Genomic DNA, 57,671 nt, shown 5'->3' with positions numbered 1-57,671 from the left:
AAAAAAGCGGTGTGGAGTTCCTGGGAGAAATACCGATCATCCAGTCGATCATGGACGGAGGAGATGCGGGAACTCCGGCGGCGGGAATCGACTCCCGCGTCGAGGAACACTACCGTGCGCTCGCTGAAAAGATTGTCGGTAAAGTGATGAAAAACGGTTGACAACTTGTCGAAAACCGGGTTGATAACCGATGAAAAAGAATGAAAAGTCGAAGCTGAAAAATTTGCTTTTCGAAAAAGAGAACGGGTATAATGGAATTTTCGCCGGAAACAAAAATAGTTTTGAGAAGTTGTTATCCCCCGAAAAAGGATAAAACCGGAAGAAAATGTTTAAAACAAAAAAGTGTCGATAGGTTGACAAACTGTTTCAACAATTGTTAATTATTTTTATAGCTTTGTGATTTAGACGAAATTACAAACCAAAATAAGAAACAGGGAAAATAAAAAATGTTGATTGAGAAATAACATCCTCAGTTGTCAACAGTATCAACAGCTATTATATTTATTTTTCTTTTTTATTATTTAAATTAATTAAAGGAAATAAAAAACAAAAGATGAACGTGGAAAACTCCTCCGAGCTCAGCCGCCGCATCGGGGATCTCAAGCGCGAGAAAAACGCCGTGATCCTGGCACACTACTATACGACACCCGAGGTGCAGGCCGTCGCCGATTTTCTGGGCGACTCGCTCGCCCTCTCCGTCCGGGCACAGGCGGTCGATGCCGACATCATCCTCTTCGCCGGAGTACACTTCATGGCCGAGACCGCCAAGGTCCTCTGCCCCGAAAAGAAGGTGCTCATACCCTGCCCCGAGGCGGGATGCTCGCTGGCCGAGTCGTGCGACGCCGAAGAGTTTGCGGCCTTCAAGGCCGCGCATCCCGGGCATACGGTCGTCTCCTATGTGAATACCACGGTCGGCGTGAAGGCGCTGACCGACATCTGCTGCACGTCGTCCAACGCACTGAAGGTCGTGGAGTCGATTCCCGCCGATCAGCCCGTGATTTTCGCTCCCGACCGCAATCTCGGCTCCTATATCCAGAAACTGACCGGACGCCGTAACATGGTGCTCTGGGATGGGGCATGCCATGTCCACGAGGAGTTCTCGCTCGAGAAACTCCTGACGCTCAAGGGCGAGCATCCGGCGGCGAAGATCGTCGTCCACCCCGAATGCCGGGCCTATATCGTCGAAGTGGCCGACTATGTGGGTTCCACGGCGGGGATTCTCGAATACTGCGGTCGGAGCGATGCGCAGGAGTTCATCGTGGTGACCGAGGCGGGAATCCTCGCCGAGATGAAGCGTCGCTATCCGGAAAAAACATTTATTCCGGCACCTCCCGACGACGAGACGTGCGGATGCAACAATTGCAAGTATATGAAGATGGTGACGCTGGAGAACATCTGTTCGTGCCTCGAAAACGAATCGCCAGAGATTGTGATCGACGATGAGGTGCGCCGGGCGGCGGAGCGCTCCATTCGGAATATGATCAACATCAAATAATTGGAACCGAATTACATACGATTAATCTTTTAATGCACTTTATGAAAAAAATTATTTTACTGCTTGCCGCAGCGTGTGTCACGCTTTCGGCCGCGGCGGATGAGGGCATGTGGCTGCTGCCCTATCTCCAGAAAATGAACAGCAAGGACATGAAGGCTCGCGGGTGCCGACTCTCGGCCGAGGAGATTTACAGCATGAACAACTCTTCGCTCAAGGATGCCATCGTCATTTTCGGCGGCGGATGTACGGGCGAGATCGTTTCGCCCGACGGACTGCTGTTCACCAATCACCACTGCGGTTACGGGTCGATCCAGTCGCTTTCGTCCGTGGAGCACGACTACCTCAAGGACGGCTTCTGGGCCATGTCGCACGCCGAAGAGCTGCCGGCTCCGGGGCTTGAGGTACGCTTTATCCGCCGGATCGTCGACGTGACGCCGGACGTGCTGGGCGCCGTGCCCGGCATCACCGGGGGCGAGGAGCGCGAAAAGCTGGTTGCCGGACAGGTGAAGGCCGTTTCGGAACGCCTTGGCGGAGAGAATCCCGGTATGGAAATCGAGGTCAAGTCGTTTTTCGGCGGCAACCAGTATTTCGCTTTCGTGATCGAGGTCTTCAAGGACGTGCGTCTGGTCGGTACGCCTCCCACGTCTATCGGCAAGTTCGGCGGTGACACCGACAATTGGATGTGGCCGCGTCATACGGGCGATTTCTCGGTCTTTCGCGTTTATGCCGGACCCGATAATCGGCCGGCGGAGTATTCGCCTGAAAATCGCCCTTACAAGGCTGAAAAATTCCTGAAGATTTCGCTCGACGGTTACGACGAGGGCGATTTTGCGATGATCATGGGTTTCCCGGGCTCGACGCAGCGTTACATGACCTCCTACGAGATCGACCGTCTGCTCGAAGTGGAGAACCCGCAGCGCATCTTCATCCGCGGCGAACGGCAGGCCATCCTGAAGGAGGATATGGCCGCCAGTCCCAAGGTCCGCATTCAGTATGCTTCGAAGTACGCCCAGTCGTCGAACTACTGGAAGAACTCGATCGGTGAGTCGCGCGGTATCCGCCGGCTCGACGTCAAGGGTCGCAAGCAGGAGCAGGAGGCAGCCTTTACTGCCTGGGCCGAGAAGAACACACTGCCGACGGAAGGCTATTCGAATGCCCTGAACCTGATCCGCGAGTCGGTCGAGGAGACGGCTCCCTGTTTCGCTTCGAGCCAGTATTTGAGCGAGGCGATCGGTCGTTCGGTGGAGATTCTGGTGCCGGCGCGTCTGGCCGTGTCGATGAAGGGCGAGGAGCTGAGCGAGGCGCTGAAGGCCTTCTACAAGGACTACAACATGCCGACCGACCGGCGTGTGGCGAAGCGGATGTTCCAGATCGTCAAGGAGAACTGCAAGGAGCTGCCTTCGCTCTTCGCCGAGGTGATCGACGCGCAGTTTGGTGGAGATACGGACGCCTTTGTGGATAATCTCTACGACAATTCGGTGTTTGCCGATGAGCAGAAGGCACTGGATGCGGTTGCGGCCGGAACGGATCTGTCCAACGATCCCGCCGTGCTGTTGAGTAAATCCTATACGGCGAAAATGCGCGAACTGATGTCGGCGCAGCAGGCCGGAAAGCGGAAGTTTGCCGACGGACATCGCCTCTACATTGCGGGGCTGATGCGCATGCAGCCGAACAAGGCTTGGGCGTCGGACGCCAATTTCACGCTCCGTCTGACCTATGGCCGCGTGCTGCCCTACGATCCGGCGGATGGCATTCACTACAACTACTATACGACGCTCAAGGGTGTGATGGAGAAGGAGAATCCGCAGAATCCCACGGAGTTCACCGTTCCCGCCAAACTCAAGGAGTTGTATGCGGCGAAGGATTTCGGGCGTTACACCAACAAACAGGGAGAGCTTCCCGTGGCGTTCCTTGCCGACTGCGACATCACGGGTGGAAACTCCGGTTCCCCGGTGCTCAATGACAAGGGAGCGTTGGTAGGTCTGGCATTCGACGGCAATTGGGAGGCCATGTCGGGCGACGTGGCGTTCGAACCCGAGTTGCAGCGGACGATTGCCGTGGATGTGCGTTACGTGCTGTTTGTCATCGACAAATTCGCCGGAGCAGGATGGCTGCTCGACGAGTTGCAGTTCGAATAAAGACCGGATTTTCCGGCTTGATGGAGAAGGTACACCCCTCGGGTGTGCCTTCTTTTCTTCCAACCTGTCAGAAAATATATGCTTTTCGTTCCCGATTCTCTTAAAAATTAGTAATTTTGACAGAAATTAGTAATACTGTATCTATTTTATATTTATGGCAAAAGAGTTCAAACGCTACCTCGTGACTTCGGCGCTTCCCTATGCGAACGGTCCGGTACATATCGGCCATCTGGCTGGAGTTTACATACCTTCGGACATTTATACGCGTTACCTGCGGCTTCGCGGACGCGACGTGATTTCGGTCTGCGGGTCGGACGAACACGGCGTACCCATCACGATCAAGGCTCGCAAGGAGGGGGTGACACCCCAGCAGATCGTGGACCGTTACCACGAGCTGATCAAAAAATCGTTCGAGGGACTGGGCATGTCGTTCGACATCTATTCGCGAACCTCGTCCAAGACCCATGCCGAAACCGCATCAGCCTTTTTCAGAAAGCTTTACGACGAAGGCAAATTCATCGAGAAGACCTCTTTGCAGTATTACGACGAGGAGGCGCAGACCTTTCTGGCCGACCGTTACATCGTGGGAACCTGTCCGAAATGCGGCAATGACCGTGCCTACGGCGACCAGTGCGAGAAGTGCGGCTCTACCCTTTCGCCCGACGAACTTATCGATCCGCACAGCGCCGTATCGGGTTCCGTGCCCGTGAAGCGGGAAACGAAGCATTGGTATCTTCCGTTGGATCGGTACGAAGAATTCCTGAGCAAATGGATTCTCGAGGGACACAAGGAGTGGAAAACAAATGTCTACGGGCAGTGCAAGAGCTGGCTCGATGGAGGTCTCCAGCCGCGTGCCGTGAGCCGCGATCTGGACTGGGGCATCCCGGTTCCCGTGGAGGGTGCCGAGGGCAAGGTGCTCTATGTATGGTTCGATGCTCCTATCGGCTATATATCTGCTACAAAGGATCTTACACCCGATTGGGAACGTTATTGGAAGTCGGAGGACACCAAGATGGTTCACTTCATCGGCAAAGACAATATCGTGTTCCACTGCATCGTCTTTCCGTCGATGCTCAAGGCCCACGGCGGTTATATTCTGCCTGAGAATGTGCCGGCCAACGAATTTTTGAACCTTGAGGGCGACAAGATTTCTACTTCGCGTAATTGGGCCGTGTGGCTCCACGAATATCTGGAGGATTTCCCCGGTAAGGAGGATGTCCTGCGTTATGTGCTCTGCGCCAATGCTCCGGAGACCAAGGACAACGATTTTACCTGGAAGGATTTCCAGGCCCGGAACAACAACGAGCTGGTGGCCGTGCTGGGAAATTTCGTCAACCGTGCTCTGGTGCTGACACAGAAATATTACGGCGGTAAGGTTCCATCTTGCGGGGAGCTGAACGAATACGACCGGCAGACCATCGGTGAAGTGGCCGCTGTGAAAGCTTCGCTCGAAGGAAACATCGAGAATTACCGTTTTCGCGAGGCGCTGAAGGATGCCATGAACATCGCGCGCATCGGCAACAAATACCTGGCCGACACCGAACCGTGGAAGGTGATCAAGACCGATCCGGCACGTGTCGAGACGATTCTCAACATCGCTTTGCAGATCACGGCCAATACGGCCATTGCCATCGAACCGTTCATGCCCTTCTCGGCGGAGAAAATTCTCCGGATGCTGGTCGTCGCTAAATTCGGCTGGGAACGCCTCGGTGCTACGGATCTGATTCCGGCGGGGCATGCCATCGGGGAACCTGCGCTGTTGTTCGAGAAGATCGAGGACGACGTGATTCAGCGCCAGCTGGATAAACTTGCGGCGACCAAGGCTGCCAATGAAATTGCAGAGTCTGCACAAAATATTGATCCACAGAAAGATACGATTCAGTTCGACGATTTTCAGAAAATGGATATCCGTGTTTCGACGATTCTGGCGGCCGAAAAAGTTGCCAAAACGAAGAAGTTGTTGAAACTGACGGTCGATACGGGAATCGACAAACGCGAAATTGTTTCGGGGATTGCCGAGCATTTCACTCCCGAGGAGTTGGTCGGAAAGCAGGTCCTTGTCTTGGTGAATCTTGCCCCGCGCGAACTGAAGGGAATCCTTTCGAGCGGCATGATTCTTATGGCGGAAGATGCTTCCGGAAAGTTGCGTCTGCTGCAACCCGGCGAGGCTACTCACAATGGTGCTGTTGTGGGTTGATTGGTTGATAGAATGAATTTTTAGTAAACATTTTAAAACATATGGGATATGGAAAATACTGATTGGAGCGCTTTGGGCTTCGACTATCGCAAAACCGATTACAATGTTCGCTACTCCTTTGTCGACGGGAAATGGAGCGAGATGCTGGTTACCGATGACGAATATATCCAGATGCACATGTCGGCTTCGTGTCTGCACTATGGCATTGAACTTTTCGAGGGTCTGAAAGCCTTCCGCGGTGTTGACGGAAAAGTGAGACTTTTCCGTGTCGCCGACAATGCGCGGCGTCTCCAGTCCTCGGCAAAGCGGTTGTGTTTGCCGGTCCCTTCGATTGAAATGATCGTCGATGCCTGCATCGAGGTTGTCAAGCGTAACGAACGTTTTATCCCTCCCTACGGCACTGGGGCTTCGCTCTATCTGCGTCCCGTGATGTTTGGAACATCGGTCGGATTGGGTGTAAAGCCGGCTCGTGAAGCCCTTCTGATTGTCTATTGTTCGCCCGTTGGAGCTTATTTCAAATCGGGAATCAAACCGATTCGGGTTGCTATCGACCGCGAGCAGGACCGTGCTGCTCCACGTGGAACAGGCGATGTGAAGGTCGGAGGCAACTATGCCGCCAGCCTGCTGTCGGGCGAAAAGGGTCATGAATTGGGCTATTCGAATATCATGTACCTCGATGCTGCCGAGCATAAATACATTGAAGAGTGCGGAGCTGCCAACTTCTTCGGTATTAAGGAAGGCAAGTATATTACACCGAAATCGCCTTCGGTCTTGCCCTCTATTACCAACATGAGTCTTCGTCAGATTGCACGCGATATGGGTTTGGTTGTTGAGGAACGTCATATTCCGGTTGAGGAATTGGAGACCTTCGATGAATGCGGAGCCTGCGGGACGGCCGCTGTTATCTCCCCTATCGGGTTTATTTACGACATGCAGACCGAAAAAACGTATAATTACGGCGACGAGGTCGGAAAGAATTGTATGGAACTTTACACGCGTTTACAGGATATTCAGTATGGCCGAGCAGAGGATAAGTACGATTGGTGTACCGTCGTTTTGTAATTAGAATACGTTTTTAATATCAAAAAGCCACCTCGATCGAGGTGGCTTTTTGATGTTACTTATCTTGAAGTAGCTATTTTTATTCGTCTCTCCTTCTTTTGTTCCACGTGGAACTTTATCTTCTATCGCCCGAATTTTACGAGCAGAACATTGACATCGGCAGGTGAAACTCCGGGGATTCGCGATGCCTGGCCGATGGTTTCAGGCCGAATGCGGGAAAGCTTCTGGCGAGCTTCAATCGTCAATGCCTGCATCGAATGGAAGTCGAAATTGTCCGGTATTCGTATATTTTCAAGGCGTCGTAACTTGTCTGCGATGAATTTTTCACGTTCGATGTAGCCTTTGTACTTGATTTGTATTTCGGCTTCTTCTAGTGCTTCCGGAGTTATTTCGTTTTCGCTGATGAATTTCTGCAGCTTGGGTAAGACTTTTTGCAACGAATCAAACGTGACATTATTGCGCATCAGGATGTCATATAGCTTTCTTCCCTGTGCTAAAGGCTCCGAATTGATTGATTTTAAATAGTCGTTAATTTCGGCTGGTTTGATACTCTGCTCGCGGGCGAATGAAATAAGCGATTCTACAAGCGTATTTTTTTTGATGAAATGATCGTATTGTTTTTGTGAAATCAACCCTGTTTTGTATCCCAACGGAGTCAAACGGATGTCGGCATTGTCCTGTCGGAGCAGAATGCGATATTCGGCCCGGGAGGTGAACATGCGGTAGGGTTCGTCGACGCCTTTGGTCACCAGGTCATCGATCAGTACGCCGATATAGGCTTCGTCGCGTTTCAGTACAATAGGCTTCTCCCCTCTCATTGCCCGATGGGCGTTGATACCCGCCATCAGACCCTGCGCTGCAGCTTCCTCGTAGCCGGTCGTTCCGTTGATCTGTCCGGCGAAATAAAGCCCTGAAACGAGTTTCGTTTCGAGCGAATGGTGCAGTTGGGTAGGTGGAAAATAGTCGTATTCGATGGCATATCCGGGACGGAAAATGTGCAGATCCTCGAATCCGTGGATTTTGTGCAGGGCTTCCCATTGAACTTCCCAGGGCAGAGACGACGAAAAACCGTTCAGGTAGTATTCATTGGTCGAACTGCCTTCGGGTTCCAGGAACAGTTGGTGCTGGTCCTTGTCGGCAAAGGTGCGCAGTTTGTCCTCGATCGAGGGACAGTAGCGCGGACCGATGCCGCAGATCGTGCCGTTGAACAGCGGCGAGCGGTCGAATCCGCTGCGAAGAATCTCGTGAACCTCCTTCGAGGTGTAGACCAGAAAGCAGGGAAGCTGCTCTTTGACCGGTTGCGTTTCGGGTGAAAATGAAAATTTGGCGGGGTTTTCGTCGCCGTATTGCGGTTCGAGGATTTCGAAGTTGATGGTCCGGCCATCGAGGCGCGCCGGAGTTCCAGTCTTCATGCGTCCGATTTCAAATCCGATGGTCCGGAGACTCTCCGTAATGCCGTGCGATGCGGCATCCCCTGCCCTGCCGCCTTCGGCGTGTGAGGTGCCGCAGTGCATCATTCCTCCGAGGAATGTGCCGGAGGTGAGTATGACTTTCCGGCAGGAAAATGTGACGCCCATGCGGGTGCGCACTCCTGTGATGCGGTGTGTGCATGAGTCTGCACGGCAATTGTCCGATGCTGCGGAGGAGTTGTGGTCCTTGTTTGGGGTGTTGTCGAACAGTAGTTCGCTCACAGCGTCCTGCCAGATATAGAGGTTTCGGGTGTTTTCGAGCGTGTGGCGCCACTCCTCCGAAAAGCGCGTCTTGTCACACTGCGCCCGGGGACTCCACATCGCAGCACCCTTCGACCGGTTGAGCATCCGGAACTGGATGGTTGTGAGGTCGGTGATACGCCCCATTTGGCCGCCTAATGCATCTATCTCTCTGACAATCTGACCTTTGGCTACTCCTCCTACTGCTGGATTGCACGACATGGCAGCCAGTTTGGCCATGTCCATCGTGAGCAGCAGCGTGCGCGAACCGAGTCGTGCGGCGGCTGAAGCGGCTTCGCATCCGGCGTGTCCTCCGCCGATGACGATAATGTCGTAATCGAGTGTCATTCGTTATTATTCGTTTTGTCTGTTTTCGAATCCGCTTCCCGGAGTGGTGCGGCTCCGGAAATCAGCGCTCCGAAATCCGTTTCGTCCCACTCCACCTCGCTCTCGTCGGGCAGTTCCAGCGAGTGAAAGTCGATCTTATCCATCTCAAGCCCCGTTTCAAAGGGAACATAAAGCGACTGTAACAGTTCTGTTTTCCGGTCGTTGCTGAAGGCGAACACAGCCATCCTGCATGCGGTGTCCACAAGGTATATGTCCACCAGTTCGCCGCCCCCATCTCCGGCTGTTGTCCGGAGGCGGTAATGCGTCGGGGCGATGCGTTCCGCCGTACTGATGCGTGAGGGCCGTTGGCCGTCGATCGTCTGGCGGACGAAAAGCGAATCCGAAATCCATACCGGATAGGGATTGAAACCGTTTACGTAGTAGCTCCCCCGCAAAGAGCGGACCGGCGTCCAGCTGTGTGAAAGTCCGGTCAACGCCGCATGGTGTGTAAGCGACCCTGGGTGGCGTTTCCTGAGCGTGTGCAGCTGGTCGGTGAAATCCTTCCATGCCGATTCGTTCTGCGGCGAAAGGCTTGCAAAATTGGGAATATCGTTCGGCTGCGGACCTTTTCGGATAAAGACCTTATAGCGGTTCGTGTCGCTGCCGATAAGGTACTCGTGGACGAAGAGGAACGTCGTGTCGTTTTCCTCAAAGGGGCCCCACCGTTTGCTGCTACCGTCGCGGCCGCTCCAGGTACGGGATGCGGCGTGCGGAAGCCTCTCCCCTGACGGCCTCCCTTCCCCTGACGGCCTCTCCCCTGCTGGATCCGGCGCGGAAACTGCGGTTTCGGACGTGCCGTCGCCGGCGGCCCTGTCTGCGGCGTTTCCGGCCGTGCAGCGGCCCGTACATCCGGCCAGCAGGAGAGCCGTGAGAGCGGTCGCTGCGATAAATCGGGAGTGTTTCATGGCAATTACTGCTGGATACTCTCCCAGAATTTCAGGTATTTGTCCTCCTTTCGGTGCATCTGTGCATTGGTGCGGGGCGTTTTGTCGCCCTGCCCGCAGAGGTGCAGCACTCCGTGGACCACTACCCTGCGCATCTCCTGCAGGGTAGTCGCGCCATATTGGCGGGCGTTGTCGGCAACCGTCTCAACGTCGATGAAGATGTCGCCCGAGACGATCCGTGTTCCCTTGCGGTCGCTGTAATCGAACGTGATGACGTCGGTGAAGTAATCGTGCCCGAGGTATTGGCGGTTCATCTCCAGCAGCCGCTGTGCCGAGCAGAAGATATAGGTGACATCACCCAGCGTGTAGCCCTCTCCTGCGGCCACTTCGTGCAACCATCGCGCCGTGAGGCGCTTTTGCGGGAGTCGGTATTTGCAGTCGTCGGTAAAGTATTTGACAGCCATTTTTTCGTTGTTGTTATGTCGTTCTGTTCCGGGGCTGACGACGTGGCGGCCGCCCCGCGGAAACGCAGGAAGCGTCGGTTTTATTTTCGGAAACACTCCTCCGCGCGCATCTTCTGCCCGGGGTTGGGCGGGTAGATGCCGAAGACGAGTTTGTATTCGGTCTCCATCGTCATCACGTTGACTGCCGAGCCGATGGTTCCGAGTTGTGCGTTTCTTGCCACTTTTTGGCCCTTCTCGACGCAGATCGTCCCCATGTTGGCATAGGAGGTTATATATTCGCCGTGAGCGACGTAAACGTCGTATTTGCTGGTGATCCGGTTGCGCTTCACGTCGACGACCTTGCCGTCGTAGATCGAGATGACATGTGCCCCCTTCGGACCGATGATTTCGGCCATGTTCTCCCTGTATCGTTTCACGCGTCCGGCAGTCACCGGAAGACGCAGCCCGGAGGTTTTCGCCGAGAACGAAGCCCCTTCGGTATTTCCCTTGGTCAACTTGCGCAGTTCGCTGATGGCCACATCCAGCTGCTGCTCCTGTGCGATTTTGCGCTGCAGGGCCGTTTTCTCCTTCTGCGACATCGACCGGATGCTGGCCTTGGCATTGCGGGCGTCGCGCTGGAGTTTCTCGCGCTGTGCCGAGAGGCTGCGCGTGACCGAGTCGAGCGACCTCTTGCGGCGGTCGAGCGCCTCCTTTTCGGTGCGGACCTCGACGGTCAGCGCCTCGATGTCGCGCAGTTTGCGTTCGCGCATCGAGCCCACCTCGCGCAGGGCGGTGATCTTACGCGCCACGTCGGTGAAGTCGCGCGAGGAGAAGATATAGGTCAGGTAGTTGTTGTGCTTGTAGTTGCGGTAGGCCTCGCGCACCATTTCTCCGTACTGTGCACGGTCGCGTGCGAGGGTTGCCGCAAGGTTCCCGGCCACGCTGTCCGTGCGGGCGATCTCCTCACGCAGAAGGCGTGCCTGCTTTTCGGTCTCGTCGAGCAGCTGGTTGCGCGAATCGATCTGACGCGCCAGGCGGCGCACGCGTTCCTCGGTGGCCGTGCGGCCCTTCTGGATTTTCGAAATCTCCCGCTCTTCGGTGGCGATCCGTTTCTCGAGGGCCGCGATGACCCGTTTCTGCTCCTCGATGCGTCGGTCGTTCTGTGCGGCGGCAGTGAGTGTGCAGAGCAGGAACACAAGGGTCAGGATGCGGATCGGTCTCATGGCAGGGCTATTCTTTGGGTTCGGACTTGGTGATGGGGGGTTGTTGCAGACGCTGTTCGATCTGTCGGGCGTCGTAACCTTTTTCGAGTGCCCGGCGCCAGTAGATTTCAGCCATGAACTGCTCGCCCAGGAGATGCAGGATATCGCCGTAGTGAATCATCAGTTCGGGGCTCTTCTGTCCGTCGAGGGCGACGGCTTTTTGCAGGATTTTCCTGGCTTCGTCCGTGCGTCCCAGCTTGAAGAGCACCCAGCCGTGCGTGTCGAGGTAGGTGGGGTTGTTGTCGGTGATCGCCACGACGCGGCTCGACATGTTGAGCGCCCGTTCCAGATCGCGCCCCTCGAGCGAAAGAAAATAGGCGTAGTTATTGAGTACCATTGCGTTGTCGGACCAGTAGCGCAGACTCCGCTCGTAGGCCTCGTAGCACTCTTTCATGGCTTTGCGGGCGCTGCCCTTCCTGGCGGGCAGATCCGTGTGCAGGGGCAGACTTCCTTCCGGATTCGGCTCCCCGGCCTCGGCCTTCTGATGCCAGGTGTCGCCGATCATGCCCCAGATCGCGCTGCGCAGCGAATCCGTGTCGGCATGGTGCAAGGCCTCCTTGTAGATGTCGATAGCTTTGTCATACTGCTTCGAGAGACCCATCACATGTCCTTTGGCGAGGTGGAAGTCGATCTTCGCGGGGAAGAGCTCCAGGGCGTGCGTGACGTATTTGTCGACCGAGTCGGGACGCTGGAGGTAGCTCTCGATGTCGATCACTGCCCGGAAATACTCCTCGGCAAGGGGCCGGTCGCCGAGATGGCTCTTGTAGAGCGCCAGGGCCTGCTCCAGTTCGCCCGAAGCGATCAGGTGACCGGCGTAAAGTTCCACGACGCGTCTGTCGTCGGGATAGCGGATGGCCAGCGTCGAGGCCAGGTCGTTCAACTGGAAATAATATTCGCGGTAGAAGCGGGTGTCGGAGGTGAACTGTTCGAAGCGTTTGATCTTGGTTTCGAGCGGCAGTTCGTCGGATTGGAACAGCTGCCGCGTGACGGCCAGCAGCGCCCGGTAATCCTGCTGTCCGGCGTGAAAATCGGCCAGCGCCATCAGCGTCTGTACGTTCGTCGAGTCGATCTGCAGTGCAAGGTCGTATTCGGCGCGGGCCAGCGAATTCTTCTTGGCGATGGCGTAGAGGTCGCCGAGGACCACGTGGTGCTGGGCTTCGTAAGGGGCGGCTTCGACCATCGCCTGGGCTTCGGCCACGGCTTTGTCGAGCTGGTTCGTGGCCACCAGCAGACGCCGTTTCATGGTGCTCAGCAGGGGAATGCGCCCGAAGCGCAGTTCGGCCGAGTCGAGCGTCACGAGGGCCATGACGGGACTTTGCTTCTGCTCGTAGAGGGCCGCCACGATGCGGTAGTTGTCCGGATCCTTCGGGTCGTTCTCCATCAGGCGGCGGTAGACTTTCAGTGCTTCGTCGAGGCGGTTGGAGAGGATCAGTGCCTGTCCGTAGAACTGCTGGTACCATTTGTTCGCAGTGTCGAGCCGACAGGCGCGGCGGGCCATTTCGACGGCCTCTTCGGGCGACGAATTCAGAAGGTTTCCGGCCAGTTCGTACCACGCCGGTGCACAGGTCGAGTCGTTGCGGACCGCTTCGAGAAACAGTTCCCGGGCCCGGGCCGTGTCGCCCGCGATGATGTTTTGCTTGATGCCTTCGGTGTAGAGCCACACGCTGCGCAGCGAATCGGGGTATTCGGGCACTGCCGGGGTCCCCTTTCCCGAGACGAATGCCGCGAAGAAGAGCAGGAGGCAGAGGACCGTTGTCGCTGTGAGGCGTTTCATGGGCATCGGGGGATTTAGAGTGCTTCGTCGAACTGGTGGAGGAACCGCACGTCGTTTTCGAAATAGAGACGCAGGTCCTTTACGCCGTATTTGAGCATGGCAATGCGTTCAATACCCATGCCGAAGGCGAATCCGGAATATTTTTCGGAGTCGATGTTGTTGGCTTTCAATATGTTCGGATCCACCATGCCGCAGCCCATGATTTCGAGCCATCCCGTGCCCTTGCAGACGTTGCAGCCCTTGCCGCCGCAGAGGTTGCACGACACGTCGACCTCGGCCGAGGGTTCGGTGAAGGGGAAGTAGGACGGGCGCATGCGGATCACGGCCTGTTCGCCGAAGACCTCCTTGGCGAAGTAGAGCAGCGACTGCTTCATGTCGGCGAACGAGACTCCCTCGTCGATGTAGAGACCTTCGATCTGGTGGAAGATGCAGTGCGCGCGGTAGGAAATGGCCTCGTTGCGGAACACGCGACCCGGGCAGATGACGCGGATGGGCGGTTTCTGACGCTCCATCGTGCGGACCTGAATCGACGAGGTGTGCGTGCGCAGCAGGATGTCGGGGTCCTTTTCGATGAAGAACGTGTCCTGCATGTCGCGTGCCGGGTGCTCGGGCGGAAAGTTCAGGGCCGAGAACACATGCCAGTCGTCCTCGATCTCGGGGCCGTCGGCCACGGTATAGCCCAGCCGCGAAAAGACCTCGACGATCTGGTTTTTCACCAGCGAAATCGGGTGGCGCGACCCGAGGTGTTCGGCCGTGCCGGGACGTGTCAGGTCGCCTGAAGACGAGGTTGCGTCGGCCGCGGCGTTCTGCAACTGCTCGCGCAGGGTGTTGATGCGCTCCGTGGCCTCGTTTTTGAGACGGTTCAACTGCTGGCCCAATTCGCGTTTCAGCTCGGGAGCCACTGTTTTGAACTCCTCCATCAGGGCTGTCAGCTCGCCTTTCTTGCCGAGGATCCGGATGCGGAACTCCTCGATTTCCGAGGCGGCCTTCGGCTTAAACTCCTCGACACGTCGCAGGAGTTCATTGATTTTGTCAGTCATATTTTGATCGTGTTTCTTTTTTGTCTACTTTTGAACGACATCGTAGTAATGTGCAAAGTTATAAAAAAATTGAGATATGTTGCGTAAAATAGGCTCATTTGTCGGGGTGCTGCTGCTGGCGGTACTCCCTGCTGCGGCCCAGAAGATCGGGGTCGTGATGAGCGGCGGCGGAGCGAAGGGGCTTTACCATATCGGCGTCCTGGAGGCGCTCGAAGAGAACGGCGTGCCGATCGACTATGTGGCCGGAACCTCGATGGGTTCGATCATCGCCGCGATGTATGCCGCAGGATATTCCCCGGCCGAAATGCGTGCAATCGTCGACTCGGGGGTGGTCAAGGAGTGGGTCTCGGGGCGCATCGACCCCAACAAATACATGGCCTATTACTGGCAGGTGGGGAGCAGTCCGTCCTTTCTGAGCCTGCGCATCGACATCGAGAGCCCCTCGGGCAAGCGGCTGCGCGTACCCCGGAACCTGATCTCCTCGACGCAGATCGACATGGCCCTCACGGAACTGTTGGCCCCGGCGACGGCTGCCGCGGGGGGTGATTTCAACCGCCTGATGGTCCCGTTCCTCTGCGTGGCCAGCGACCTGAACCTCCGTAAACCGGTGGCCATACGCAAGGGCGACTTGAGCGAGGCGGTCCGCTCGTCGATGTCTATTCCGCTGGTTTTCAAGCCGATGGTGAGGGACTCGATGCTGCTGTACGACGGCGGTCTCTACGACAATTTCCCGTGGAAACCCCTCGACGCCTCTTTCCGGCCCGATCTGATCGTCGGCTCGATCTGCACCGAGGGCAACACCCCGCCCAGCGAGGACAGCAACATCATGGACCAGGCTTTCATGCTGGCCATGTACGATACCGACTATACGCTGCCCGAGGAGCGCAGCGTCACGATCCGCCGTGCCGTGGAGGTCAACATGCTCGACTTCGACCAGGCCGGGGCCATCATGGATATGGGCTACGAGGACGCCATGGCCGCCATGCCGCAACTGTTGGAGAAGGTCGCCGAACGCCGCGATTCGGCCTACTACGCCGGGCGCCGCGAGGCATTCCGCGCCAAGTGTCCGCCGCTGGTTTTCGACGACTACAAACTCAAGGGGTTGAAGCGCACCCAGCGGGAGTATATCCGCGATTTCGTGCAGATGGACCGCCGGACGCCGGGCATTCAGCGGCCGATGGGCTTTACCGAACTGCGTGACAACATCTTCGAGGTGCTTGCCGGCGGCGATTTCACGATGGACTTCCCCTCCGTGCGCTACGACTCCGTCCGGAAAAGTTATTCGTTCGAGGCCAAATTCGACACACGCCCCAATTTCAAGATTACCATCGGAGGAAACATCTCCTCGACAGCCTTCAACCAGGCCTATATCGGCCTCAACTACAAGTCTATCGGCCGCGTTGCGCAGCAGTTGGGTGCAGACCTCTACCTGGGGCCGATCTACACATGGGGAGCGATCGGGGGCCGGACGGATTTCTACGCATGGAAGCCGATATTCCTCGACTATTCCTACAATTTCGCGGTCCGGAATTTCCGCCACGGCTATTTCGGCAACGTCACCCGTGTCCGCAACGCCCAGCAGGTCAAGAACACCGAGAGCTTTTTCTCGATGGGTGCCGGCGTGCCTCTGACCCATCGCAGTGTCTTCACCCTGCGCCTCAACGGCGGGCATGTCAACTACCGCTACGATTCGGACGAACTGTTTGCCGATGACACCGACCATTCGCGCTTCTCGTTCTTCGGTGTCCGGGCCGGTCTGGCGCGCAATACCCTCGACAAGTTCCTCTATCCCCGCCGCGGCTCCGACCTGCATCTCTCGGCCATCTATGTCACCGGACGCGACAAATTCCAGCCCTACGATACGAAAGACTTCATTTCGCGCGAAAGGAGGCAGTGGTTCGGAGCCCGTTTTTCGTGGGACAAGTTCTTCGATGTGTCGGCGCCCAGCTGGTTCTCGCTCGGTCTGAATGTCGATGCTGTATGGACCAACCACCCGCAGTTCCGGACCGAATCCGCAACCCTGATGTCGATGCCCGACTACGCGCCCGTGTCACATGCCCGGATGATCTACATGCCCGATTTCCGGGGCAAGCGCTTCGTGGCGTGGGGGGTGATGCCGACCTTCGACCTGCTGCCCAACTGCTTCTTCCGGACGGGGTTCTACACCATGTTCCGCGAAAAACGGGACTTCAATCCCCTGCATAATACGGACGAGCGCTGGCATTATATCGCCGAGGCGTCGCTGGTCTACCATTCGCCGATCGGTCCGGTGAGCCTTGCGCTGACGAAATACGACCTGAAAAACTGGCGCAACATGTACCTGACCTTCAATTTCGGGTATGCGATTTTCGCCCCGAGAGGAACGTTCTATTGAGAGTCGTTATCAATCCCTTCGCCCTTTGCGCCGCGTCTCTTTTTTTCGAGTTTCCGGAGACCTATTTGCGGTAGAATGGCGGCTGTTTCCGGTCTTGGCGGTGATTCGAACCACTCTTGAAAAGGGCGCATGGGGCCATGATTTCCCTTCGCACAACGTCTGTTCCGGTCGTCGGGCAGACTTTGAAGAGGGTCTGGGGGCCGCCTGCTCCCTCCCTTCCGCATCCTGCCTCCGCGGTGAAGTCCCTGCACCTATTCCGCGCGTTCGAGACGGGTTTGGTGCGGTTGTCCGGCCGCGATGGTCCCGGTATATATGACAAAGCGGTACATAACCCAGGTTATGTACCGCTTTTGTGTTGCGAAGATGGCTACCAGATGATCACTCGCTCCTCTTCGGGCATGAACATCGGCCCGTCGGTGATCGAGAAGGCATCGTAGAAATCCTGCAGGTTGCGCAGCGTGGCGTTCACGCGCCATTTGCCCAGCGAATGCACGTCGAGCTTGGTGAGACGGGCAATCTCCTCGTCGCGGATGTTCTGTGCCCACAGCGTGGCGTAACCCAGGTAGAAACGCTGCTCGGGTGTAAATCCGTCGATCGGGGCGGGAGCCTCCTTGCCTGCGAGCGAATTGTTGTAGGCCGTGCGGGCCACGCGCAGACCGCCCTGGTCGGCAATGTTCTCGCCGAGCGACAATGCGCCGTTGGCGAAGATGGCAGGCTGGTCCCCCTTAGCGGGCAGAACCTCGATTGCGTCGAACTGCTTGACCAGAATGTCCGTCTTGGCCTTGAATGCGGCGGCATCCTCTTCGGTCCACCAGTTGTTCATGTTGCCGTCCTTGTCGAAATTGCGGCCCTGGTCGTCGAATCCGTGGGTCATCTCGTGGCCGATCACCACGCCGATTGCTCCGTAGTTCACCGCGTCATCGGCGTCGGGGTTGTAGAACGGCGGCTGGAGAATGGCGGCCGGGAAGCAGATTTCGTTGGTCGTGGGGCTGTAGTAGGCATTCACCGTTTGGGGCGACATGTGCCATTCGTCCTTGTCCACGGGCTTGCCCAACTTGGCAATGTTGTCGGACGTATACCAGGTGTTGGCTTCGACGATGTTCTCCCAGTAGCTCTTTGCGGGGTCGATCTGCAGTGCCGTGTAGTCCTTCCACTTGTCGGGATAGCCGATCTTCACGGTGAAGGCCGCGAGTTTCTCCTGAGCTTTGGCTTTCGTGGCATCGGACATCCAGTCGAGGGCGGCGATGTGCTGGCTGAGGGCCTTCTGCAGGTTCTTCACCATGTCGAGCATCCGGGCCTTGTCCTTCTCGGGGAAGTACTTGGCCACGTACATTTCGCCGACGGCCTCCGCAAGGGTCCCGTTGGGAACCGACATGGCGCGTTTCCAGCGGGGCTTCTGCTCCTGCTTGCCCGACATTGCGCGGCCGAAGAAGTCGAACGACGCGTTGATGAAGTCGTCGCTCAGGTAGCTGGCGGCGGCACCGATGTACTGTGCGGCCAGGTAGTAGCGGATCTCCTCCAGCGGGGCGTTTTTCATCAGCTCGTTGGCATTGGCCAGGGCCGAGGGGGTTGTCACGATGATCTGCTCGAAGTCGCCGATACCCATTGTCTTATAGTACTCGGCCCAGTCGATGGCGTCGTAGGTCTTCTCGAAATCGGCTTTCTTCGTGGGGTTGTACATGGCGGGGATGTTGCGCAGTTCGACGCTCGACCAGTTTTTCTCGGCCAGTTTCGTCTCGATCGACAGCACGCCGGCAACGGCCTTTTCGATGTCGGCTTCGGGAACACCCGACAGCCGGAAGATCTTGCCCAGATACTCCTTGTAGGCGGCGCGGATCGACTCGTTCTCGGGGGTGAGGTAGTAGTCGCGGTCACCCATGACCAGGCTGGGCTGCGAGACGTAGAGTGCGTTGATGTCGCTGTTCATCAGGTCGGACTGCACACCCATGCCGAAGAACGGATTGCCGATCGAGGTGTGGAGACCGGCCACCGTGGCGGTCAGCTGCGAGCGGTCGTCAAGGGCGAGAATTTTGTCGACGGCGGCCTTGATCGGAGCGGCGCCCTCGGCATTCAGGCGCACCGAGTCGAGCCCCATCTTGTAGAGGTCCGAAATCTTCTGCTCGATGCTTCCCGGCTCGGCTTTCTGCTGCATCATGCCGGAGAAGAGCTCGTTGATGCGCGTCTCGTTGTTGTCGCGCAGGATGTCGAACGATCCGTAGCGCGAATATTCGGGCTTCAGGGGGTTGTTCTTCTGCCAGCCGCCCGTGGCGTACTCGTAGAAGTCGGCGTTGGGGGCCACCGACAGATTGAAGTTGGCCTTGTCGAGGGCCGGGGTCTTGGGGGTATTCTGACAGGCTGCCATACAAGCCATTGTTGTTGCGAAAAGGATGATTTTTTTCATATCGGTTCGGGTTTTTATGAGACGGGGATCTCCGTGAAAACCGGAAATCCCCGCCGTTGTGATTGTTTCGGTATATCCGGTTAGTCGCGGATGGCCGCAACGCCCGGCAGGTCACCGAACTCGATGTATTCGAGCAGAGCACCGCCGCCCGTCGAGATGTATGACACCTGATCGGCCAGGCCGAACTTGTTGATGCAGGCTACCGAGTCGCCGCCGCCGATGAGCGAGTAGGCGCCATTCTTGGTGGCCTCGGCGATGGCCAGGGCCACCTCCTTGGATCCGGTTGCGAATTTGTCGATCTCGAACACACCCACGGGGCCGTTCCAGAGGATGGTCTTGCAGCCCAGGATGTGGTTGCGGAAGATCTTTTTGCCCTCGGAGCCGATGTCCAGACCCTCCCATCCGTCGGGAATGTTGTTGGCCGGAGCCTCCTGGGTGTTGGCGTCGGCCGAGAATGCGTCGGCCGTCAGTGCGTCGGGCGACATCACCAGTTCGACGCCCTTCTTCTTGGCCAGTTCGAGGATTTCGAGCGCTACGGGGAACATGTCGGGCTCGCAGATCGAGCTGCCGACCTTGCCGCCCTGTGCGGCCGCGAACGTGTAGGTCATGCCGCCGCCGATGATGATCGAATCGACCTTCTCGATCAGGGCCTTGATCACGCCGATCTTCGACGAAACCTTCGATCCGCCCACGATGGCGCAGAACGGATGTGCCGGAGCCTCCATCAGCGAGGAGATGGCCTTCACCTCTTTCTCCATCAGGTAGCCGAACATCTTGTCGTTGGGGAACGACTTGGCGATCAGATAGGTCGAAGCGTGCTTGCGGTGAGCTGTGCCGAACGCGTCGTTGATGTAGCAGTCGGCATACGAAGCGAGCTTCTGGACGAACTCCTTCTGCGGGCCCTCTTTCAGCGCCTTCTTGGCGGCGTCCTTCTCCTCCTTCGAGGCGTCCTCGGCCAGACCGCGGGGTTTACCCTCCTCCTCGGCGTAGAAACGCAGGTTCTCCAGCAGCATAACCTGTCCGGGCTTGAGGTTTTTGGCCATTTCGGCTGCCTTCTCACCGATGCAGTCACCGGCGAACTCGACCTTCGTGCCGAGGTTTTTCTCGACTGCGGGAACGATCTGCTCGAGCGAGTACTTGGGATCGGGATTCTTCTTGGGACGTCCCATGTGCGACATCAGGATTACCGAGCCGCCTTCGGTGAGCACCTTCTTGATGGTGGGGATGGCGGCGCGGATGCGCGTGTCGTCCGTCACTTCGCCCTTCTCGTTGAGGGGCACGTTGAAATCCACGCGGATGATCGCGCGCTTGCCTTTGAAATCGTAGTTGTCGATCGAGATCATAGCTGTTTGATTTTTAAATATTTTGGTGTAATGTTTTTCGTCTGGTCCTAATTCGGGACAAATTTATGAAAATATTTTAAGAATCTGTTATCCCGATAACAGAAAAGTTGCATTTTCGGGAAGGCGCATCGGGCTTCCTGCGACAAGCCCCCGCTTCGGACGGGGGCTTGGGGCGGAACCTGTTTGCGAATGCCGCCGGACGGGTGGCATAAGCAGATTGACGGCGCCTGCCCGTCAGCTAACTATCGTACCGTACCCACTTGAGCAGCTCCTTGAGCGAGGGTTTCTTGCCGTACATGAAGATCCCCACGCGGTAGATCTTCGCCGCAAACCACACCATGCCGACAAACGAGGCGTAGAGTACCACGAGCGAGAGGATGACCTCCCACAGCGGAATGTCGTAGGGGATGCGTGCCATCATGACGATCGGCGAGGTGAACGGGATGATCGAGAACCAGAAGGCCAGTTGCGAGTTGGGGTCCTTGATGACGACGATCATCATCAGCAGGGCGAGGATGATCGGCAGCGTGATGGGCATTTGCAGCTGCGAGGCGTCCTGTATGTTGTCGACGGCTGAACCCACGGCGGCGAACATCGCCGAGTAGAGGAGGTATCCGCCGAAGACGAACAGCAGCAGGCAGACGAAGATCTTGACGATATAGCCCAGGTCGGTCATGGTGGCCACGGCCTGCAGCATTTCGGGGCTCATGTCCGACATCGAAGCCGCATCGGGCATGCCCTGCTGCATGGCCTGGGCGCTTGCCATCACGTCTTCGGGCATCAGATGGGGCATCACCAGCGACCCGACGCCGGCGATCAGCACGCCCCAGAGCACCACCTGCACGATGGCCATCGAGGCCACGCCGAGGATTTTACCCATCATCAGGTCGAAGGGGCGCACCGACGAGACCATCACCTCCAGCACGCGGTTGTTCTTCTCCTCGATCACCGACTGCATGACCATCGATCCGTAGATCAGCAGGAACATGTAGAGGATGAATCCCAGGATGTAACCCACGGCCGAGGCCACGGCCGACGACTGTGCCTGCGCGTCCTTCTCCTGCGACTTGTCGTTACGGAAGGTCTGGATGTTGACCGAGGTCTTCACCTCGTCGAGGATCTGCGAGAGGTTTTCGATGTTGTAGGCCTTGAGTTTCTCGGCTTCGAGGATGCGCTCGATCTGCTCCGTGAGGTTGCTTTCGAGCGAGAGCGACGACGAGGAGTTGGCGTAGAGGCGGATGTTGTTCGGATTTTCCAGGATGTTGCCGCCGATGTAGAGCACGCCGAATTTGTCGGTCAGCTGCTTGCGGGCCTCCTCGGTCGACAGGTCCGTGGTTTCGAAACGGATCTCCTCGCCGTTTTTGAGTTTCGGGGCCACCAGCCCGCTGTCGTCGATGACGGTGATGACCTTCTCGTCGCCCCGCGAGAACTGCATGATGAGTGCCGGGGCGGCCATCAGTCCGATCATCAGCAGGGGCATCAGCAGCGTGGTGATGATGAAGGACTTTTTACGTACGCGCTCGTTGAACTCGCGCTGGATGATGATGGATATGTTGGACATGACAGGATGTAATTGATTCGTTGATCGTTGGTGCTCCTGAGAGCGGTATTTTCGCGGCGTTCCGACCGGTTTGTCCCTCCCCGAAACCCGCCTTTGCGGGGATCTTGCTGAAAGGGCCCGGAGGATCGGAACGGCGGTTTTACAGCGAGCCGTTCACGGCCCTTATGAAGATGTCGTTCATCGAGGGGATGATTTCGCGGAACGAACGCAGTTCGACGGACTCGTTGATCGCGCTGATGACCCCGCGCACTTCGGCACTGTCCGCGACGTGGAGCTTGAGCATCCGGTAGACCGACTCCTCCTGCGTGCCGTCGATGATTTCGCAGCGCCCCGCGACGGCCTGACGCAGGGTCTGCTCCTCGCCGCGGTAGGCCACCTCGAAGATGTTGGAGCCGTGGCGGCGGCGGATTTCGTCGACCTGGCCCGAGAGGATGTTGTGCGATTTGTTGATCAGCGTGATGTGGTCGCAGATCTCCTCCACGGAGGACATGTTGTGTGTCGAGAAGATGATCGTCGCACCCTTGTCGCGTAGCGCCAGGATTTCGTCTTTCAGCAGGTTGGCGTTGATCGGGTCGAATCCCGAGAACGGCTCGTCGAAGATTAGCAGCTCGGGTTCGTGCAGGATTGTGACGATGAACTGGACCTTCTGGGCCATGCCCTTCGAGAGCTCCTCCACCTTCTTGTCCCACCAGTCCTGAATGCCGAACCGGACGAACCACTGCTTCAGCCGCACGACGGCTTCGCGGCGCGAAAGTCCTTTCAGACGGGCGAAGAAGACGGCCTGTTCGCCCACCTTCATCTTCTTGTAGAGACCCCGCTCCTCGGGCAGGTAGCCGATGCGGTAGATGTCTTCGGGAGCGATCTCCCGGCTGCCGAACAGCACGCGGCCCGTGTCAGGCGCCGTGATGCGGTTGATGATGCGGATCAGGGTTGTCTTGCCGGCTCCGTTGGGTCCGAGCAGTCCGTAGACCGAACCTTTGGGGATGGCGAGCGATACGTCGTCGAGCGCCGTGTGCGAAGCGTAGCGTTTGGTGACGTGTTCTACTGTGAGTAAATCCATTGTCGCTGATGTTTTGTTTTTTGGATTGTTACGGCGGCAAATATAGGAATAAATTGTGAATGTCAAAAAATATTTATCGTTTTTCGATAAATTATTTCACGCATCCCCTTGCAGGGCGTCCGGAGGCCTCATGGATGCTCTGCCAGGGAGTCGATTCCCTGCTTCGCAGGCCGGACGGCGACGATGCTGTCGACGATGAACTTGGTGAAACCCCGCCAGGGCAGTACCCCGAAATACTCCTTGTAGTGCAGTTCGAGCGTCTTTCCCCCTTGGAGCATCAGCTTGCGCGCCAGAGCTTCGTTCTCGACCGAAAACTCGAACTCGTAGGACTGGATCGACCCGGCGGCTTTCGAGCGGATGCCGGTCTGGATCAGCTTCCCTTCGTAGGTCTTGAAAAGCACGCCCTTGTAGACGACGTAGTTCAGTTCGCCGCTCTTGACGCCCTCGCCGAAGACGAAGAAGAAGCGGAGGTAGGCAGCCGCAGCCAGCACGGCGGCAAGCGTTATCGTAGTCAGTATCCAATGCTTTCTCATGGTTTTCGTGTGCCGGATTTTTCCGTGTGTTTGTCGCAAAGATAAGCATTAAATAGTGCCGTCGTGCATTTTCCGCATGCGGGTTTTCGGGCTTTTTCGTATATTTGGGCCTGTGAAGGAGTCGAAATTTGTCAAAACGAAGATCGTGGCGGGCTATCTCCTGCTGATTGCGGTCTGTATTCTCTCGGTGGGTTATGTCTATCGGGTGGCGGTCCGTTTTTCGGCCCCCGACCGCAGCTACGCCCTGCTGCATACCAAGCGCAGCGCCGTCAACCGGACCCTCTACCACCTTTATCAGGCCGAAAGCTACGGGCAGCTGATGATCGCCGGATATGCCTCTTACGAGATGCGTTACAGGCGGGAGCTGCGCACCGTGCGGGCCTCGATCGACTCGCTCCGGGCGCTGACTCTGGGCGGGGATTCGCTGCAGACGATGCGCCTGGACAGCATCACGCGGCTGATCGCCGACAAGGAGCGCCGCACGATGAGCCTGCGCCGTTCGATCCGCGCCGGGGCCACGGCCGGACTGCTGGACAAGAACATCCGCAGTCTGATCGGTCCCCGGGAGAGCATCCTGGGCGATACGATCCCGCTCCGCAGCATCATCCGGCAGGATACGACGTCCGTGCCGCGGGCCAAACGCCGCTTTTTCCAGCGTTTGGGCGATCTGTTCAGTCCGCCGTCGTCCGATTCGAGTCTTGTGATCTCGCGCCGCGAGACCATCGCCCCGGTCATCCCCGTCGACGCGGTGAAGGACACCATCGTGCTGGTGCTGCGGGCCCTGCAGGACAGTGTCACGAGCAACCGGCAGGGCATCTACGACCATGCGTGGCAGGAGGGGCTGCGGCTGAGCTACAGCAACGAGTTGGTCAATACGAAGATCTACCGCCTGATCATGGACTTCGAGGCCGAGGACACGGCCTACCTGATGCAGCGCATCGAACGCAACGAGGCTTTTCGCAGGCGCTCGTCGCGCATTCTGGGCGGAGTGGCCATCGGGGCCGTGGTGCTGATGCTCCTGTTCGTCGGGATGCTTTGGCGCGACATCAATCGCAGCAACCGCTACCGCCGCGAGCTGGAGCGTGCCAACCGTGACAAGGAGTCCCTGCTGGAGGCGCGTGAGAAGCTGATGCTGGCCATCACGCACGACATCAAGGCCCCGCTGGGATCGGTGATGGGCTATATCGACCTGCTGGCACGGCTGACGAACGACAAGCGGCAGGAGCTCTACCTGCGCAACATGAAAGGCTCGTCGGAACACCTGTTGGCGCTGGTCAACAGCTTGCTGGATTTCTACCGGCTGGATATCAATAAGATCGAGGTTTGCTGCGTGGCGTTCAGCCCCGCGCAGCTGTTCGAGACCATCCGTGCGGGATTCGCCGCCGCGGCCGCGGCCAAGGGGCTGGAACTGCGTCTGGTGGTCGAGCCGGCTGCCGCGGGGGAGGTCTCGGGCGATGCGCTCCACATCCGGCAGATTGCCGACAATCTGATATCCAACGCCTTGAAGTTCACCGACGAAGGCTCGGTGAGACTCCGTGTGGACGTGGTGCGCGGACGGCTGATCTTCTCGGTGCGCGACACGGGCCGTGGCATCGACCGCGAGGAGCGGGAACGGATCTTCGCCGAGTTCGTGCGTTTGAGTTCGGCGCAGGGAGTCGACGGTTTCGGATTGGGGCTGTCGATCGTCAACCGCCTCGTGAAACTGCTCGACGGTACGATTTCGCTGGAAAGCCGGCCCGGCGAAGGGAGCAAGTTCATCGTGTCGCTCCCCGTCGGAGAGGCGGCGGCCGGGAGTGCGGCGGCGGCCGCCGAAGAACCTGTGCCCCAGACGGGATTGCGCGTGCTGCTGGTCGACGACGATCCCCTGCAGCTCGAAATGACGGCTGCGATGTGCCGCCGTGCGGGGATCGGCTGCGAGAGCTGCCAATATCCCGAATATGTCGCCAAACTTGTCGGCGAGAGCCGTTTCGATCTGGTGCTGACCGATTTGCAGATGCCGTCGGCCGACGGATTCGGTGTGCTCGAGGCGGTGCACGGGGTCGATCCCGGGCTGAATGTGATCGCCGTGTCGGCGCGCGGGGATCTGGGGGCTGCGGATTTTAGGGCCCGCGGTTTTGCGGGATGCCTCCGCAAACCATTCACATACAGCGAACTGGTGGCGGCGATACGGGCGGCCTGCGGCAGCGCGAAGATTGCCGCCCAGGGCGGAGATGCGGCTGTTCCGCCGGCCGACGGGGTTGACTTTACGGCCCTGACGGCCTATGCCGGGGACGATCCCGAGGCGGCGCGAAGCATCCTGCGCTCGTTTGCCGAACAGGCGGCCGAAAACTGTGCCGGACTTGAACGGGCGCTCGACGAGGGGGATGTCGCGACGGTTAAGGCGCTGGCGCACAGGATGCTGCCGATCTTCACGATGCTCGGGGCCGCGGAGGTTGCCGCGACGCTGCGCCGGGGCGAGATGTGCGAAGGTCCGTTGCCGGACGCCCTTTGCGGCGAATTGCGTGCGGCGGCCGGAAAAATCCGTGCGATTGTGGCAGAAGCTGAAAAAACCTTATCTTTGTGAGGTCTATGGAAGAGCGTATTCTGATTGTCGACGATGATATTACTTTTGCCCTGATGCTGCGCACGTGGCTCTCGAAACGCGGTTTCGGAGTCGAGACCGCCTCGTCGGTGGCGACGGCGCGCACGGCCCTTGCTGCGGGCGGCTTCTCGCTCGTGCTGAGCGACATGCGCTTGCCGGACGAGGATGGAATCGCCCTGCTGCAATGGATGGCGGGGGCGGGTGTGACGGCGCCGGTGATCGTGATGACGAGTTACGCCGAAATCCAGAACGCCGTGCGGTGCATGAAGCTCGGCGCACGGGACTATGTGGCCAAGCCGGTGAATCCCGACGAACTGCTGAAAAAAATCCGTGAGGCGCTGGATGCCCCGACAGAGACACTCCCGGCAGAGACCACCGCCCCGACAGGGGCGGCCCCGGCCGCGAAATCCGCGCCGAAACCTGCGCCGCGTGCCGGTGGGAGCTCTTCGGAGCCGCCGCTCAACTACATCGAGGGCCACAGCGACGCCGCCCGGCTGTTGTACGAACACATCCGGCTGGTGGCTCCGACCAACATGTCGGTGCTGGTCAACGGTGCGAGCGGCACGGGCAAGGAGCATGTGGCGCAGCTGATCCACCGCGAGAGCAAGCGTGCCGGAAAGCCTTTCGTGGCGGTCGACTGCGGGGCCATCCCCCGCGATCTGGCGGCTTCGGAGTTTTTCGGCCATGTCAAGGGGGCCTTCACCGGGGCTTTGGCCGATAAGACGGGGGCTTTCGAGGCGGCCGACGGGGGTACGCTCTTTCTCGACGAAGTCGGCAACCTGAGTTACGAAACGCAGGTGCAGCTGCTCCGTGCCCTGCAGGAGCGGCGGATCCGTCCCGTCGGCAGCAACCGCGAGATTCCCGTCGATATCCGTCTTGTGGCCGCGACCAACGAGGACCTCGAGGCGGCCATTGCGCGCGGGGTGTTTCGTGCCGACCTCTACCACCGCATCAACTCGTTCACGCTGCGCATGCCCTGTCTGCGCCAGATGCGCGGAGATATTCCGCTCTTCGCTGACTTCTTTCTGGACCAGGCCAACCGGGAGCTGGACAAGCGGATCGTCGGGTTCGACGCGGCGGCCGCCGCGGCCCTTGCCGCCTATGACTGGCCGGGGAACCTGCGGCAGCTGAAAAATGCGGTGATGTCGGCGACGCTGCTCGCCGCGGGCGAGTATATCGCCTGCCGCGACTTGCCGGCCGAAGTTACGGAAGGTCCGGTCGAAGCTGCGGAGGCGTCTCTTTCGCTGCGCGACCCGGCATCCGAGGAGGAGCAGATCCGCCGTGCCCTCTTAACGGTGGGCGGCAACAAGTCGCAGGCCGCCAAACTGCTCGGAATCGACCGCAAGACGCTCTACAACAAACTCCATCTTTACGGGATCGAATAGGGCCTTTTTGTCCGTCCGGTCGCGGCCTCCGGAGAGCCGTTCCACACTACGACTGTGGAATTTTTCCACACTTTCTGTTGCTTTTCCCCATTTTTCCACACCCTCTCCAATTTTTGGCACGCTGGTTTTCTGTTTGATAATCAGCGTGTTGTTGTTTTTACTCGTTTGTGGCACTCCGCTTGAACTTTCAGCATTCAGAACGCGAGTAAGACGATTCGCTAACGAAAGAATAAAGTTTAACCATTTTAAATTTTAAAGTTATGAAAAAGACGATTGTAATGATGGCGACACTGATGCTGACGGCCGGAGGAATGGTTTATGCCCAGCAACCCGAAAAGGAGGATACGCCCCAGACGGAGAACCCCACTGCTCCCGAGCAGAAGCCGGATCCCACCGCCCCCGAACAGGAGCCTGCTACCCCCGAACAGGAGCCGACCGCTCCGGAAGAGACGCCCGATCCCATGAAGCCGGAACAGCTTCCCGCCGAACCGGAGTCGGAACCCGCTGAGGAAAAATCGGAGCCGATGATGGTGGAGAAGGGTGCAAGCCTCGAGAATCTGTTGGGTGAGGTTGTTCGGTAATCTTACGCCCGAAATCATTTAGTTCAACAATTGTTTGCCTGGTCCCCTGCTTCGGCGGGGGATTTTTTTGTGAACGGACGCCGGCGCGGCCCGGGAAAAGGGCTTCATGCGTATGGCGAAGGGCTTTTAGGGGCGCCCGAATCTTCGGAAATCGATTTTTTTTTATTACTTTTACAAAATCAGTGTCAATTCGATCTCAGCGACGGATTGACAAGGACTGGGACAAGATTCTGAGCACACTATGAAGAAGAGATTGACCGCCGCCGCTTTGGTCTGTATCCTGTCGGCGGGATGGGCCCAAAACGACCACAGGATGACAGCCGGAGGGAACCCGATTTTGGATTCCCTCTGCCGGGAAGAGCCGGATGTCGTGGCGACAAAGGAGCTGGAGGAGGTTGCAACGGTCGGGGCGGCGGCCGGACCGAAGATCCTCTTCCCGCGCCCCGGAGCCAAAACCGGCGTGCTGGATCCGATCGTATTCGGCTTGTGCTATACGACGGCTTACGAAATGCTCGTCCACGACTCTGTCCCGGCGAAAACCTACCGGGAAAAGTATGCCCGCTATCTTCACGATGGCTATGATTTTGGCACGAGGCATTGGAAGGAGCTGGTCCTAAGGGATTTTTCGTCTCTGAGGCTGCGGCTGCGGAAGCTGGAAGAGCACACTGCCGGTCTGGAAGGCAGCAGCTTCAAGGCCGGGGCGCTGATGGGGGCATACTCTGCGAATCCCGACCCGGAGCTGGGGACCATTGATGCGGTTATTGCGGATGTGCTGAACCTCGCCAAACGCGATACGACCTCTTCCGGCGAAGCCCTTTCCGGGGCATACGATGCGCTGTTCGACGAATGGCTCTCTTTTCTCCGGGAAGAAAAGGATCGGCGTTACGACCTTGCCAGGCACAACAGGCCCTGTTTTTGGTGGCAGGAGTATGCCGACGATGCGCTCATTCGTCCGGAGTGGATCGACTCTGCTGCGGTAAATCGTGGTGTCACCCGCTCCGAAGCGCTGGCCTCGGCTGTTGCGAAATTTGCATCTCCTGCGGTTCCGGAGGCTATCCGCAACCTGAAGGCGGGGGAAAGGCTCACCCCCGACGAACGAAATGCCCTGTTGGCTCCCAACGAGCAGATTTCGTATGCGGCGGGTGTCGTCCAGGCCGAATGGATCATGGACTATAAATGGTTTGTGGAGAGGGACCATAGGGCCGAATTCGATGCCGTGTTCCTCGCCCCGGAGCGCCGCCCCGCCGTCATCGCCGCCTTTGAGGAGGGCTTGAGGGCTTCAGTGGCAATCATGGAAGACTTCCGGACGGCAATCGAAGGCCAGGATCCCGACCGGATCGGTCTGATGCACCAGGCGATGAAGACAGCCTGGAGCTGGGCATACCGCCGAAATCGGGCCCTCGGCTACGCCTTCATGTCCGGGATGGATGCCGTTGACATCTACCGGGCCGGTGCGGCATGGGACATCCCGGGGAAGCAGATTGCCGGCGGTTTGGAACTTGACGTCGACAAGACGATTGAAGGTTTCGGCGACTATTTGGACGGGCGCTTGAACATGGGCGTGGAGTATGCCCATACGCTGACCCGGGGGCGCAATGCCGTGGACTGGCACCTCTACGAAACGGATACGGAGGATGTGGTCCTGTCGGAAAACGACTTCCAGCCGGCCCGACCGATTTATACGCCGACCGGGGTGCCGGGCGAATGGGAGGCCCTTCTGCCGCTGCTGATTGAAACCCCGCAGGAGATTGCCGGAAAGGGGATTTCGGGGCGGGTCGTGGCGCTTGTGGTCATTGAGGCCGACGGCGCGGTGCGTAAGGTCGAAATTGAGAGTTCGCCGCATCCGGTTTTGGGTGAAACCGTGGCGAACTGCATCTGTCGCATGAAGTTTACGCCGGCGATGTATCGCGGAGAACGGGTTGCCTCCGTGGCGCGTGTCCCTGTGCTGTTTTGATGATTGAAAACAAATCAATACCTTTTGCCATGAAAAGATTATCAACCGCCTGCCTGTTTGTGTGTCTGACACTTGGAGCCTGGGCGCAAAACAAGACGAAAATGACTGAAGACGAGAAAAAAGAGGCTTTGGAACAGCTTGAGCTGTTGTATCGCTATGAGACCGGGCTCGTGTTCGACGGACTCGATTTATCGGCCGACAGGGCGGAGCTCAGACAGGAGGTGCTCCCATGGGATGAATGGACGGACAAATACGGGAACAGGGGCTTCGACAAGAATTTGTCCAGACTGTTTGCCTGTTTCGAGCATGCGTCCCTCGAACCGAAAGAGGATGCGCCTGGTTATTGTTGCCTTATGCTGCGCGGAAAGAAAGAAGGATCCGGCTCTTTTGGCGGCTGGAAAGGATCCGGGCTGTGGGAAAAATGGTACCACAAGAACGAAAACGGCAACTTCACGGGATTTCGTAAAGATCTGTTCTTCGGACTGGAGACCGATTTGCAGCTCCATTTGACCGACCGGCAGGGCCAACCGGTCTATCTTCACCCCGAGGAAGATATCTATCTGCTTGAGGGAGGCGATGATGCCGGGGCCGACGGCATGTCGGACATCTGGTTTGGCATACAGATCCCACTGACCGTGCCCTGGTCGGAGGTTGGCGGCGGAGAGATCTCCCTCTCCTTCTGCATGCCTTCGGAATACGATCGCATCACGGTTCCCATAGCCGGCTTCGGCGACGAGCCGGTGGAGGTGACGTGGGGCAGCAAGACCTTTTCCATCGAGAAGGTCGACAGCCGGGGATTTATCCTTGCGGCCGATGAACCCACTCTCGAGAAACTGAAACCGGTGGAATACTTTTATTGCAGGGACAGCGTCTGGTACAAACCCTCCTCTTCAACGGCCGCGACAGGAGATCTCGACGACCTGCTGCAGTATGGTACGGGGACGGTTGCGTTCGAAGAGTGGATGGCGCGTAAGGGCATCGACCCGGACAATCTGGAGGAGACGCTGGAGCGCTTTATGTCTGAAGACGAATCTTCGGCGGAGGATGATGCCGGAGTGCAGGAAGCCGGCCCGACGGGGAAATGCTACCGAACGGCCCTGCAGGGCGACAGCCTGTTGCTCTGGATGCCGGCCGAGCGGAGTCGGGCCGTTGCCGACATAAGGGTATTTGTCCCGTCGGAGGGCGAACAATCCCGGGTGGAAATCGACCGCAGGCTGTGCGGGGAACTTCTGGAGTGCCTGCGCACGGGAAAATCCCCGGACCGGAACCGCGACACGGGTTCGGGCCTCTCCGAGGCGGACGGTTGCGTGGCAAACGGCGCTGCGGATGCCGGTCTGCCGGCTTGCGTGGTTGCAAAGTTCGATGCCCCGAAGGTGAGAGGCGCCTCCGCGACCTTGAAAGAGGGGGCCGAGCTCTCCGCGGAGGAGTGGAATGCGTTGCTTGCCTCCGATGAGCGGATTTCATACGCTGCGGGCGTGGTGCAGGCGTCGCTGTTGGCATCGGCCGACGATGGTCTTGCGGTCGACGACGGGCAACTCCTCCGCACGGCGCTCCTCAGCCCCGAGGGGCAGGCTGATATTTTCACGGCATTCGAAGCCGGGTTGAGGAAGCACAGGGAGCTGATCGAACGCTCCATGTGTGCCCCCGAGGCTGGCGATGCAGCACCTGCCGCTCTGGAAGAAGCCTTGACCCGGGAACGGGAGGTGTCGGCCCGGGCGGGAAATATCATATACGGGATGGCTTATGTCAAAGGTCTGGACGCCCTGACCTCGTTCCGCCATGGCGCGGCCTATGATCGGCCCGATCGACGGGAGACAAGCGGCCTGAGGGTGGACATGGAACAGGTTGTGCGGGGATTCCGTGACTACATTCAGGGCCATTTGAACATGGGTGTGGCCTATGCCCGGACGTTGACGGAGAGCCGGCGGATCGTCGTTGACTGGAGTCAGTACTGGGAATTCGGACCGGAAGAGGTGGATTATTTCGATCCCGGCTTCCGGCCGGCAAAGCCGATCAATCCCCGGACCGGAATGCCGGACGAGTGGCACGTGGTCCTGGCGCAGTCGCTCAAGAAGCCGGAGGAGGCTGTCGAGCAAGGGCTTTCCGGCAGGATGACGGTGGATGTGACCATTGAGGCCGACGGTGTCGTCAGCGGCGTGAAGGTAAACGGCGATCCCCACCCGCTGTTGGCGCAGGCGGTTTGTGACTGCATCTACCGCATGACGTTTGCTCCTGCCGTGTGGAAGGAAACGCCAATCTCCTTTGTCGGCAGCATTCCCTTCATTTTCAACTGAAGGGATTCTTAAACGGATCTATGAACTTTTCCGGGATGCCTGCCCGGTGTAATTTGGGCGATACCTGTCTGTCCGGCACTGCCCGATAGCGAGTTATGGTACTGTGGCAGCCAGCGGATCCGGCCGAAACGGAAACACCCGACACCCGAAACTGCGAAGAAAACCGCACGACTGCGGTTTTCTTCTGCTTTCGGGTCAATTGTGGGTCCTATTCGGGGGCGTTGTCCCGGACGAATTCGAGCGTGTAGTTTTCGTCCTGTTCCGTGCAGGCGCGAATGATTCGGTCGACGATCTCTTTGCCGTTGTTGAGGAAGGCTCCGCTCGAGTGGTTGATCAGCCCGAAACTCTCTTTGCCAACTCCGCTGTTGCCATTGTCCCAGTAGAAGGCCGCAATCCCGTAGGTCGTGGCGGCCTTGCAGAAATATTCGATGTAGTATTTGCGGAAGCTCTCGGCCCGTGCATCGGCCCGATGTACACTGCCGCACTCTCCGAAATAGACCGGAATCCCCTTCGAAACATACTTGTCGTACAGATTGGCACACATCGTCCGGATAAAATCCTCATCACCCTGCGGCGCCTTCTTGTCGGGAGCGGCGGTATGACCCCATTCGGAGTAGCGGGCGTCAATCGCATACTCGGTCGGATCGTAGCTGTGAACCGAGATCAGCAGACGATCCTTGGCCGAATCTTCGGGCAGCACCAAATGGTCGATCGTCAGCCGCGGATTGGCACTGTAGCCTGCAACTGCCAGATAGCGCGTGGCATTCTTGCCGCCTGTGGCACGGACGGTTTTGACCGCAAGCTGGTTCCACTCGTTCAGAACGGCATACTGCCGTCCTCCGTCCTGGAGGTTGTCTCCGTTTCCCCAACCGCCGTCCTGGATCTCGTTCATCATCTCGAAGATCAGAAATTCGTCCATATCCTGGAAACGCACTGCAATTTGACGCCACAAAGCACTCAACCGGGCCTTCACCTCGTCGTTGTAGGCGGCGTCGGCTGCGGCTCTCTTGATATTCAGCCAGTAATCGGATCCGCACCCGTCGTGATGGATGTTGATGATGGCGTGCAGGCCGCACGTGCGGGCGTATCCGACCACCTGTTCCACGCGATCCAGCCATGCCTTCTCGATCTGATAGTCGGGAGCGGCGCCCGTTCGTCCCATCCAGGTGACGGGGATACGGACCGACTTGAATCCCAGCTGTTTGATTCGATTGAAAAGTTTCTGTGTCGCGGCCATGTTGCCCCAGGCTGTTTCGTCGGCCACGCCGTTTGTGTGGGCATCGAGTTGATTGCCCAGATTCCAGCCCGGGGTCAGCTTCATGGCAAATTCGCCGGCCGGAGTCGCCGGAATCGCGGGCTTCACGTGCCGGCGTTGCTGGGTGATTGTCAGCGAGAGATGCTCGTTTCCGGAGAAGAAGGTGAGGGTTGCTTCGCGTTGTGTCTCCCCGTTCTCGGAGGCCGCGAAGGTAAAGGTCGTTGCATCTCCTTGTGTCGATGTCGATTTTTCGACCAGCCAGGGCTGATCGCTCTGTGCGCTAACGGGCAGCGCTGAGGCGCATGTGATGTTCAGGTCACCGCCGGCGGCCGGCAGCGTGTGGGCGGAAACCCGACGGAGAGACAGGCCGGCAACCTCTTCTGGGGCCGCATTGGCCGAGCAGCTCCCGCACATCGGGCCCGAAAGGCACAGGAAAAGCAGTTTCAGGATAGATCTTTTCATAGGTCAGTATTTTAAGTTTCTGCCTTACAAAGATATCCCCAAAACGGGCCTCGCAGGGTTTGATTGCTTGCGCGGCAGGTTTGTTCCCTGTTATTTTGCGTGGTACTTGCTCGGAGGCACGCCGTAGTGTTTCTTGAATACGGTGCTGAAATATTTGACATTGACGAATCCGGTCTTAAGCGCCACGTCGATCACCGCCTCGCCCTGCGAAAGAAGTCGTTCGGCATGGTCGAGCCGGATCATGCGGATGAACTCCTGCGGAGTTTGCCCCACAAGCATCTTCAGTCGCTCATAGAAGAGCGTGCGGCACATGGCCATTTCGAGGCACAGGGACCTGATGTCGAATTCGGCATCGCCCAGATGCTTCTCGACGATCTCGCGGGCTTTCTTCACAAAATCGCAGTCGGCTTCGTTGGGCTGTATGTTCGCGTCTGTCTCCCCGACGATGGACGCCGCATCATCGCGGCTCAGGGCGATCCTTCCATAATACCGATGCAGCCGGTGGCGGTTGGCAATGTGCATGTGCACCTTGGCCTTGAGGACGGCTACGTCGAAGGGTTTCGTGATATAGTCGTCTGCCCCCATCTCCAGTCCTTCGATCATCGCCTTGCTGGTTGCCTTGGCCGTCAGCAGCAGTACCGGAATGCCGGCCGTCACGGGGTTGTTCTTGATCATTCGGCACATCTCGTCGCCCTGCATGCCGATCATCATCACGTCCGAGAGGATGATGCTTGGATACTCCGTTTCGAGGTATTCGAGGGCCGCAGCCGCATCGCCGCGTGATACGACCCGATATGTCGGTGAAAAAAGTTCGTAGAGGAATCGCCTGAGATCGGCATTGTCTTCGACGACCAGGATTGTATCCCGGGCAGAGGACGGTTCCGGCTCTTCGATAGGCTCTTCGACCGGAGGCTCTTCGCAGTCAACCGCACGCGAGCCCTCGCTTTGGCGCAGCGAAAGCGTAAAGGTTGATCCCTTTCCCTCTTGCGAGGTGAAGGTCACGTCTCCGCCCAGCAACCGTGCGAACCGTTTGGCCTGCAGCAGGCCCAGGCCGACCCCCGAAGCCTGCGAATTGACGGCATTGCTGGCTCTGAAAAAACTCGTGAACAACTTCTGCTGTTCATCTGCGGCAATGCCGATCCCGTTGTCGGCGACGGATATGCGCACCGTGTGATGCGACGCCGCGACGTCGAGGCGCACCCATCCGCCGGAAGGCGTGTATTTTACGGCATTGGAGAGCAGGTTGTTCAGAATCCGGGTCAACAGCCCCATGTCGGCATCGACATGCAGCCCCTCGGCCACTTCGCCAACCTGCAGCGCTATGCCTTCATGCTGGCAGAGCGGGACAAATGCGGTTGTGATCTCGTCGATCGCAAGCCGCAGTGCAATCGGCACACACTGTGGCTTCCGGTCCGGATGATCCATCCGCTCGACCTCGAAAAGCTGGGACAGCATCTCCAGCAACTTGTGCAGACTTCGACGGGCCAGTCCCAACTGATGACGGGCATTCCCGTCCAGATTGCCGTTCATATCCAGAATATCGAGCGGAGCCTGAACCAGGGTCAGGGGCGTTCGGATGTCGTGTGCGATGCTGACAAAGAAATTCATCTTCTCGTTCATGTAGCGCATCTGCAGTTTGCGGCGTTTGTAGCGCCACAGGGAGCAGGCGCCCGCGACGATGATCGCCCCATAGAGGGCCCATGCCCACCAGCGCAGCCACCAGGGAGGCCGGATGACAATCCCTACGCTTCGCTCGTCGAGTTGCGCCCCGCTGTTGATGCTGTAAGAGCGCACCCGGAAAAGGTAGCTGCCCGGAGGGAGATTCTTGTATTGGACATGCTCTTCCCGGCTCAATAGGCTCCATTCGCCGTCGAAACCCTCAAGGCAATACTGATAGGCCACATCGTCGCCGTATCGATAGCTGATACTCTCCAGATTGAAGGAAAACGAGTTGTGGCGGTGGCTCAACCTGATGGATCCGGATTCGAGCATCCGGTTCCAGACAGCCTGCAGGCTGCGGGTCTCGTCTTCGTCGATGTTGGCAATGCGGAAATCGGTCAGCCTCAGGGCATGCGGCTCATGTTTGCTGTGGACGATATCCGGATTGAAGATCAAAAGGCCCGACGTACTGCCCATGGCGATCCGGCCGTCGGAGAGCAGCAGGGCCGCCGACCGATTGAAACTGCGGCGCATCTCCGATCTGTAGTTGAGATTGTAGATCAGTCGGTTGCTGTCCGGCATCATGCACGACAGACCGTGGTCTGTCCCGATCCACAGGTTGTCGTTCCGGTCGAAGACAAGACTATATACTCGGTTCGAGGGCAGCCGGTTGTCGGTGGTCACCTGCTGGTAGCTGCATGTGGACGGATCGAGCCGGTAGAGCCCGCCCCCGTCGGTTCCGAGCCAGAGCCGATTGTCGCCCGCGGGGACCAGCGCCTGAACAAACAGGTTGACATCGTGGTCCGATATGGAGCTGGCATCGATCAGTTTCCGGGCCTCGCCGCTGTGTTTGTCCATCAAGGCTACGCCGTCGACCATGCCGGCCGCCAGGGTCGAGTCTCCCAATTCGCACAGACTCCGTGCCCATGCTACATCGGACTTCCGCCAACGTCCCGAAGGCTCCAGGACCAGAACGCTGCTGTCAAGTTGCGCCATCCACAGATTCTCGCTGTCGTCGTAGGTCAGCGCCACGACGCAGTTCGACTGCAAGGGGCTGTTGCCCGGCAGATAATGGGTCACGCTCCGTTGGTGTCTGTCGTATACATACAAACCGTTGCCGTACGTGCCGACGGCTACGAGGTTTCGTTGGCGATTGCAGGCGATTCCGATACACACCCTGCCGTCCAGGATCTGGCGCCAGGAATTGCGCTCCATGTCGTAAATGTTCACACCGTCATCCGTCCCGATCCACAGCTCGCCGGGCCGGATCTCCATGAGGGCATTCACGTTGTTGTCGGCCAGGCCTTCGATTCCGGGAACAGGCTGCTGCAGCCAAAGTACGGGATGCTCCTCCGGGGTCAGCATGGTTACACCTCCGGCATAGGTTGAGATCCAGATGTTGCCCTCGCGATCGAGACACATCGAATAGACGCCCATGGCCTTGAGCAGGCCGTTCGACCGGGTGAAGCGCGGAGTCGCCTGCCAGCTGATCGGGTCAACGGCATAGACGCCGTCGCCGTCAAAACCCACAAGCAGGGTGCGTTCGTCGAGGGCCAGCATGCTTCGAACGGGCGTATGCGGCAGTTGCCGCAGCCCCGGAGTGTCGCACAACTCCCAAGTAGCCATGTCGAAGACATGCAATCCGTTGCCGAATGTCCCGGCAAAAAGCAGCCTAGCATCAGGCAGGGTGTAAAGATGCTGGATGTATTCCCCTTCGCAAAGGTGGCGCAGGCACGATCCGTCGGGAGAGAAGACGCTGATTCCGTCGATGGAGGCCACGAACATTCCTTGGGGAAGTTCGAGGATGTCGGTCACAAACCGCTCGTCAAGAATCCGTTCCAAATGGCCGGTTCGCGGATCGAAGCGGCACAGACCGTCGTCCAGTCCGATCCATATCACCGACCGGCGGTCGATGCGGATTGCGTTGACGGTCAGTCCGTCGCCGGCGTGGTCCGCCAGCCGCAGAAAAAGATCGAATCGGTCGCTCAGCGCATCGAAGCGGTAGATGCGCCCGGCGTTGTCGTAGGCATAGATCCGCTGCTCATGATCAAAGAACAGGGAGGTGGTCCGCCCCGACGCATCCGAGAACTTCTGGTCGCTCGTCAGTTCGTAGTGTTTCATCGTCCGGCCATTCCAGCGATCCACTCCGTCGATTGTCGCAATCCATACGGCGCCCATCCTGTCGCAGCAGACCTTGTAGGCGCGCTGGCTGCTCAACCCCTCGGCCACGCCGTAAGATTTTGCCGTATAGCAGGACGCAATCTCGCCGGCGGAGTTCACCGCTGCGACAGCCGAGCATATTCCGGCCGCAATCCCTGCCAGTAAAGGAAAAAAGTATCGTTTCATAGCCATCTTCAGACAACAAATATATGAAAATATCGGTGAACAAACGCCCTCGGCACCCCGGCCGGAAGCGGGAAATGCACGGGTTCAAACCCTAATATGTACGCTGTCAAACCGTAAAAATGCTTTTTTTTGAGAATTTTGTCCTCGGAAAATCCGCAGAAGAACTGCGTGAAGATCCAAACTAACCAAAAACGTTATAATCTATGGATCAATTTTACAAGCCGGCGTTACTTGTGCTGGCCGCTTTCCTCTCCTGGACGGGAGGCGTCGGGAGCATTCAGGCAGCCACCAACGAAGCGAATGCCGCTACGCTGCAACAGAAAGCTCCCGTTGAAGTGGAAGGCATGGTCAAAGACGGCAAAGGCCCCGTTGCCGGAGCCAGTGTGATTGTCAAGAATACCACCCTCGGAACAGTCACCGATGGCGATGGTCGATTCCGGATCAATGCCGCGTCCGATGCGACGCTCATCGTCAATTTTCTCGGATACAAAACCTCGGAGATGCCCGTTAACAACCGCTCCTTCATCGAAGTGACGCTGGCCGAGGACAGCCAGATGCTCGATGAAGTCGTGGTAACGGCCCTTGGCATCAAGCGGGACCGTAAGGCCCTCGGATACGGCGTTGCCGAAGTCAAGGGCGACCTGCTCACCAAGGCCAAGGAGACCAACGTCATCAACTCGCTGGCCGGTCGCGTTCCGGGTCTGGTCATCAGCCAGACGGCCGGAGGACCTTCGGGATCCACCCGTGTCATCCTGCGCGGAAGCACCGAAATGACCGGCAACAACCAGCCGCTCTATGTTATCGACGGCGTACCCTTGGACAACTCCAGCTACGGCAGCGCCGGTACATACGGAGGGTATGATCTGGGCGACGGAATATCGAGTATCAACCCCGATGACATCGAAAGCATGTCCGTGCTGAAAGGCCCTGCCGCGTCGGCCTTGTACGGCAGCCGTGCAAGCCACGGCGTGATTCTGATCACCACCAAGAAAGCCAATGCCAAGGAGCGCTTCAGCGTCGAGTACAACGGTACTCTTACGGTCGACACCCAGTTGGCCAAATGGGACGACATCCAGGAGATTTATGGCATGGGCAGCGGCGGCAGCTACAGCTACGATGCCGTGTCGAATACCAACAAGAGTTGGGGGCCGAAGGCGGACGGCAACAACATGCTGCGCTATTTCGACGGTGTGGAGCGTCCGTATCTGATCATTCCCGACAACACTTCGGGATTCTTCCGCACGGGTCTCACAACCACGAACAGCCTCATCGTGGGCACCTCGAACAACAGGTCCGGCATGCGGTTTTCCTATACGAACATGCACAACCGGGACATCGTACCCAATACCTACATGGACCGCAACACCTTCAGCCTGCGGGCGAATACCTCCATTTCGAAGGTCGATCTCGATTTTGGGACCACATATACCCGCGAGGATGTGAAAAACCGTCCTGCCCTGGGTGACAGCAAGGCCAACATCGGCAAGAACCTCATGACGCTGGCGACTACCTACGATCAGGCGTGGCTGCGCAACTACGAGAACGAGAACGGCGAGTATGCCAACTGGAACGGCATGGATCCCTACAACGTCAACCCTTATTGGGACATCTACAAGAACCGCAACGTCTCGGCCAAGGACTCGTTCCGTCTGAACGGAAAGGCGGTCTGGAACATCGGCCGGCATCTCAAGCTGCAGGGTACGGTCGGCGCCGAACTCAACTGGTTCGAGTTCGAGGACTTCAAGGCGGCAACCACACCCGGATACGAATCCGGATACCTGCAGCGCAGCAATGCCTTCAATCGCATGTACAATGCCGAACTCCTCGCTCTGTACAACAATACGTGGGGCGATTTCGACCTCAACGCCACGCTCGGCGCCAACTTCTACAAGGTCGACAACAAAACCACCATCACCACGGCGCAGGACATGAAGGTCCGCGATGTCATCGCGCTGATGAGTTTCAACGAAATCAGTGTCGAGGAGAACAGCTACCGCAAACAGATCAACTCGGTGTTCGGGGCAGTTAATTTCGGCTGGAAGCACATGCTTTACCTCGATATGACCCTCCGTTGCGACCAGTCGTCCACGCTCCCGGTCAACAATAACACCTACGTCTATCCGTCGTTTTCGGGCAGTTTCATCTTCTCGGAACTGATCAACGCCAAGAAGGCGCTCCCGTATGCCAAGGTGCGTGTATCGTGGGCTCAGGTCGGCAGCGACACCAATCCCTATCAGCTGGGTCTGGTCTACACCAAGTCGAAGTTCGCCTATCCGGGCTATACTATCGGCCATATCAACAACAATACGGTCCCCAACAGGAACCTCAAGCCGACAAGAACCAACTCGTTCGAAGCCGGTCTGGAGCTGCGCTTCCTCAACAGCCGCATCGGCTTGGACCTGACTTACTATGCACAGGTCAGCCGCGACCAGATCATGAGCATGGCAAGCTCCGATACGTCGGGCTATCCCTATCAGCTGATCAATGCCGGAGAGATCGAGAACAAGGGTATCGAGATCGCCCTCAACACGCGGCCGGTTCAGGCGGGGGACTTCTCCTGGGATCTGAATCTGAACTTTTCGAAGAACAACAACAAGGTCCGCTCGCTGGTTGCCGGAACCGACATGTTCGAACTCGAAAAGGCCACGTGGCTCGACGTACAGGTCGCTGCCAAGGTCGGTGAAAACTACGGTTCGCTGATGGGTCCCGATTTCCTGCGCAACGATAACGGCGACATCCTCATCGATCCGAAGACCGGACTCCCCCAATATGACCGCAGCAACCATGTCCTCGGCAACGCTTCGTGGGATTGGACGGGTGGTATCGTAACGACGTTCACCTACAGGAAACTCGCCCTTTCGGCCATTTTCGATGTCAAGGTGGGAGCTGATCTCTATTCGATGTCGGCCCGTGCGGCCTACGAATCGGGCAAAAGCCCCGAAACACTCCAGGGTCGTGAAGGATGGTACGCTTCGGAACAGAAACGCCAGGAGGCCGGTATTCCCAAAGGCGACGGCTGGGTCGCAACCGGTGGATTCGTCGCTCCGGGAGTCATCGACAACGGCGATGGAACCTTCCGCCGGAACGACATCTACATCGACCCCGAGGATTACTGGTTCAGCGTTTGCCGCAATGCACCCTCGATGTTCATCTTCGACAATTCCTACGTCAAGTGCCGCGAGCTGACCCTGAGCTACCAGGTGCCTACCGACTGGTCGCGCGGAGTGCTGAAAGGTCTGACCGTTTCGCTGGTTGCCCGCAATCCATTCATCATCTGGAAGAATATCCCCAACATCGACCCCGACTCGAATTACAACAATACCACGGGCATGGGTCTGGAATACGGTTCGTTGCCGTCGCGCAGAAGCTTCGGTTTCAACATCAACGTCAAGTTCTAATTAGTGTATCGCCATCATCATGAAACACATGCAAATACATAAGATCCTGTTCTCGGTTGTCGGGCTGCTGCTCTGTGCGTCGTGCAGCAACGACTACATGGAAGATCTCAATACCGATCCGTCGAAGGCCGCAGCCATCGACCCCAATGCCCAGCTCACCACGGCCCAGTTGCAGACCTATGGCGACCTGGATCTCACCGAGACGTTCCGCAGTTACATCTACGCCTTCACGCAGCATACGATGGGCTGCTGGAACACGACCAACTACGGCGGCCGCCACATGATTTCGGATGCCGACATGAGCAAGGTCTGGGCCCAATACTATCAGATGGCCATCAAGAATCTGGTCGATGCCGAGAATGCCAGCGCCGGCAACGAGGATCAGGTCAACATCCACGCCGCCATCCGGATCTACAAGGTCTACATGATGTCGCTGCTGACCGATCTCTACGGTGACATTCCCTATTTTGAGGCCGGGCTGGGCTTCATCGGTGGCATTCCCACGCCCAGGTACGACACCCAGGAGGCGATCTACAACGACTTCTTCAAGACGCTGACCGAAGCCGCTGCTTCCGTCGGGAGCGGCCGGGATGTCGTCTCCGGCGACCTCATCTTCGGCGGAGACTGTGCCCGCTGGAAAAAATTCGCCAATTCGCTGCGTCTGCGCTTTGCCATGCGTCTGTCGAAAGTCCTTCCGGAAAAGGCCCGGGCCGAATTCGAAGCTGCCCTGCAGGACGAGGGAGGCATCATGACCTCGTCGGCCGACGATGCCCTCGTGAAGCACATGAACGTTGCCTTCAACTTCGGTTCCGAGTCCTACGGCGACTATCGGGGCAACAAACTTGCGCAGCGTTTCTTCGGAAACGACCCCGTCAACAACCCGACCTTCATCTGCTCCACGCTCTTCGACGCACTCTACGACACGAAGGATCCGCGTACGTTCATGATTGCCCGTTTCTACTACGATGGAATGATGTCCCTGACGAGTCCCGACGGGCGCATCGACCTGACGGACGAGATGATCAAGGCGAATTGGGATGTGAAGGCCGACGCCCGCAAACCGGGAGCCTATGCCTGGGAGCCCTGGCCGCGCCTGTATGAAAGTCCGCTGGCCGAACCCTACAGCCAGATCGACCCGACCTTCACCAACAACATGTCCTACGCCAGCGAACCGAAGGTGGCCACCAACTTCCTGCTGAGCGATAACCCCGGAGTGGTGATGACCTCGGCTGAGGTGAAGTTCCTGCTGGCCGAGGCCAAGCTCAACGGCTGGGCTGTCGGGGCGGAAGCAAACACCCTCTTCGAGGAGGGAGTAACGGCTGCCATCAACTTCCTGACGGACAATTACGACTGTCGGAGCGTCGCGGCCGACGAGATCCGCACCTATCTCGACGGGCTGCACTTCGCCAACGTGGACACCGACATCAAACGCAGACTGATCAACACCCAGGCCTGGATCCTGCACTTCACCAACCCCTGCGAGTGCTGGGCCAACCAGCGGCGGAGCGGTTATCCGCAACTCAAGTCTCCGGCCGAATACGGATTCAGCAACGTGCTGGTGGACAGCCAGGAGATTCCCGTCCGGCTCTGCTACCCGCGCCTGGAGTCGTCCTACAACTCCGACAACTATAACGAAGCCCTCGCACGCATGGGCGGCTCCAACAGCTGGAATACCCCCGTGTGGTGGGACGTCGACTAATCTCCATCCTTTAAACATCCGATCATTATGAAAAGCAAACAGATATTGTTCATGACCGCATTGGCCGCATCGCTGGTCTGTGCATCGTGCAAGGACGAAGAGCCGTTTTCGACCATCACCCCCGACGATCAACCCTGCATCCTTGATCCGACCTTCCCGGACCGCACGCCCGGCGGTGACCCGGCCGTCTTCCGAAGCTTCGGCCGGGATAAGAACCTCCATCTCGAACTGACGGTGACGCCCTCGGCCTATACGACCGTCTCGTGGCTGCTCGACGGCAAGACGGTGCATACCGGATTGTCTATCGACATGCCGCTCGAGGCCGGAACCTATAACCTGCGTGTCGAAGCCGCAACGACGAAGGGTAAATCCACCTCGCGCGAATGCCTGATCGACGTGACACCGCTCGAAGGAGATCCCTGGTCCGAGGAGAGCGGTTTGGAGCGTTATGTGGCTCCGAATCTGAAAGCCCGCCTCACGGGATCAAACTTCGACAAGGTCTCCGGCCTTCAGCTGGGCGATATCCCCGTCACGGAGTTCCGTTGCGATGCCGCGGCCTCCGCTGTCGAGTACACCGTGCCTTCGGGTATCGCTCCCGGACGCTACCGCATCTCGCTGCTCGACGGCGAAGGCAATCGATACGGAGCCAATACCGTCACGGTGCTCGAAGGAGCCACCGTCCTCGAAGGGGCCTCGACGGCAGCTCCCGGAGGAGTGGTCACCCTGTGCGGCATCAAACTGGACGAGGTCGCCTCGATCACGATCGGTGACCGGCAGATCGACTCCTTTACAACGCATACCGCCACGGAGCTTTCGTTCATCTGTCCGGACGAATTGGCCAGCGGCGAGGAGTATGCCATTTCGGGCCTGACCTCTGGCGGTGATGCCGTCCTGTTCGTGGCTGCGGATGGGCAACTTGCCCCCGAAATTCAGATCCTGATGACCTCGGAAGCCACCCTCTGGGAGGGCCATTTTGCCGTTGCGGACTGGTCGACCAACTTCGAGGCGGTTCGCTATCAGCTCAACGAGGTCCGTGCAGGATCGATTCTCCGAATCTATTATTCGCTCAATACTGCGGCCGACTACCATCAGATCCGTGTGGTGACGGGAGACTGGACCCGTCTGTTGGGTACATCCGATGCCGATGATTTCAAACCGACCGAAGACGGGCTGATCGAAATGGAGATGACGCAGGAGCGCATCAACCTGATCAAGGATCATGCAGGTTTTCAGTGTGTGGGACACGGCTATTTCGTAGACAAAATCACACTCGAATAACAGTCAATATGAGAAAAACCATTATTTCCACCCTGATGCTCCTTGCGCTCTGTTCGGGCGCAAGGGCCCGGCAGGCTACGCCGCTCTATCTGCAGACCGACGCCCCGCTCGAGGAGCGCGTCGAGGATGCTCTGCAACGGCTCACGCTCGAAGAGAAGGTAGCGTTGTGCCACGCCCAAAGCAAATTCACCTCGGCCGGGGTTCCGCGGCTGGGAATCCCTGAACTGATGATGAGCGACGGCCCCCACGGTGTCCGCGCGGAAATCGAATGGAACAGTTGGAACTATGCCGGATGGACCAGCGATTCGATCACGGCATTCCCGGCTCTGACGGCTCTGGCCGCCACATGGAACCCCCGCATGGCGGCGCTCTACGGCAAGGCCATCGGCGAGGAGGCCCGCTACCGGGAGAAGGATGTTCTGCTGGGACCGGGTGTCAATATCTACCGCACACCGCTCAACGGCCGCAACTTCGAATACATGGGCGAGGATCCTTGTCTGGCCGGCGAAATGGTGGTTCCCTACATTCAGGAACTCCAGAAAAGCGGCGTTGCGGCATGTGTCAAGCATTTTGCCCTGAACAATCAGGAGCAATGGCGGGGATCGGTCGATGTCGCGGTCGACGAACGGGCTCTGCGCGAGATTTATCTGCCGGCGTTCCGCCGAGCCGTGGTCGATGCCGGCGCCTGGAGCATCATGGGCTCCTACAACCGCTATCTGGGGCAGCACTGCTGTCACAATCGGGTGTTGCTGAACGACATCCTGCGCAAGGAGTGGGGATTCGACGGATGCGTCATCACCGATTGGGGCGGAGCACATGACACCCGGGAAGCCGCACTGAACGGACTCGACATCGAGATGGGAACCTACACCAACGGGCTGACCTCGGAGAGCGCTTTCGGCTATGGCCAGTATTATCTGGCCTCGCCTTATCTGCAACTGTTGTACAAAGGCGAGATCCCCGTGCAGACGGTCGACGACAAGACCCGCAACATCCTGCGGCTGATCTTCCGTACCGCCATGAATCCTGACCGTCCGTGGGGTTCGCTCTGCACCGAGGAGCATTACGCTACGGCCAAAGCCATTGGCGACGAATCCATCGTGCTGCTCAAAAACAGCGGCATTCTGCCGTTGCAGGCCGAGCGTTACCGGCGCATTCTGGTTGTCGGGGACAATGCCACCCGGCGTCTGACCGATGGAGGCGGCTCCTCGGAGCTCAAACCCAAGGATACGGTCTCTCCGCTTGAAGCCCTCAAGGCGCTCTATGGGGACAAGATTGTCCATACCCGGGGATATGCCTGCGGGCGTCCGCTCTACGAGCAGGTCGAGGAGGTCCCGGCCGCCACGACGGATTCGCTCCGCCGGGAGGCTGTTGCGCTGGCCCGCACGGCGGATGTGGTCATCTACATCGGCGGCCTGAACAAGAATGCCTACCAGGACTGCGAATCGACCGACCGCAAATCCTACGACCTGCCTTTCGGTCAGAACGAACTGATTGATGCCCTGCTTGGGGCGAATGCCAACCTCATCGTGATGAACATCAGCGGCAATGCCTATGCGATGCCGTGGGCCGATCGTGTCCCGGCGATCCTGCACGCCTCGTATCTGGGGAGTATGGGAGGAAAGTCGATTGCCGATGTTCTCGGCGGACGGGTCAATCCGTCGGGGAAACTTCCCTATTCGATTCCCGTCCGGTTGTCGGACTGCGCCGCCCATGCATCGGATGATCCGGCCTCCTACCCGGGTATCGAACGCGGGGCGGATTCCGGGAGCCCGATTCCGGGATCGTTTCTCGACAGCGGGGCGGATCCGCAGGTGACCTACGCCGAAGGAATCTTGGTCGGATACCGCTGGCACGATACCAAAAAGATCCCTGCGCTCTTCCCCTTCGGCCACGGCCTGAGCTATACGAACTTCTCTTATGGCAAGCCCCGGGTGTCGGCTTCGACGATGGGTGCCGGGCAGGAGCTGCGGGTTTGCATGTCGGTGACGAACGAAGGTCCGAGGGACGGAATGGAGGTCGTGCAGCTCTACGTTGGCGACGACAAATGCTCGGTCGTGCGGCCTGTCAAAGAGCTCAAGCACTTCCGGAAGGTCTTCATCAAGGCCGGTGAACAGGTCGACGTGGAGTTTGCTGTTTCGGAGAATGACCTCAAATTCTTCGATGAGACCTCGCATGACTGGACTGTTGAAGAGGGAACCTTTACCCTCTATATTGGCTCCTCTTCGACCGACATCCGCCATACGGTTCGGTTCCGATACCGGAAATAACCGATCCGTAGCACTTTTTCAATAAACAGCCCGCTGGTCCTTGCTGGATCGGTGGGCTGTTTTGGAATTGCCTGAAGTACCGGCAGGGGTTTCGTGTTGTCCCTTCGGCAAGAAGCGGTTGCTGCCATCTGTTTCGGGGCTGCGGATGATGCATCGGTTCCGCCGACAACAAATGGGGCGGGACTCCCAATCCGGCTCCTGACGTGGCTAACGCCGGAATTCGAGACCGGCGACGACGGCCTTGTGGTCGCTCAAATCGTCTTCGAGGATGTCGTAGTCCACCCCGATGAAATTGTCGTCGTAAAAAATGTAGTCGATGCGCAGAACGCCGCCCAGATAGCGGAACGTGTCGCCGAAGCCGCTCCCGACGGTGCAGAAGCCGTCCGTCATGTGGCCCTTGAGCTGGCGGTAGGTATAGGAGGAGGGGGTGTCGTTGAAGTCTCCGGCGAGGATCACCGGGTAGTGCGTCGAGTCGATCACCGTGCGGATTTCGCGTACCTGCTGCGCCCGGATCCGGCTGTTGCGCTCCAGTTCGACGATCACCCGCTCGACCGGGGCGTCGCTGTTGTGGTCCTGCTGGAAGCGCTGGCGCAGGCTCGAAATCCCGGAGGTCTGGAGGTGTACCGAAAAGACGCGCACGGTGTCGTGCCCGATCCGGAGGTCCGCCTCCAGATAGTCGTTGCCCGATTCGGGGAACCGGACGTAGCGGTGGGTGAGGATCGGGAAGCGGCTCAGGATGGCCTGCCCGCTTTGGGCGACGCAATAGGGCATGCGTGCGGCGAAAAGCCGGGCGATGCTGTCGGTCGGAAATTTCGGGTTTTCGGGAAACTCCTGCAGGCAGAGTATGTCGACCTGCTCGCGCTCCATCACCGAGGCGATGCCGTGAGCCGTGACGGACGTGGTGCCGAGCCGGCTGAATCCGTAGGCGTTGAGCGTGGCGATGCGCAGGTCGTGGGGGCCCTTGCTGTTGAATTTGGGCAGCTGGATCATTGCCGAAATATATCCCAGATTGAGAACCAAAGCCGCAACGGGCATCAGCGCAAGGCCCCATCTGCGGCGCAGAAGCCACCAGACGAGCGCTGCAATGTTCAGCGCCAGGATAACGGGCATCAGCAGTGCGACGGAGGCCCAGAAGTTCCCGGATTCGGGCGGTATGAACGATGAGCGCCAGCTGGCGACGGCTGCTGCCAGCAGCAATGTGGTGACGACGATGCCCGGAATTTTCGACAGGCGGTATGCGGTTTTTCGTCCCATAGAATATCTTTATTAGAACAAACTCATTGATTTCGGAGGCAAATATAGTGGATTTTCGAAAATAAAATTTCCTCTGTGTTCCCGAGTCAATCCGCTTCGCTCGGGCATGGAGCGGATGCCGCTGTCGGATGGAACCGCATTCGTTGTCTCTCTTTTCTGATTGATCGTTAGCGCGTTGGCTGATGTCAGCCGCATCGTCAGCCGCAGAAATGACGTCCGCCAGGGAGGTGCAAAAATTCGGCCACAGGACGCACGAAAAAAGCGGCAGACCCCATGGTCTGCCGCCTTGTCGCATTCCTGCGGCACGCGGCGTCAATCCCCGTAATCCGGGGCGCCTTTGCGTTTGTCCGCTCTTCGGATCACTCCGCCAGCATCGCGTGCCGGTAGCCGTCGGTTTTGTCCCAGTCGCCGCGCGTGAAGTCGGGAACAGCCACCGGGGCGCTGTTGTGTTCGAGCGACATGGCCGTAAGAGCTCCGATGCACGACCATTCGGCCGCATCGTAGACATCCTGATCCAGCGGCAGGCCATGTTGCAGGCAGTAAATCAGTCGGTAGTCCATGATGAAGTCCATGCCGCCGTGGCCGCCGACCTCGCGGGCCTTGGCCTCGATGTCGAGGACGATCGGGTCCTTGTAGCGCTCCATCAGCGCCTCGTGCACCTCCTGCGACACGAACTGGTGGGCGCTCAGGTTCTCGTGGTCGGGTACTCCCGAATCGGCAAGCTGCTCGGGGTTGAAGGCATAGCCCTGAACGGGGTATTTGTTGGCGAATCCCTCGGTGCCGGTCAGCTGATACATGCGGCTGTAGGGGCGGGGCGTGTAGACATTGTGCTCGAGCAGGATCGTGCGGCCCTTCTCGGTCCTGATCAGCGTCGTCGTGTGGTCGGCGTTGGCGAACTCCTCGGCGCCCAGCTTCTCGCGGGCGGTCTTCAGTCCGTTGACCGACCGGGTGTCCATCGACACCAGATAGTTCATCTTGTCGCCGCGGTGGATGTCCAGCAGCTGGCAGGCGGGGCCGAGGCCATGCGTGGCGTAGACGTCGCCGCGGTGTTTCCGGTTGAACTTCAGCCGCCAGCTGTCCTGATAGTAGTCCCAGAAGGCGTCGAGATCGTGGATGTACGAACCTTCGACATGGAGGATATCCCCGAAGAGCCCCTGCCGGGCCATGTTGAGCGTCGTCAACTCGAAGAAGTCGTAGACGCAGTTTTCGAGCATCATGCAGTGGCGCTGCGTCTTTTCGGCGGTGTTCACCAGCTGCCAGCACTCTTCGAGCGACGTGGCAGCGGGAACCTCGATCGCGACGTGCTTGCCGTGCTCCATGGCGTAGACGGCCATCGGGACATGCAGCTGCCACGGGGTCACGATGTACACCAGGTCGATGTCGTCGCGTTCGCAAAGCTGTTTCCAACCCTCCTGGCCGCTGTACGGATCCGCTTCGGGGAATCCGCGGCGCACGAGAATCGCCTGCGCGCTGTCCACGCGTTCGGGGTAGAGGTCACACAGGGCTTTGATTTCGACGCCGTCGAGGTGGGTGAAGCGTTCCACGGCCCCGGGGCCGCGCATGCCCAGCCCGATGAAGCCCACACGTACCGTCTCCATCGGTGCGGTTTTGAGCCCCAGTACCGATTTCTGACCCGGTTCGCGCGCCGGGGTGTCGAAGACGATCACACCGTCGACGCTCTTCCAACCTTTTGATTCGCAGCCGGAAAGAAGGAGTATGATCCCGAGGGAAGACAACAGGAGGAATAGTTTCTTCATGGGTATGACAGATTGATTGGTTTCGTTACAAAAGTATGAAATATTTTGAAATATGCACCTATTTGACTACTTTTGCCGACGTAAAAATCTCATTCCATGTTTCGTAGATTCGCGGCGGTAATCCTCTCGGCCATTCTGCTCTCGCCGGGGTGGCTCGGCATGACGGGTATGACGCTCCCGGTCGGGCTCGTCCCGCTGCTGTGGGTGAGCGCTTCGTACGACGGCACGCGCCGCGCGTGGTGGGGCATGTTCGGCTGGGCGACGCTTGCCTTTGTGCTGTGGAACGCCTTGACAATCTGGTGGATCTGGTATGCCACTCCCGTAGGCCCTCCGGCCGCCACGCTGGCCTCGACGACGATGAACATGATTGCCTTCATGCTCTTCCATACCGTTTCGAAAAAAGCCCCCAAGGCGCTGGCCTACGTCACGCTCGTCGCGGCGTGGGTCTCGACGGAATACTGGTACACCGTCGGGGATTTCTCGTGGCCGTGGCTCATTCTGGGCAACGGCTTCTCGCACGAGGTCTGGGCCGTGCAGTGGTACGAATATACGGGCGTCTTCGGCGGTACGCTGTGGGTGCTGCTCTCCAATATCCTGATTTTTGAAGCCCTCCGGGCGCGCACCGCACGGCGGTGGATTGCGGCGGCCTGTGCCGTCGTGCTGCCGATAGCCGTCTCGCTGGTTATCCGGGGGTGCTGGACGCAGCCCGACGAAGGGAGCGTTGCCGTGAGCGTCATCCAGCCCAATGTGGACTGTTACGACAAGTTCCACGGCGATACCCGGCGACAGGAACGCAATATCGCGGAGCTCATGGCGGAGGTCCCCGCCGGCGCGCAGTTCATCCTGCTGCCCGAGACCGCTGTGCCGGGTGACTACCTGGAACCTGGATTGAGCGACTTCTGGTCGACGGGCGAACCGGGGGCATTCTGGCAGGAACTGACCGACTCGCTCCGCAGCCGGCATCCCGAAGCGCTGCTCATCACCGGAGCCGGCACCATCCGCCGCTACCCGGCCGGAGCGCAGACCGAGACGGCTCGCCCGGAGCGCTTCGGCGACGGCTATTACGACCGCTTCAACACGGCCGTGGGGCTCGACTCGGCGGGATGCATGCAGCTGCACCACAAAGGGCGGCTGGTAATCGGTGTCGAAAACACCCCGACATGGGTCTTCGACGTATTGAATTTCCTTGTCATCGACCTGGGCGGCACGGTCGGACAGATCGGCAAGGGACTGCACGGCACGGCTTTCGGGCACAACGGCGTCAAGGTCGGTCCGGCGATCTGCTACGAAGGGCTTTACGGCGACTTCTACGGCGGATTCGTGCGCCGCGGCGCGCAGTTCATGGCCATCATTTCGAACGATGGCTGGTGGGGTGACACGCCCGGTTACAAGCACCTGTTCTCGATCTCGCGCCTGCGGGCCATCGAGCACCGCCGCGCCATCGCCCGCTCGGCCAACACCGGGGAGTCGGGCTTCATCTCGGCCCGCGGCGACGTGGGCGAAACCCTCGGCTGGGAGGAGCGCGGCGTGATCACCGCCGAAGTGCCGCTCAACTCGGCACTCACCTTCTACACCCGCTACGGTGACTACCTGGCCCGCATCTCCGAATATGTCCTGCTGCTGTCGGTGCTCTACTACGTGGCCTACCGCTACAAACGCAGGAATTACCTCGTCAAATAAACTCCTTGTTGCTATGAATTACACCCAGACACTCGAATTCCTCTTTCGGTCGCTCCCTGTTTTCGAAACCCAGGGCGCGACGGCCTATAAACCGGGATTGGAGCGCATCACCGCATTCTGCCGCCACATCGGAAACCCCCAGCGCAACTTCTTCACGATCCACATTGCCGGAACCAACGGCAAAGGATCCGTGTCGCACATCATCGCCTCGGTCCTCCAGCAGGCCGGATACCGCACGGGACTGTTCACCTCGCCCCACCTGCAGGACTTCCGCGAACGCATCCGCGTCGACGGCGAAATGATCCCCAAGCAGAAGGTGGTGAACTTCGTGGACAAGCACCACGACAAGATGGTCGACCTGGAGTTGTCGTTCTTCGAGATGACCGCCGCAATGGCCTTCGATTACTTCGCCCAGAGCGATGTCGAGGTGGCGGTGATCGAAACGGGACTCGGGGGGCGGCTCGACGCCACGAACATCATCGTCCCGATCTTGAGCGTCATCACCAACATCGGCCTGGAGCATACCTCCCTGCTGGGCGATACGCTGCAGAAGATCGCCGCGGAGAAGGCCGGCATCATCAAGAAGAGCATTCCGGTGATCGTCGGGGAGGCCGATCAGCGCTACAACGGCGTTATCGAACAGGCGGCCGCGGCCAACAAGTCGCGGGTGATCTATGCCGAACAGGAATTTTCGTGCGAGGAACACCACCTGAAGGACGCGGGTCAGAGTTTCCGTCTCTACCGCTCGCGCGACGGTCGGGCGTTCGACGTGTCGCTCGACCTGCAGGGCAACTACCAGAGCCGCAACATCGTCACCGCCTCGGCGGCGGTCGACTTCCTGCACGAGGAGACGCCACTCACCATTTCGCGCCGTGCCTACCTCGAAGGCATGCGTTGCGCCGCGGCCAACACGGCCCTGATGGGCCGTTGGCAGACGTTGGGCGAATCGCCGCTCACGGTCTGCGACACGGGCCATAACGCGCACGGCATCGCCTATGTTGCTGATCAGCTGAAGGCCACGCCCCATCGGGAACTCTACTGCGTGATGGGCTTTGTCCGCGACAAGGATCTGGCGCACATTCTGCCTCTGCTGCCGCGTGATGCCCACTACATCTTCACGCAGGCCCACTCCGAGCGCTCTCTCCCGGCAGAGGAGCTGACCACGAAAGCCGCAATCTATGGACTCCACGGCGAGGCGGTGGAAGAGGTGACGGCCGCCGTGGCCCGGGCCCGAGAGCTGGCGGCCCCCGAGGACATGATCTTTATCGGCGGCAGCACCTACGTCGTCGCCGAAGCGCTGTAAGGCCCCGCCCCATGCATCGAAAAGCCCGCTGCGAGAGAGCAGCAGGCTTTTTGCGTTGTCGGAATGCCCGGATGGCGTCTGCGGCGGAGAGCGTCTGCCTGATGCCGCGACGCGCCCCGAACCGATCGGCGATCGGTGGCTCTTCGTGTGTGATGACGTTTTGTTTCAGCGATGGCCTCCTCGTGCCGCGGCTTTTCGTAAGGGAATGAATTATCCGACGACAGCCCGTGCGCCGCCGCTCCCCGGACCGGCCTCTTCTTGGGCCCCGGAGGTCTCTTTTTGGACCTTGCTTCGGTTCTCTAGTCTGCCTCGTCTGGATTCCGCACCGGGTCCCGGATTTGCCTCTTCTTGGACACCGTGCCGGACCCCGAACCTGCCTCTTCTTGGGCCCCGGAGGTCTTTTTTGGACCTTGCTTCGGTTCTCTGGTCTGCCTCGTCTGAACTCCGTACCGGGTCCCGGATTTGCCCCGTCTTGGACCCCGTGTCGCTCCCCGGACCGGCCTCTTCTTGGGCTCCGTGCTGCTCCCCGGGCCGGCTGCATTTTGGACCCTGTGCCGGACCCCGAACCTGCCTCCTCTTGGACCCTGCGCCGGACCCCGAACCTGCTGCCCCCCCCCGGTTAGGCTTGGCCCATCTTGGGACCCGCGTCGGGCGTGGGCTGGGGCGAGGGAATCTCGATCTTGCCCACGTTGCTTTCGTAGCGCACGATGTTCTCCTGCAGCGAGCGCAGCAGCCGCTTGGCGTGCTCGGGCGTAAGGATGATGCGGCTCTTGACGCGAGCCTTCTGCACGCCGGGCAGGACCGTCGCAAAGTCGATGATGAACTCCGATGTGGAGTGCGATATGATCGCCAGGTTCGAATAGTGGCCCTGGGCCACGGCGTCGTCCAATTCGAGGTCGATGCCGAATTGTTTCATCTCTGCCATTGTTGGAGTACTGTTTTTGCAAAAATATTCATTTTCAACAAACGATATGCAAGCCCGGGGCCAAAGTTTTCGATATTTTATCAACAGCCCCGGTCTGCGGGATAGCCCGCCGCGCCCTTTTTTTGGCTTTTCATGGGCGGATGTCGGAGCTTTTTTGTATCTTTGCTTCGCAAATAAGCAATGCTTCCGCAAGGCCGGCGACGACCCGGAAAAAGAGGCCGTCTCCCGTGCAGGGGCATATAGTGAGTAACAGGCGCGTTGCTGACGCGCAGCAAACCGAAAAAATGGCATTTGAAATCGTTGAAACCCTGTTCCGCGGCATCTGTGTGGGCGTTGCCGCTTCGATCACGGTAGGTCCCGTGGCAGTGCTCTGTATCCAGCGCACGCTGTCGAAAAGCCGCCGCTCGGGCATCGTTTCAGGTATCGGCGTCGCCTGTGCCGATACGTTCATGGCCATGGCGGCCCTGTTCTTCTACTCGATGCTCCAGACCCAGATCGAACAGTACAACACCCTGCTGCGGGTGATCGGCGGCATCTTCGTGGTGATCGTCGGCGTCTTCATCTTCGCGCAGAATCCCGTGCCGCAGATCCGCCGCAACCGCGCGGGCAAAACCTCGATGTGGCAGGATTTCGCCTCGATCTTCGGGCTTACGATCGCCAATTTCATCATGGTCATCCCCTACATCCTGGCCTTCTTCGCGGTGTTCAAGATTTCGGGCGGCGACATGGCCGACCACACGTTCGGCGGCTTCGTGCGTTCGCTGTTCGTCATCGCCGGGTTCTTCGGCGGGGCGGTGGCGTGGTGGACCCTGCTGGCCTTCGTCATCAACCTCTTCCGCCGCCGTTTCCGTCCGCGGCACATGCTCACGATCAACCACGTCGCAGGGCTTATTATCGGCATATTAGGTATTTACACCATATTATCGACCTTCTTTGATATATTCCCCAATGTCGGACACTAAACACAGGATCATCATTGCCGTCGACGGTTTTTCGTCGTGCGGAAAAAGCACCTTCGCTAAAGCCATCGCAGCCCGTCTGGGCTATATCTTCATCGACACGGGCGCCATGTACCGCGCCGTGACGCTCTATGCCCTCGAACACGGGGCCATCGCTTCGGGCATCGTCGACGAAGAGGCCGTCGTGGGGCTGCTGGACAGCATCTCGATCACCTTCCGTTTCAACCCCGAGCGCGGGGCGAGCGACATCTATGTGAACGGCGATCTGGTCGAGGGCAAGATCCGCACCATCGAGGTTTCGAACTGCGTGAGCCGTGTGAGCGCCATCCCCGAGGTGCGCCGCAAGCTGGTGGCCATGCAGCAGGAGATGGGCCGCCGCCGGGGTGTGGTGATGGACGGACGGGACATCGGCACAGTGGTCTTCCCCGATGCCGAGCTGAAACTGTTCATGACGGCCGATACGGCCGTGCGGGCCTGCCGCCGCTATAAGGAGCTGACGGGCAAGGGCATGTCAGTGACGATGGAGGAGGTCGAGCGCAACATCCGCGAGCGCGACAAGGCCGACATGAGCCGCGCCGTATCGCCGCTGCGCCAGGCCGACGACGCCATTGTGCTGGACAACAGCCACATGACCGTCGACGAGCAGATGGCGTGGTTTATGGATCAATTTGCAAAAATCAACCGATAACGCGCCGCCGGGCGCATGGCAAAGAACTATGGTAGTCGAGATCGACGATAAATCGGGCTTCTGCTTCGGCGTTGTCCGCGCAATCACGGAGGCCGAACGCGCCCTCGCGGAGGGAGGTACGGTCTACTCGCTCGGCGACATCGTCCACAACCGCATCGAGGTCCAGCGCCTCGAGCGGCAGGGGCTGCGGACCGTGACCCATGCCGACATGCCGCATCTGGCCGGCTGCCGGCTCTTCATCCGTGCCCACGGCGAACCCCCTACGACCTACGCCGCAGCCCGGGAGACGGGCATCGGGATCATCGACGCCACCTGCCCGGTGGTCGCACGGCTGCAGCGCCGGGTCAAGGAGGCCCACGAACGGATGCGCCCCCGAGGCGGGCAGGTTGTGATCCTCGGCAAACGGGGCCATGCCGAAGTGGTGGGGCTCACGGGGCAGGTTGAGGACCCGACGATCGTGATCGAACGGGAGGAGGACCTGGCGCTGATCGACTTCTCGCGTCCGATCTATTTCCTTTCGCAGACCACGCAGAGCATCGAGCTCTTCGAGCGGCTGGGTGCCGAGATGCGCCGTCGCGCCGCCGATGCGGATCAGGTCTGCATCGACGATACGATCTGCCGGCAGGTCTCCAACCGTGAACAGCACCTCGCCGAGTTCTCCGGGCGGTTCGATGTCGTGGTGTTCGTCTGCGGGCGCAAGTCGTCGAACGGCAAAGTCCTCTCCGAGGTGTGCCGCCGGGCCAACCCGCGCACCCACGTCGTCGAGGAGGCTTCGGAAATCGACCCCGCATGGTTCGAGGGGGCAGCGACGGTGGGCATCTGCGGCGCCACATCGACGCCCAAATGGCTGATGCAGGAGGTTGCCGACGGCGTGCGCAAAATCGGAACGTGAAAAAACAGATAACTGGATAATCAGATGTTGCTATGAAATACTTCGTCCGCTCGTTAAAATATTTCTTCGCCCTGTGCGTTCTCTGTATAGCCCTGATGGGACTGATGCTGGCGACCGGGACTTCGGCGCTGTCGCTCGACGACACGCTCTACGTCATGCTGCACACCGACCGTTACCTGATGCTCTTTGTGGCGATTGTCGTGCTGGCGGCCGTCTACCCCAAATTCGGATTCGTGGTGCGCCGGGTGGAGGGCGACATCGAGGAGAACCGGGAGCAGATCCTGAATGCGTTCCGCTCGGCAGGCTTTTCGCTGCGCTCGGACGAGGACGGGGTGATGACCTTCCGTGCCGACAATTTCGGGCAGAGGCTGATGCTGCTGTGCGAAGACGAGATAAAGGTTTCACAGTACGGACAATGGATCGTGATCGACGGCATCCGCCGCGGCGTCGCCCGGGTACACTACCGGCTCGATTCGTACATACACATGACACGCAATGATTAGAAAATACCGCTACCTGCTCACTGCGGCCGCCGCTGTCGGCGCCGCCGGGCTCTTGACATTCGCCGCCCGCAACGACTTCGGGCTGGGCCGCAACATGGAGATCACGGTCAACATGATGCGCGAACTCTCGCTGGGGTATGTCGATTTGGTGAATCCCGACCGCCTGATGGAAGGGGCCGCCGCCGGCATGGTCCGCGACCTGGATCCCTACACGGAGTATATCTCCGAGGAGGGGCTGCAGGATTTCGAACTGCTCACCACGGGCAAGTACGGCGGCATCGGGTCGCTCATCCGCCAGAAGGACGACTACGTCCGCATTGCGCAGCCCTACCAGGGATCGCCGGCCGACAAGGCCGGGCTGAAGATCGGCGACAAGATCCTGGCCATCGACGGCAAGGATGCCAAAGGCTTCACGACCGAGCAGGTCTCCTCGCATCTCAAGGGCGAGCCGGGCAGCAAGGTCAAAGTGACCGTCGAGCACCTCGACGGCACGCAGCAGACGGCGGCAATCCGCCGCGAACGGATCGCGATCCCGGGTGTGCCTTACGCCGGATGGGTCGCCGACGGCATCGGCTACATCCGCCACGGCGACTTCACCGAAGGGTGCTACGAGGAGATGCGCGCGGCCATCGAACGGCTGCGTGCCGAAAAGCCGCTGAAAGGACTTGTGCTCGACTACCGCTCCAACGGTGGCGGCATCATGCAGGAGGCCGTCAAAATCCTGGGAATGTTCGTCCCCAAAGGGATCGAGGTGGTCAGCACCAAGGGCCGTTCGGAGGCTTCGAAACAGGTGTTCCGCACCGATGTGGAGCCGATCCTTGCGGACCTGCCGCTGGCGGTGCTGATCAACGGCAACTCGGCCTCGTCGGCGGAGATCGTCGCCGG

Annotated in this window: 38 protein-coding genes (2 of these 38 running past the window's edge); 22 read left to right on the top strand and 16 right to left on the bottom strand. The window is 58.8% G+C overall.

Annotated features, from left to right (window positions below; all coding sequences use genetic code 11):
• From QZ460_RS03770 to QZ460_RS03750, 5 genes are all read left to right on the top strand, one after another.
• Positions 1–161, top strand: the final stretch of a protein-coding gene (locus QZ460_RS03770) for an Mrp/NBP35 family ATP-binding protein (RefSeq protein ID WP_290540262.1). It extends 892 nt beyond the left edge of the window; the window shows 161 of its 1,053 coding nt (coding positions 893–1,053); the start codon falls outside the window, past its left edge; the stop codon is at positions 159–161.
• 392 nt (positions 162–553) lie between these two features.
• Positions 554–1,495, top strand: coding sequence for a quinolinate synthase NadA (gene nadA, locus QZ460_RS03765; protein WP_290540261.1), 942 nt, complete (start codon positions 554–556; stop codon positions 1,493–1,495).
• 41 nt (positions 1,496–1,536) lie between these two features.
• On the top strand, positions 1,537–3,633 hold the full coding sequence (locus QZ460_RS03760) for a S46 family peptidase (protein ID WP_290540260.1): 2,097 nt from the start codon (positions 1,537–1,539) through the stop codon (positions 3,631–3,633).
• A gap of 154 nt (positions 3,634–3,787) precedes the next feature.
• The gene (gene metG, locus QZ460_RS03755) at positions 3,788–5,830 is read left to right on the top strand and encodes a methionine--tRNA ligase (protein ID WP_290540259.1); all 2,043 of its coding nucleotides are present in this window, start codon (positions 3,788–3,790) and stop codon (positions 5,828–5,830) included.
• A gap of 48 nt (positions 5,831–5,878) precedes the next feature.
• Positions 5,879–6,892 (top strand): branched-chain amino acid aminotransferase, encoded by a 1,014-nt coding sequence (locus QZ460_RS03750; RefSeq protein WP_290540258.1) that lies wholly within the window; start codon positions 5,879–5,881, stop codon positions 6,890–6,892.
• A 122-nt stretch (positions 6,893–7,014) separates the two neighbouring features.
• Here the strand turns inward: QZ460_RS03750 and mnmG are convergent, their stop codons facing one another.
• From mnmG to pheS, 6 genes are all read right to left on the bottom strand, one after another.
• Positions 7,015–8,949, bottom strand: a complete 1,935-nt coding sequence (mnmG, locus tag QZ460_RS03745; RefSeq protein ID WP_290540257.1) for a tRNA uridine-5-carboxymethylaminomethyl(34) synthesis enzyme MnmG — start codon at positions 8,947–8,949, stop codon at positions 7,015–7,017.
• Entirely contained in the window at positions 8,946–9,893 is a 948-nt protein-coding gene (locus QZ460_RS03740) for a hypothetical protein (protein ID WP_290540256.1), read from the bottom strand. The genes mnmG and QZ460_RS03740 overlap by 4 nt, the downstream gene beginning before the upstream one ends.
• 5 nt (positions 9,894–9,898) lie before the next feature.
• Positions 9,899–10,336 (bottom strand): rRNA maturation RNase YbeY, encoded by a 438-nt coding sequence (ybeY, locus tag QZ460_RS03735; protein WP_290540255.1) that lies wholly within the window; start codon positions 10,334–10,336, stop codon positions 9,899–9,901.
• An 80-nt stretch (positions 10,337–10,416) separates the two neighbouring features.
• On the bottom strand, positions 10,417–11,538 hold the full coding sequence (locus QZ460_RS03730) for a peptidoglycan DD-metalloendopeptidase family protein (protein WP_290540254.1): 1,122 nt from the start codon (positions 11,536–11,538) through the stop codon (positions 10,417–10,419).
• 7 nt (positions 11,539–11,545) lie between these two features.
• Complete coding sequence (locus QZ460_RS03725) at positions 11,546–13,351, bottom strand: tetratricopeptide repeat protein (protein ID WP_290540253.1); 1,806 nt, start codon at positions 13,349–13,351, stop codon at positions 11,546–11,548.
• A 14-nt stretch (positions 13,352–13,365) separates the two neighbouring features.
• Positions 13,366–14,391: a phenylalanine--tRNA ligase subunit alpha gene (pheS, locus tag QZ460_RS03720; RefSeq protein WP_290540252.1), complete on the bottom strand. Its 1,026-nt coding sequence runs from the start codon at positions 14,389–14,391 to the stop codon at positions 13,366–13,368.
• Between the two features lie 76 nt (positions 14,392–14,467).
• Between pheS and QZ460_RS03715 the strand changes: the two genes are divergently transcribed.
• On the top strand, positions 14,468–16,765 hold the full coding sequence (locus QZ460_RS03715; RefSeq protein WP_290540251.1) for a patatin-like phospholipase family protein: 2,298 nt from the start codon (positions 14,468–14,470) through the stop codon (positions 16,763–16,765).
• 367 nt (positions 16,766–17,132) lie between these two features.
• Here the strand turns inward: QZ460_RS03715 and QZ460_RS03710 are convergent, their stop codons facing one another.
• The 5 genes from QZ460_RS03710 to QZ460_RS03690 all read right to left on the bottom strand — a co-directional run bounded on the left by QZ460_RS03710 (position 17,133) and on the right by QZ460_RS03690 (position 23,663).
• On the bottom strand, positions 17,133–19,166 hold the full coding sequence (locus QZ460_RS03710; RefSeq protein ID WP_290540250.1) for a M13 family metallopeptidase: 2,034 nt from the start codon (positions 19,164–19,166) through the stop codon (positions 17,133–17,135).
• An 80-nt stretch (positions 19,167–19,246) separates the two neighbouring features.
• Complete coding sequence (locus tag QZ460_RS03705; protein ID WP_290540249.1) at positions 19,247–20,509, bottom strand: phosphoglycerate kinase; 1,263 nt, start codon at positions 20,507–20,509, stop codon at positions 19,247–19,249.
• Between the two features lie 238 nt (positions 20,510–20,747).
• Positions 20,748–22,070, bottom strand: a complete 1,323-nt coding sequence (locus QZ460_RS03700; RefSeq protein ID WP_290540248.1) for an ABC transporter permease — start codon at positions 22,068–22,070, stop codon at positions 20,748–20,750.
• 139 nt (positions 22,071–22,209) lie between these two features.
• Entirely contained in the window at positions 22,210–23,130 is a 921-nt protein-coding gene (locus QZ460_RS03695; protein WP_290540247.1) for an ABC transporter ATP-binding protein, read from the bottom strand.
• Positions 23,131–23,258: 128 nt separating this feature from the next.
• Complete coding sequence (locus QZ460_RS03690) at positions 23,259–23,663, bottom strand: hypothetical protein (protein WP_290540246.1); 405 nt, start codon at positions 23,661–23,663, stop codon at positions 23,259–23,261.
• A 112-nt stretch (positions 23,664–23,775) separates the two neighbouring features.
• On the opposite strand from QZ460_RS03690, the gene QZ460_RS03685 reads away from it, so the two are divergent.
• The 5 genes from QZ460_RS03685 to QZ460_RS03665 all read left to right on the top strand — a co-directional run bounded on the left by QZ460_RS03685 (position 23,776) and on the right by QZ460_RS03665 (position 32,458).
• Positions 23,776–26,226: an ATP-binding protein gene (locus QZ460_RS03685; protein ID WP_290540245.1), complete on the top strand. Its 2,451-nt coding sequence runs from the start codon at positions 23,776–23,778 to the stop codon at positions 26,224–26,226.
• A 5-nt stretch (positions 26,227–26,231) separates the two neighbouring features.
• Positions 26,232–27,629 (top strand): sigma-54 dependent transcriptional regulator, encoded by a 1,398-nt coding sequence (locus QZ460_RS03680; protein ID WP_290540299.1) that lies wholly within the window; start codon positions 26,232–26,234, stop codon positions 27,627–27,629.
• Positions 27,630–27,889: 260 nt separating this feature from the next.
• A complete protein-coding gene (locus QZ460_RS03675; RefSeq protein WP_290540244.1) occupies positions 27,890–28,210 on the top strand; it encodes a hypothetical protein in 321 nt (106 codons plus the stop codon).
• A gap of 241 nt (positions 28,211–28,451) precedes the next feature.
• Positions 28,452–30,164: an energy transducer TonB gene (locus tag QZ460_RS03670; protein ID WP_290540243.1), complete on the top strand. Its 1,713-nt coding sequence runs from the start codon at positions 28,452–28,454 to the stop codon at positions 30,162–30,164.
• A 29-nt stretch (positions 30,165–30,193) separates the two neighbouring features.
• Positions 30,194–32,458 carry an energy transducer TonB gene (locus tag QZ460_RS03665; protein WP_290540242.1) on the top strand — a complete coding sequence of 755 codons (2,265 nt, stop codon included), beginning with the start codon at positions 30,194–30,196 and terminating at the stop codon, positions 32,456–32,458.
• Positions 32,459–32,666: 208 nt separating this feature from the next.
• On the opposite strand, the gene QZ460_RS03660 is transcribed toward QZ460_RS03665, so the two are convergent.
• On the bottom strand, positions 32,667–34,175 hold the full coding sequence (locus QZ460_RS03660; protein WP_290540241.1) for a cellulase family glycosylhydrolase: 1,509 nt from the start codon (positions 34,173–34,175) through the stop codon (positions 32,667–32,669).
• Between the two features lie 90 nt (positions 34,176–34,265).
• Positions 34,266–38,180, bottom strand: coding sequence for an ATP-binding protein (locus QZ460_RS03655; RefSeq protein ID WP_290540240.1), 3,915 nt, complete (start codon positions 38,178–38,180; stop codon positions 34,266–34,268).
• Positions 38,181–38,524: 344 nt separating this feature from the next.
• Between QZ460_RS03655 and QZ460_RS03650 the strand changes: the two genes are divergently transcribed.
• Genes QZ460_RS03650 through QZ460_RS03635 form a run of 4 tightly spaced genes read left to right on the top strand, consistent with a single transcriptional unit; the run spans position 38,525 to position 46,825 of the window.
• Positions 38,525–41,578, top strand: a complete 3,054-nt coding sequence (locus tag QZ460_RS03650; RefSeq protein ID WP_290540298.1) for a SusC/RagA family TonB-linked outer membrane protein — start codon at positions 38,525–38,527, stop codon at positions 41,576–41,578.
• Positions 41,579–41,606: 28 nt separating this feature from the next.
• Positions 41,607–43,277, top strand: a complete 1,671-nt coding sequence (locus tag QZ460_RS03645; protein WP_290540239.1) for a SusD/RagB family nutrient-binding outer membrane lipoprotein — start codon at positions 41,607–41,609, stop codon at positions 43,275–43,277.
• Positions 43,278–43,304: 27 nt separating this feature from the next.
• On the top strand, positions 43,305–44,555 hold the full coding sequence (locus QZ460_RS03640; protein ID WP_290540238.1) for a hypothetical protein: 1,251 nt from the start codon (positions 43,305–43,307) through the stop codon (positions 44,553–44,555).
• 8 nt (positions 44,556–44,563) lie between these two features.
• Complete coding sequence (locus QZ460_RS03635; RefSeq protein ID WP_290540237.1) at positions 44,564–46,825, top strand: glycoside hydrolase family 3 C-terminal domain-containing protein; 2,262 nt, start codon at positions 44,564–44,566, stop codon at positions 46,823–46,825.
• 207 nt (positions 46,826–47,032) lie between these two features.
• Here QZ460_RS03635 and QZ460_RS03630 read toward each other — a convergent pair whose 3' ends face one another.
• Both QZ460_RS03630 and QZ460_RS03625 read right to left on the bottom strand, forming a co-directional pair.
• Positions 47,033–48,079: an endonuclease/exonuclease/phosphatase family protein gene (locus QZ460_RS03630; RefSeq protein ID WP_290540236.1), complete on the bottom strand. Its 1,047-nt coding sequence runs from the start codon at positions 48,077–48,079 to the stop codon at positions 47,033–47,035.
• 359 nt (positions 48,080–48,438) lie between these two features.
• On the bottom strand, positions 48,439–49,836 hold the full coding sequence (locus QZ460_RS03625; RefSeq protein WP_290540235.1) for a Gfo/Idh/MocA family oxidoreductase: 1,398 nt from the start codon (positions 49,834–49,836) through the stop codon (positions 48,439–48,441).
• A 96-nt stretch (positions 49,837–49,932) separates the two neighbouring features.
• Between QZ460_RS03625 and lnt the strand changes: the two genes are divergently transcribed.
• Both lnt and QZ460_RS03615 read left to right on the top strand, forming a co-directional pair.
• Complete coding sequence (lnt, locus tag QZ460_RS03620) at positions 49,933–51,516, top strand: apolipoprotein N-acyltransferase (RefSeq protein ID WP_290540234.1); 1,584 nt, start codon at positions 49,933–49,935, stop codon at positions 51,514–51,516.
• A 13-nt stretch (positions 51,517–51,529) separates the two neighbouring features.
• Positions 51,530–52,819, top strand: a complete 1,290-nt coding sequence (locus QZ460_RS03615) for a folylpolyglutamate synthase/dihydrofolate synthase family protein (protein WP_290540233.1) — start codon at positions 51,530–51,532, stop codon at positions 52,817–52,819.
• 619 nt (positions 52,820–53,438) lie between these two features.
• Here QZ460_RS03615 and QZ460_RS03610 read toward each other — a convergent pair.
• On the bottom strand, positions 53,439–53,744 hold the full coding sequence (locus QZ460_RS03610) for a DUF3467 domain-containing protein (protein WP_015546810.1): 306 nt from the start codon (positions 53,742–53,744) through the stop codon (positions 53,439–53,441).
• A gap of 284 nt (positions 53,745–54,028) precedes the next feature.
• Between QZ460_RS03610 and QZ460_RS03605 the strand changes: the two genes are divergently transcribed.
• The 5 genes in view from QZ460_RS03605 to QZ460_RS03585 are tightly spaced (at most 32 nt apart) and all read left to right on the top strand, a layout consistent with a single transcriptional unit that may run on beyond the window.
• Positions 54,029–54,706, top strand: a complete 678-nt coding sequence (locus QZ460_RS03605) for a LysE family transporter (RefSeq protein ID WP_290540232.1) — start codon at positions 54,029–54,031, stop codon at positions 54,704–54,706.
• Positions 54,693–55,391 carry a (d)CMP kinase gene (gene cmk / locus QZ460_RS03600; RefSeq protein WP_290540231.1) on the top strand — a complete coding sequence of 233 codons (699 nt, stop codon included), beginning with the start codon at positions 54,693–54,695 and terminating at the stop codon, positions 55,389–55,391. The genes QZ460_RS03605 and cmk overlap by 14 nt, the downstream gene beginning before the upstream one ends.
• 28 nt (positions 55,392–55,419) lie before the next feature.
• On the top strand, positions 55,420–56,283 hold the full coding sequence (locus QZ460_RS03595) for a 4-hydroxy-3-methylbut-2-enyl diphosphate reductase (RefSeq protein WP_290540230.1): 864 nt from the start codon (positions 55,420–55,422) through the stop codon (positions 56,281–56,283).
• Between the two features lie 32 nt (positions 56,284–56,315).
• Positions 56,316–56,786 carry a hypothetical protein gene (locus tag QZ460_RS03590; protein ID WP_290540229.1) on the top strand — a complete coding sequence of 157 codons (471 nt, stop codon included), beginning with the start codon at positions 56,316–56,318 and terminating at the stop codon, positions 56,784–56,786.
• Positions 56,779–57,671, top strand: partial view of a S41 family peptidase gene (locus QZ460_RS03585; protein WP_290540228.1) — the 5' portion only. The gene runs 769 nt beyond the window's last position; 893 of the gene's 1,662 nt are visible here — the first part of the coding sequence; it begins with the start codon at positions 56,779–56,781; its stop codon lies beyond the right edge, outside the window. The genes QZ460_RS03590 and QZ460_RS03585 overlap by 8 nt, the downstream gene beginning before the upstream one ends.

The sequence above is a fragment of the Alistipes sp. genome, from assembly GCF_020026455.1.
Classification (GTDB): Bacteria; Bacteroidota; Bacteroidia; order Bacteroidales; family Rikenellaceae; genus Alistipes.
This window is presented reverse-complemented; position numbering and strand designations above follow the sequence as displayed.

Bases quoted from the DNA above. Each gene is read 5' to 3' on its own strand.
- QZ460_RS03635 (WP_290540237.1), top strand. From the start codon at position 44,564: ATGAGAAAAACCATTATTTCCACCCTGATGCTCCTTGCGCTCTGTTCG.
- lnt (WP_290540234.1), top strand. From the start codon at position 49,933: ATGTTTCGTAGATTCGCGGCGGTAATCCTCTCGGCCATTCTGCTCTCG.
- QZ460_RS03760 (WP_290540260.1), top strand. From the start codon at position 1,537: ATGAAAAAAATTATTTTACTGCTTGCCGCAGCGTGTGTCACGCTTTCG.
- QZ460_RS03675 (WP_290540244.1), top strand. From the start codon at position 27,890: ATGAAAAAGACGATTGTAATGATGGCGACACTGATGCTGACGGCCGGA.
- QZ460_RS03695 (WP_290540247.1), bottom strand. From the start codon at position 23,130: ATGGATTTACTCACAGTAGAACACGTCACCAAACGCTACGCTTCGCAC.
- QZ460_RS03605 (WP_290540232.1), top strand. From the start codon at position 54,029: ATGGCATTTGAAATCGTTGAAACCCTGTTCCGCGGCATCTGTGTGGGC.
- QZ460_RS03740 (WP_290540256.1), bottom strand. From the start codon at position 9,893: ATGAAACACTCCCGATTTATCGCAGCGACCGCTCTCACGGCTCTCCTG.
- QZ460_RS03595 (WP_290540230.1), top strand. From the start codon at position 55,420: ATGGTAGTCGAGATCGACGATAAATCGGGCTTCTGCTTCGGCGTTGTC.
- QZ460_RS03750 (WP_290540258.1), top strand. From the start codon at position 5,879: ATGGAAAATACTGATTGGAGCGCTTTGGGCTTCGACTATCGCAAAACC.
- QZ460_RS03730 (WP_290540254.1), bottom strand. From the start codon at position 11,538: ATGAGACCGATCCGCATCCTGACCCTTGTGTTCCTGCTCTGCACACTC.
- nadA (WP_290540261.1), top strand. From the start codon at position 554: ATGAACGTGGAAAACTCCTCCGAGCTCAGCCGCCGCATCGGGGATCTC.
- cmk (WP_290540231.1), top strand. From the start codon at position 54,693: ATGTCGGACACTAAACACAGGATCATCATTGCCGTCGACGGTTTTTCG.
- mnmG (WP_290540257.1), bottom strand. From the start codon at position 8,949: ATGACACTCGATTACGACATTATCGTCATCGGCGGAGGACACGCCGGA.
- QZ460_RS03645 (WP_290540239.1), top strand. From the start codon at position 41,607: ATGCAAATACATAAGATCCTGTTCTCGGTTGTCGGGCTGCTGCTCTGT.
- pheS (WP_290540252.1), bottom strand. From the start codon at position 14,391: ATGACTGACAAAATCAATGAACTCCTGCGACGTGTCGAGGAGTTTAAG.
- QZ460_RS03650 (WP_290540298.1), top strand. From the start codon at position 38,525: ATGGTCAAAGACGGCAAAGGCCCCGTTGCCGGAGCCAGTGTGATTGTC.
- QZ460_RS03640 (WP_290540238.1), top strand. From the start codon at position 43,305: ATGAAAAGCAAACAGATATTGTTCATGACCGCATTGGCCGCATCGCTG.
- ybeY (WP_290540255.1), bottom strand. From the start codon at position 10,336: ATGGCTGTCAAATACTTTACCGACGACTGCAAATACCGACTCCCGCAA.
- QZ460_RS03590 (WP_290540229.1), top strand. From the start codon at position 56,316: ATGAAATACTTCGTCCGCTCGTTAAAATATTTCTTCGCCCTGTGCGTT.
- QZ460_RS03705 (WP_290540249.1), bottom strand. From the start codon at position 20,509: ATGATCTCGATCGACAACTACGATTTCAAAGGCAAGCGCGCGATCATC.
- QZ460_RS03690 (WP_290540246.1), bottom strand. From the start codon at position 23,663: ATGAGAAAGCATTGGATACTGACTACGATAACGCTTGCCGCCGTGCTG.
- QZ460_RS03660 (WP_290540241.1), bottom strand. From the start codon at position 34,175: ATGAAAAGATCTATCCTGAAACTGCTTTTCCTGTGCCTTTCGGGCCCG.
- QZ460_RS03725 (WP_290540253.1), bottom strand. From the start codon at position 13,351: ATGAAACGCCTCACAGCGACAACGGTCCTCTGCCTCCTGCTCTTCTTC.
- QZ460_RS03710 (WP_290540250.1), bottom strand. From the start codon at position 19,166: ATGAAAAAAATCATCCTTTTCGCAACAACAATGGCTTGTATGGCAGCC.
- QZ460_RS03680 (WP_290540299.1), top strand. From the start codon at position 26,232: ATGGAAGAGCGTATTCTGATTGTCGACGATGATATTACTTTTGCCCTG.
- QZ460_RS03715 (WP_290540251.1), top strand. From the start codon at position 14,468: ATGTTGCGTAAAATAGGCTCATTTGTCGGGGTGCTGCTGCTGGCGGTA.
- QZ460_RS03615 (WP_290540233.1), top strand. From the start codon at position 51,530: ATGAATTACACCCAGACACTCGAATTCCTCTTTCGGTCGCTCCCTGTT.
- QZ460_RS03610 (WP_015546810.1), bottom strand. From the start codon at position 53,744: ATGGCAGAGATGAAACAATTCGGCATCGACCTCGAATTGGACGACGCC.
- QZ460_RS03665 (WP_290540242.1), top strand. From the start codon at position 30,194: ATGAAAAGATTATCAACCGCCTGCCTGTTTGTGTGTCTGACACTTGGA.
- QZ460_RS03670 (WP_290540243.1), top strand. From the start codon at position 28,452: ATGAAGAAGAGATTGACCGCCGCCGCTTTGGTCTGTATCCTGTCGGCG.
- QZ460_RS03625 (WP_290540235.1), bottom strand. From the start codon at position 49,836: ATGAAGAAACTATTCCTCCTGTTGTCTTCCCTCGGGATCATACTCCTT.
- QZ460_RS03700 (WP_290540248.1), bottom strand. From the start codon at position 22,070: ATGTCCAACATATCCATCATCATCCAGCGCGAGTTCAACGAGCGCGTA.
- QZ460_RS03630 (WP_290540236.1), bottom strand. From the start codon at position 48,079: ATGGGACGAAAAACCGCATACCGCCTGTCGAAAATTCCGGGCATCGTC.
- QZ460_RS03655 (WP_290540240.1), bottom strand. From the start codon at position 38,180: ATGAAACGATACTTTTTTCCTTTACTGGCAGGGATTGCGGCCGGAATA.
- metG (WP_290540259.1), top strand. From the start codon at position 3,788: ATGGCAAAAGAGTTCAAACGCTACCTCGTGACTTCGGCGCTTCCCTAT.